Below are 57,001 nucleotides of genomic sequence, written 5' to 3'. Positions count from 1 at the left end.
CAGATGGCAAGGCGGCGCTCAGCCGCGCAGCAGCCCCGCCATGGCCGCACGCCAGCTGTCCGGCAAGGGTTCGGGCCGACGCGTTGCCGCATTCACATAGACGTGCACGAAATGCGCCTCGGCCGTCGCATGGTCGTCGTGGTTGCGAAAAAGGCCCACCTCCCAGCGCACCGACGATCCGCCCAGATGGCCGATCCGCAGCCCCGCCGTCACATCATCGGGAAAGCCCATCTCGGCATGATAGCGGCAGCCGCTTTCCACCACGAGGCCGATACGGTCCCCCGCCTTCAGATCCAGCAGGCCCGCACCGATCAGCCAGCGGTTCACCGCCGTATCGACCAGCCGGTAATGCACGGCATTGTTCATGTGGCCATAGCGGTCGTTGTCCTCCCACCGGGTCGGCACCGGCTGAAAGGCGGCGTAATCGGAACGTGCGGCAGGCGGCTGACGGCCCATGATGTCTCCTCTCGACCGGCGCCCCTCCGCGCCCGGAACGATCATCGCCAGTCAGGACCACAAGACAAGCCCGGGCCGCGCGAATTCAGCCTGCTGAAACGGGCGCCCCTTCATCTGTCCGAAAATATCCTCGGGGGGAGGCGCGCCTGCGCGCCGGGGGGCAGAAGGCCCCCCTGCCCGGCCCACCACAGGCACCAAAGCCTCAGCCCTGGGCCCAGCTTTGCCAGACATCGGCGCCGACAGTCCCTGCCGAGACCAGCCGGAACCGCGGCGCCTCGGCCAGCCGATCATGGCCCAGCACGCCAAGGCCCGCCCGGCCATCCGCGCCCAGCAACAGCCCGGCGCCAAAGACCTCCAGCCGGTCGACAAGGCCCGCCCCGACCAGCGCGGCGGCGAACTGGCCGCCGCCTTCGCAAAAGACGCGGGTCAGCCCTTCGGCCCCCAGCGCCTGCATCAGGGCCCCGGCGTCCAGCCCGCCTGCCCCGGCGCGGCACCCGATCAGCCGCGCACCGCGCGCCGCCCAATAGGCCCGGGCCTCTTCGGGGGCGTCGGGGCCATGGACCAGCCAGAACGGCCCGTGGGCAATCGCCGCCTCCATCCGCCCGCCGCGCGGCAGATCAAGGCGCGAGGCCGCGACGATCCGCACCGGCTGCGCGCCGATGCCAAGGCCGCGCACCGTCAGTTCGGGATCATCCGCCCGCGCGGTGCCACCACCGACCAGCACCGCATCGTGGCTGGCGCGCATCAGATGCACGCGGGCGCGCGCCTCGGGGCCGGTGATCCAGCGGCTTTCGCCGCTGGCGGTGGCGATCCGGCCATCGACCGACAGCGCCAGTTTCAGCGTCAGCATCGGCCGGCCAAGGGTGATGCGCGACAGAAAGCCCTGCTGCACCGCCCGCGCCTCGGCCTCCATCACGCCGGTCGTCACCGCGATCCCCGCCGCGCGCAGGATCGCATGACCACCGCCCGAGACGCGCGGATCGGGGTCTTGCAGCGCCGAGACGACACGCGCGACCCCGGCCGCCACCAGCGCATTGGCACAAGGCGGGGTCTTGCCATGATGGGCGCAAGGCTCGAGCGTCACATAGGCGGTGGCCCCGCGCGCGGCCGCGCCGGCCATGGCCAGCGCCTGCGGCTCGGCATGGGGGCGCCCGCCGGGCGCGGTGACCCCGCGCCCGACCACCACGCCATCCTTGACGATGACGCAGCCGACCGAAGGGTTCGGCCACACCCGCCCCAGCCCGCGCCGAGACAGCGCGAGCGCATGGGCCATGTGGCGCCCGTCGTCTTGGCTCATTCGTCCTCGCGCACCTTGGGGCGAAGCTCTGCCACGAAGCGGTCAAAGTCGCCGGCTTCCTGGAAGTTCTTGTAAACGCTGGCAAAGCGCACATAGCCCACGGTGTCGATCCGGGCGAGCGTTTCCATGACGATCTCGCCGATCACCTTCGAGGAGATGTCGGTCTCGCCCATGGATTCCAGCCGGCGCACGATGCCTGAAATCATCTGATCGATCCGCTCGGGCTCGACAGGGCGCTTTTGCATGGCGATGCGGATCGAGCGTTCCAGCTTGGAGCGGTCGAAATCCTCGCGCTTGCCAGAGGATTTGACGACGACCAGATCGCGCAGCTGGACGCGTTCATAGGTGGTGAAGCGGCCACCGCAGGCAGGGCAGAAACGGCGGCGGCGGATCGAGACGTGATCTTCGGCCGGCCGGGAATCCTTCACCTGCGTGTCGATATTGCCGCAGAACGGGCAACGCATGGGGGTCTTCCTTGTGGTTTATTGCTGCTCTGCCCCCGAGGATAGCGCAATATCGCATCCCTGCCAGCCGCCGCGCGCCCCGGCACCAGATATTGCCGCCCACCTGTGGCCAACGGGACTCAGCCCGCGACCATCCGCAAGGCGCGGGCCCGCGCCGGGGGGATGGCGCCGATTTCGAGGCCGGTGAACACATGCAGCGTGTTCAGATCGCCATCCACCACCGCATGATCCGACACCCAGCCCCCCATCATCAGATAGGTGCGCAGCAGCGGCGGCATGGTCAGCGCGGCGCGCCGCGCATCGGGTTCGCGCCGCGCAAGGCGGCGGGCAAAGCGGAAGACCCGCGGCGCCTTGACCCGCGGCAGCCAGCGGCGCGGCGCCAGATGGCCCGCGCGCAGCTTGGCAAAGGCATCGAGGTACGGGTCGGCCTCGGTTCCCTTGAACGAGGAACAGCCGAACAACATGCCGATCCCTTCGTCATCGACGAACCGTGTCAGCGCCCCCCAGGCGATGCGCAGGATGTCAGGATCGTGCCAGTCGGGGTGAATGCAAAAGCGGCCCATCTCGACCATCGGCTTGTCAAAGGCGCTGAGCGCGGCCAGGTCATAATATTGCGCGGAATAGCTGCGCCCGATCTCGCAGCCGGAATTGAGCGGCAGCAGGCGAAAGCAGCACACCAGCGCGCCCGAAGGCACGTCATGCACCAGCACATGGCGGCAGATCGCATCGAACCCGTCGGCATCCAGCCCCGCCGTGCCGCGAAAGCACAGCTGCCGCAGCGCCTGGGCCGCGGCGACCTCGCCTGCGGTCTGTGCAAAGGAAGCCGCATAGCGCCCCCTGGCCAATGTCAGCATCGACGCCCCCGCCCCCTGCATGGCCCCTTGCCTTGCCCCAGGATAGGCCCATCTTATGGCCGGGACATGACACCGGGCAAGGAGGCAACGCGCATGGACAAGGTGGTGAAGTCGGATGCCGAATGGCGGGCGCAACTGTCGGATCTGGCCTATGAGGTGACGCGCCATCACGGCACCGAACGCGCCGGCAGCCACGAGGGCTTTCCCAAGGTGCCAGGCACCTATCATTGCATCTGCTGCGATGCGCCGCTGTTCGATCAGGACACCAAGTTCGAAAGCTATTGCGGCTGGCCATCCTTTACGTCGGCCAAGGAAGACGGGCCGGTCGGCTATACCGAGGACACGCGCTACAACATGCGCCGGACCGAGGTGCATTGCACGCGCTGCGATGCGCATCTGGGCCATGTCTTCCCCGACGGCCCGCCGCCCACCGGCCTGCGCTATTGCATCAACGGTGTCGCGCTGCGGTTCGTGCCGGAGTGAGGCGGCGGGGGGCAAGGGGGCATTCTGCCCCCTCTTGGCCTGGCGGCCAATTCACCCCCTGAGGATATTTGCGGACAGATGAAAGGGCGCCGTCAGGCGCCGGTGGAGAGCGGCTGCGCGGCCGGAAAGACGAAGCAGCGATCGCGCCGGATCATCAACCACAGCACGGTGCCGGGGCGCGGCAGGAAGACGCCGGGGACGGCGGCGGTCAGGGTGGATCCATCGAACTCCATAAGGAACTCGACCAGGCTTTCGCGGCCAAGAAAGCGGGCGCGGGCGACCGTGCCGCGGGCGGGCGTTCCGTCCTGCGGGGTGGGGTTCGGGCCGCGGCCGGCGCGGTCAAAGTCGATCTTCAGATGCTGGGGCCGGATCACGATATCGACCGGGGCACCATCGGCATGGCCGGGCGTGAGGAAGGCGCCAAAGGGCGTTTCGGTCAGTGCCCCCCGCGACACCCCGCGGATCACGTTGATATCGCTGAAGAAGGCTGCCGCCGCCTTGTCGACCGGGGCATTGTAGATGTTGTAGGGCGCGCCGCGCTGCATGATGCGGCCACCGCGCATCAGGGCGATCTCGTCGGCCATGCGCATCGCCTCGTCGGGTTCATGCGTGACCAGCAGCACCGCCGTGCCGGTGTCCTTGAGCAGATCGAGCGTCGCATCGCGGATCCCGTCGCGCAGGCGATTGTCGAGGCCCGAGAAGGGCTCATCCATCAGCATCACGCGCGGGCGCGGGGCCAGGGCGCGGGCCAGGGCCACGCGCTGTTGTTCGCCCCCCGACAGCTCGTGCGGGAACTTGCTGGCAAAGCCGGGCAGGTTCACCCGCTCCAGCAGCTCGCCAATGCGGGCGCGGCGTTCGGGGCCTGGCAGATGAACGATGCCGAACCCCACGTTGTCGGCCACGCTCAGATGCGGGAACAGCGCGAAATCCTGGAACATCAACCCGACCGAGCGGCGTTCGGGCGGCACCTGTGCGCCTTGGCCGCACACCGTCTGGCCGTCGATCGCCACGATCCCGGCATCGGGCGTTTCGACCCCGGCGATCATGCGCAAGGTGGTGGATTTGCCGCAGCCCGACGGGCCAAGCAGGCAGGTCACCTGCCCCGCAGCGATTGTCAGCGATACATCATCGACCACCGCCCGGCCGCCAAAGCGGCGCACAAGGCCCTGGGCCGTCAGGCGGGGAGGAACGGGCACCGGACCGGCTTTCCTTATCCGAGTGAAAGACAAAGACTTGATCTGGCAGGTATCAGGCACAAGCCGGGGCCGCAAGCCTGCAATCGGTCTAGTCGTCGAGGCGCGCCGCGGCCAGAATCGGGCCGGGTCCGGCCTGCTGGACGATCACGACCAGCGGATCCGCGCCGGGATCGGGCGTCTCGATGCGCAGCGGTGCCTGGCCGGGCCAGTCGGCGATCGGCCGCCAGTCGGTGACGATGTTGCGATAGGTGATCGTCTGGCCCGCGTTCTCGCCGCGCTCGATCTCGACGGTTTCCTCGGGGTGATAGCGGACCAGCTGGATCACGGCCGCCTTGTCGAGGGGCGGGTCGGCATCGACGTCGATCACCAGCCCCCCTGCCCCGCTGGTCACGCTGAGGGTGACGCGCGGGGGGGTGGCCGCACGGGCCGTGATGCTGTCGATGATGGCCTGGGGGCGGGTGCCTTCGACCCGGTCCTGCCCGTTCACGATCACTTGCGGGGTGTAGATCATCCGCGCACTGGCGGCCCTTGCATAGCGCTTTTGCCGCTGGGTGAAGGCGGGCGCGGCAAAGCTGTCCTCCCAGCCGAGGTAATCCCAGTAGTCGACATGCAGCGCGAGGGCGATGACGCCCGGCTGATCGGCCAGTTCGGCAAAGAAGGCATCGGCTGGCGGGCAGGCAATGCAGCCTTGCGAGGTAAACAGTTCCACGACCACCGGCGCCTGCTGGGCCAGCGCCGCCGGTGCGGTCAATGCCCCAAGGGCCACCAGCGCCGCACACCCTGCCCTGCCCAGCCATGCCGCTGCCGTCATACCCAAGTCCCCTGCCGTGTCCCCTGACCGTCCTTAACCCGCCAAGGGGGGCGCCGCCAATCAAGGAATTGCGAGTGCGACCCAGCCTTTTTCCACGCCAGCGCGAGACGGATGCCCGCTTGTGCCTGCGCGGACGGCGCAAAGGCGCGCCCGGTTTCAGCCGATGCCGCCTTCGGGTCGGGCTGCGCCGCCATTCCCTGCGGCGCGGATCGGGGGCGGCGGGCAGGCGGACTTTTCGGTCCTGCCGGATGGATCGCCCCCGGGGTCTGACGGGCGATCCGATCCTGCCCCGACGCCTTGCCCTGCAGGCCGCGACAGTCCGTGATCTGCGCCCCCTGCGGCAAGGCCTGCCTTTGCGTTGGCAGAAAAACCCTGCAAGAGGTTGATCCACAAACCAGATTTCCCTAGGGTCAGGCCAAGCCGGTCGCATCTGGGGCCAAACTCATCAAGAATTCAGGGGGCCCGAATGCCGATTGTCCTGATCGACGGACAGCTGACCTATGTCCATGACTACATCGAAAACCCGTCGCTGACGGCGCTTGATGCCGGGAACGGGACGAATTTCACCGTCCTTTATGCCCCGGTGATCTGGGCGCTCAACGGAACCGACGGCGACAATCTTTTCGATCTGCAAGGCGTGCAGCAATACGGGGTGCGGGCCGGTTTCGGGTTTGCGCTGCATGATGGCAACGACACCTTCGTCGGCGCAAACTTGGACGACAGGGTCTATGGCGGCGCTGGCAGGGACTGGCTCAAGGGGCTTGGCGGCGACGACTATCTGGATGGCGGCGCCGGCAATGACCGGCTGATCGGCGGCGCCGGCAACGATACGCTGGTCGCCTCGGGGGGCGTCGACCGGATCTATGGCGGCAGCGGCACCGATACGGTCCTGTTCACCAGCAACAGCCAGACCTACACGCGCCTCTATCTGGGGGCCGAAAGCCTGGTGGAAACCATGGCCTCCAGCGTCACGACGACCACCCATGCGCTGAACGGCACCGACACCCGCGACATCCTGGATCTGAGCGGCATCACCTCGGGCAGCGGCAAGTTCATCTTCCGCACCTATGCCGGCAACGACGACTTCTTTGGCACGGCCGGCAACGATTCCGTCTTTGGCGGAGCGGGGAACGATCTGCTGGCAGGCAATGCCGGGAACGACACGCTGTTCGGTGACGCCGGGCACGATACGCTGCATGGCGGCTCGGGCCATGACCTGCTGAGCGATTCCATCGGCAATGGGCTGTTTTATGGCGATCAGGGCGATGATCGACTGTACAGCGGCTCGGGCAACGACACGCTTTATGGCGGCGAGGGCGACGACACCCTCAGCCCCGGCGCAGGAAACGACGTGATCTTTGGCGGCGACGGGTTCGATACCGTCATCGTGACCGCGAGCTTCAGCAATCGCCGGCTGGTGCTGGATGATGCGGCCTCGGTCGAGCATGTCGAGCTATCGGGCACGCGCAGCTGGATCGACGGCTCGCGCAGCGCAGACCTGCTCGATCTGTCCGGTGTCGCAAGTTTCAACAGATCCCCGACGATCTATCTGAACGAAGGCTTCGACACGCTTCGCGGCTCGGCAGCCGGCGAATTGGTCTATGGCGGCACGGGCGCGGATGACATTGCAGGCAATGCTGGTGCCGACACGCTGCATGGCGACGACGCGCGCGACACGCTGGGAGGCGGGGCCGGGGCGGACAGGCTGTATGGCGGCGCAGGCGATGACGTTCTGTCCGGCGACAGCGGCGACGATCTGCTGTTCGGCGGCACGGACCAGGATGCTCTTTCGGGCGGGGCCGGCAATGATACGCTGCAAGGCGATGCCGGAGACGATCGCTTGCACGGGGGCGCCGGCAAGGACCTGCTGGCCGGCGGCATCGGCAACGATACGCTGGATGGCGGCCAGGGGCGCGATACGATCAACGGCGGCGCAGGCCGCGATCTGCTGACGGGCGGCGCCGATGCGGATGTCTTTGTCTTCAGCCGCGCCGATGACAGCCCGAACAGCAGCTATCGCAGCACGATCAGCGATTTCGAATCCGGCATCGACAAGATCGACATCTCGGCGATCGGCACGGATCTTCGCTTCATCGGGGCCACGACCTTCGACGGCACGGCAGGCCAGGTGCGCTATTATGCCGGTGGCGGGCGGCTGCTGGCGGATCTGACCGGTGACGGGCTGGCGGATTTTTCGGTCAATGTCAGCGGCGCGCCCGATATCGGCGCAGGCGATCTGATCCTTTGACCGGCCGTGATGCGGCGGCTTGACGGATCCGCCGCATCGCGCGACGAATGATGCCCAAGATCGGGGCTGGATTTTCGGCATACAATTGCATACAAGGCCCTCGACTCCCCCGCCCCCGAACAGGGGTCAGGATCCCAGCACGACCGGACAGCCAGGAGGCCGCAGATGACCGTCACCGTCGGACATGACAGCCAGAAGACCCGCAAGACCCTTGTGGTCGGCGGCAAATCCTATTCCTACTATTCCATCCCCGCCGCCGAGGCCGCCGGTCTGGGCGAATTCGCCAAGCTGCCCGCCTCGCTCAAGGTGGTGCTGGAAAACATGCTGCGCTTCGAGGACGGCAAGACCGTCTCGGTCGATGACATCAAGGCGTTTTCCGACTGGGGCAAGAAGGGCGGCAAGAACCCGATCGAGATCGCCTATCGCCCTGCCCGCGTTCTGATGCAGGACTTCACCGGCGTTCCGGCCGTGGTGGACCTGGCCGCGATGCGCGATGGCATCAAGGGCCTGGGCGGCGATGTGCAGAAGATCAACCCGCTGAACCCGGTCGATCTGGTCATCGACCACTCGGTGATGATCGACGAATTCGGCAACCCGCGCGCCTTCCAGATGAACGTCGATCTGGAATATGAACGCAACATGGAACGCTACCAGTTCCTGAAATGGGGCCAGGGCGCGTTCGACAACTTCCGCGTCGTGCCGCCCGGCACCGGCATCTGCCACCAGGTGAACCTGGAATATCTGGCCCAGACCGTCTGGACCGATACCGACCAGAACGGCAATCTGGTCGCCTATCCCGACACGCTGGTCGGCACCGACAGCCACACCACCATGGTCAACGGTCTGGCCGTGCTGGGCTGGGGCGTCGGCGGGATCGAGGCCGAGGCCGCGATGCTGGGCCAGCCCGTGTCCATGCTGATCCCCGAAGTCGTCGGCTTCAAGCTGACCGGCAAGATGGTCGAAGGCACCACCGCCACCGACCTCGTGCTGAAGGTCGTGCAGATGCTGCGCAAGCATGGCGTGGTCAACAAGTTCGTCGAATTCTACGGCGAAGGCCTTGATCACCTGCCGCTGGCCGACCGGGCGACCATTGCCAACATGGCCCCCGAATACGGCGCCACCTGCGGCTTCTTCCCGATCGACGACGAAACGCTGCGCTATCTGCGCAACACCGGCCGCGACGAGGACCGCATTGCCCTGGTCGAAGCCTATGCCAAGGAAAACGGCTTCTGGCGTGGCCCGGATTATGACCCGGTCTATACCTCGACCCTGCATCTGGACATGGGCACCATCGTTCCGGCGATCTCGGGCCCGAAACGCCCGCAGGACTACCTGCCGCTGACCGACAGCGCCCGCACCTTCTACAAGGTCGTGGCCGACTATCGCGGCATCGACGTGTCGACCGACGCGCAGGACATGGGCGCCGAGGGCGGCGTTGCCGCGCCGGTCAAGGACGTGCGCAAGGTCGTGACGGTCGAGGGCAAGGACTATTCGATCACCGACGGCTCGGTCGTGATCGCTGCCATCACCTCGTGCACCAACACCTCGAACCCCTATGTGATGATCGGTGCCGGTCTGGTGGCTCGCAAGGCCCGCGCGCTTGGCCTGACCCGCAAGCCCTGGGTGAAAACCTCGCTGGCCCCCGGATCCCAGGTCGTAGGCGCCTATCTGGAGGCCGCCGGCCTGCAAGAGGATCTGGACGCCATCGGCTTCAACCTGGTGGGTTACGGCTGCACCACCTGCATCGGCAACTCGGGGCCGCTGGGCGATCCTGCGATCTCCAAGGCGATCAACGAGAACGATCTGGTCGCCGCGGCCGTCCTGTCGGGCAACCGCAACTTCGAAGGGCGGATCAGCCCGGACGTGCGCGCGAACTTCCTCGCCTCGCCGCCGCTGGTCGTGGCCTATGCCATTGCGGGCGACATGAACATCAACCTGACCACCGACCCGATCGGCCAGACGCCGGACGGCAAGGATGTGTTCCTGAAAGACATCTGGCCGACCAACAAGGAAATCGCCGACATGGTCCACGCGACCGTGACGCGCGATGCCTTCCTGTCGAAATACGCCGATGTCTTCAAGGGCGATGAAAAGTGGCAGGGCGTCGAAGTCACCGAAAGCGAAACCTACGACTGGCCGTCCAGCTCGACCTATATCCAGAACCCGCCCTACTTCCGCGGCATGTCGAAAAATCCGGGCGTGATCAATGACATCTCGGGCGCGCGCGTGCTGGCGATCCTGGGTGACATGATCACCACCGACCACATCTCGCCGGCCGGTTCCTTCAAGGCGACCACCCCGGCCGGGAAATACCTGACCGACCGTCAGGTTCCGGTGAAGGATTTCAACTCCTATGGCTCGCGCCGCGGGAACCACGAAATCATGATGCGCGGCACCTTTGCCAACATCCGCATCAAGAACGAGATGCTGGACGGCGTCGAAGGCGGCTACACCCTCGGGCCGGATGGTCAGCAGACCTCGATCTTCGATGCCTCGATGGCCTATCAGGAAGCCGGCACCCCGCTGGTGATCTTTGGCGGCATCGAATACGGCGCCGGCTCGTCGCGCGACTGGGCGGCCAAGGGCACGGCCCTGCTGGGCGTCAAGGCGGTGATCGCGGAATCGTTCGAGCGCATCCACCGGTCCAACCTGGTCGGCATGGGCGTCATCCCGTTCGAGTTCACCGGCGGCATGACCCGCAAGTCGCTGAACCTGAAAGGCGACGAAGTGGTCTCGATCGCGGGCCTTGCGGGCGATCTGAAACCGCTGTCGCTGGTGCCCTGCACCATCACCTATGCCGACGGCACGGTGAAGACGATCGACCTCAAGTGCCGCATCGATACGGCCATCGAGATCGAATATGTCGAGAACGGCGGCGTGCTGCACTATGTGCTGCGCAACCTCGCCTCGGCGTAAGCGCCTGAAAACCTGCGGAAAGGCGCCCCTTGGGGCGCCTTTTTCGTTGCGGATGCGGTGGGTCTTTCCCCTTTCGCCGCTGCAGCCGCCCGGATAGTCTGGCCCCCGTATCTTGGAGGTCGGAATGAGCATCGTGATCCTTGGCATCTTTGTCGCCGATACGGTCTATCGGGCGGAGCGGATGCCGAAGATGGGGGAAACCCTGATGGGACAGGGGTTTTTCCTGGGCCCGGGCGGCAAGGGGTCGAACCAGTCGGTGGCCGCGGCGATGGCCGGGGGACAGGTGGCCTTCCTGACCCGGCTGGGCCAGGATGCCTTTGCCGGCATTGCCCGCGACATCTGGGCCAAGGCGGGCGTTGTGCCCGTGGTGCGCGAAGACCCGGACAGCTACACGGGCGCGGCCTTCATCTTCTTGCAAGAAGGCACCGGCGCGAATGCAATCATCGTCAGCCCGGGCGCTGCGGGCCGTATTTCGGTTGCCGACATCGAGGCCGAGGCGGCCCGCATTGCTGCGGCCCGCGTGTTCGTCACGCAGATGGAACAGCCCCTGCCCCCGGCCGCCCGCGCGCTGCAGATTGCGCGCGCTGGCGGCGCGCTGACCGTGCTGAACCCGGCACCAGCGGCAGACCTGCCCGCCGATGTGATCGCGCTGTGCGATCTGCTGACCCCAAACGAGACCGAGGCCGAGGCGCTGAGCGGCATTCCTGTCAGCGACCCTGCCTCGGCCACGGCGGCGGCGGCGGCGCTGCTCGCGCGGGGGGCGGGCGCGGTGGTGGTGACGCTGGGCGCGCAAGGTGCGCTTTACCACGACGCGCAGCGCACGCTGCATGTGCCGCCGATGTCTGCCGGCCCGGTGCTGGACACGACGGGGGCGGGCGATGCGTTCAACGGCGGGCTGGCGGTCGCGCTGGCCGAAGGTCAGCCGCTGGAGCGGGCCTTGCGCTTTGCCACCGCAACCGCCGCGCTGTCGGTCACGCGGATGGGCACGGCAGCCGCGATGCCGTCCCGCGCCGAAATTGATGCCTTGCTGATCAAGGGATAAATTCATGCACCATCTCAAAGCCTTGTCCGTCAGTCTTGCGATGCTGATCCCGACCGGCGCCATGGCCCAGACCCTTACGGGGGGTGAGTGGCGGGTGGTCGATCTCGCGGGCGGCGCGCTGCCCGAAGGGGTCAGCCCCACGCTGAGCTTTGCGACCGAGGGCCGGGTTGCCGGGCATTCGGGCTGCAACCGGTTCACCGGCAGCTGGGTGCAGGACGGCACTGCGCTGACCTTTGGCGCCATGGCCAGCACGCGCATGGCCTGCGATGCGCCGCGCATGGAGACGGAGACCCGGATGCTGGCGGCGCTTGGTGCTGTCACCTCGGTCGCGCTGACGCCCGGCGGCGCGCTGGAGCTGCTGGGGCCGGCGGGCCTGATCATCCGCGCGGTGCGCTAAGGCCCTGCCCATTCCGGGCGCGCTGGTCTATACCGGCGCAGGCCCCGGATTCGGGCCGTGCGGACGTGGCGAAACTGGTAGACGCAGCAGACTTGAAATCATTGGGTGCCCGCGGGGAAACCCGCGGTGCAGAACCGCTCAAAGTCGGGGAACGCTTACGGGGTCACCGGCCCCCTGCCAATCCCGAGCCAAGCCCCGGCAACGGGGAAGGTGTAGAGACTGGACGGGCGGCGCCTGTAGCCTTGCGGGGCCATGGCGAAGGGACAGTCCAGACCACGAACGCCGAAAGGCGGCGGCGAAAGCCGAAGTGGTATGAAAATCTGCCTCCTTCCGGGAGTACGGGTTCGATCCCCGTCGTCCGCACCATTCCATCCGCGGCTGGCGGGTGGGACGGGGTGAACCCCGCCCTGCGGGGCTGCACCTACAGGGTTCGCGCGCGCAGATCGGCGGTTTCCGCCGCCAGCCAGTCGCGCAGGGCGGCGACCGGGGGATAATCGGCGCGCGCCTCGGGCCAGACCAGCCAATAGCTGCCGGTTCCGCTGACCGGCAAGCCGGGCAAGGGCACCAGCCGGCCTTCGTCAATCTCGGGCCGTGCGAGGAATTCGGGCAACAGCGCGATACCAAGGCCATGGATCGCGGCCTGGGTCATGGGGGCGAACTGGTCGAACAGCATCCCGCGCGGCAGGGGCGCGACCATGCCATGCGCGCGGAACCATTCGGGCCAGGCGGTCGGGCGGGTTTCGATCTGCAACAGCGGCAGGTCCTGCACATCTTCGGGCCGCCGGATCGGATGGGCCGCCAGGAAGTCCGGCGCGACACAGGCGATCAGCGTTTCATCGAACAGATGCAGATGCCCTGCCCCGCGCCAGTCATCGGCGCCGAAATGGATCGCGGCGTCAAACCCTTCGGCGGCAAAGTTGAACCGCTTGAGCCGGGTTGCCAGGTTGATCGTGATCCCCGGATGCGCCGACAGGAACGCTGGCAGGCGCGGCGCCAGCCAGCGGGTGCCAAAGGCGGGCAGGATGGCAAGGCTGAGCACCCCGCCCCCCGGATTGGCCGCCAGTTCCATCGAGGCCCGCGCCACCAGATCGAGCGCGCGCGTGATGTCGCGGCCATAGGCGCGCGCCGCCTCGGTCGGGATCAGGCGGCGCCGTTCACGCAAGAACAGCGGCTGGCCCAGCTGCGATTCCAGGTTCTGCACCAGCCGGCTGACGGCGCCCTGCGTCAGGTCAAGTTCCCGGGCGGCAGCGGCCGTCGAGCCGGTGCGCAACACCGCCTCGAAGGCGGTCAGCAGGCTGACCGATGGCAGGAAACGACGCGGGCGGCTCATGTCATATGTGTTTTGCGCATGGATTGACGCCCAGATAACGTTGGAACGCTGGGTTTGCCAAGCCTATACCTCATGCAAACCTGCAAGCCATGAGGAACGCCATGACCGAGCGCCCGAAACTGAAAGCCAAGGATGCCCCCGATCTGACCCGGTTCGACTGGGAAGATCCCTTCCGTCTGGATGCCCAGCTGACCGAGGACGAGCGCGCGATGCGCGATGCGGCCCGCGCCTATGCGCAGGAAAAGCTGCAGCCGCGCGTGATCAAGGCCTTTGCCGAAGAATCGACCGACCCGGAAATCTTCCGCGAAATGGGCGAGATGGGCCTTCTGGGCGTCACCGTCCCCGAGGAATACGGCGGGCTGGGTGCCAGCTATGTCGCCTATGGTCTGGTCGCGCGCGAGGTCGAGCGGGTGGATTCGGGCTATCGGTCCATGATGTCGGTGCAATCCTCGCTGGTGATGTATCCGATCTATGCCTATGGCTCGGAAGAGCAGCGCAAGAAATACCTGCCGAAACTGGCCTCGGGTGAATTCATCGGCTGCTTTGGCCTGACCGAGCCGGATGCCGGGTCCGACCCCGCCGGAATGAAGACCGTCGCGAAGAAGACCGCGAACGGCTATGTGCTGAACGGGTCCAAGATGTGGATCTCGAACGCGCCGATCGCGGATGTCTTCGTGGTCTGGGCCAAGTCCGAAGCGCATGGCGGCAAGATCCGTGGCTTTGTGCTGGACAAGGGCATGAAGGGCCTGTCGGCGCCCAAGATCGGTGGCAAGCTGAGCCTGCGCGCCTCGATCACCGGCGAGATCGTCATGGACAATGTCGAAGTCGGCGAAGATGCGCTGCTGCCTTACGTCGAAGGTCTGAAAGGCCCGTTCGGCTGCCTTAACCGCGCGCGCTACGGCATTTCCTGGGGCGCGCTTGGCGCGGCCGAGTTCTGCCTGCACGCTGCCCGCCAGTATGGCCTGGACCGCAAGCAGTTCGGCAAGCCGCTGGCCCAGACCCAGCTGTTCCAGCTGAAACTGGCCAACATGATGACCGAGATTTCGCTGGGCCTGCAGGCCTCGTTGCAGGTCGGCCGGCTGATGGACAGCGCCAATGCCGCGCCCGAGATGATTTCGATCGTCAAGCGCAACAACTGCGGCAAGGCGCTGGACATCGCCCGCTGGGCCCGCGACATGCATGGCGGGAACGGGATTTCCGAGGAATTCCAGGTGATCCGTCATATGGTGAACCTGGAGACGGTGAACACCTATGAAGGCACCCATGACGTGCATGCCCTGATCCTGGGCCGCGCGATCACCGGGCTGCAGGCGTTCTATTGAGGCAAGGGCGGGGGCTGCCGCCCCCGCACCCCCGCTTCAAGGGGGGCTCGCCCCCCTTGAAAATCCCCGAGGGTATTTGGGGAAGGTGATGCAGGCGGAGTGAGGCGCCTGAGGGAAACGATCCCGGACCGGACCCGCCGGGACAAGGGAGGGAGCCGCCAGTGCCGCGCTCGCAGATCGTTCACGACAATTTCCTGCGCCGGATCCCGGCCCGGGACTTTCCGGCCGGCAAGGCGCCGACACCGGGCCTGAGCCCCGAAGCTGCCGTTGCGATCTACCGCGCGCAGGTCGAAAGCCGGGCGCTGGATTTGCAGGCCCGTGCCATGCAGAAGGCGGGGCAAGGCTTTTACACCATTGGGTCTTCGGGACATGAGGGGATGGCCGCTGTGGCCGCCGCCCTGCGGGTCGAGGACATGGCCTTTCTGCATTACCGCGATGCGGCCTTTCAGATTGCCCGCGCCGGCCAGGTGCCAGGGCAGACGCCGGTCTGGGACATGCTGCTGTCCTTTGCGTCGTCGTCCGAGGACCCGATTTCGGGCGGGCGGCACAAGGTGCTGGGTTCGAAGGCACTGAACATCCCGCCGCAGACCTCGACCATTGCCAGCCATCTGCCCAAGGCGGTTGGTGCGGCCTATGCGTTGGGGCTGGCGCGGCGGCGCCCGCCGGAACATCGCTGCATGGCCGACGATGCGATCGTAATGTGTTCCTTTGGCGATGCCAGCGCCAACCATTCGACGGCGCAGGGCGCCTTCAATACGGCCGGCTGGACCGCCTATCAGCATGTGCCGCTGCCACTGCTGTTCGTCTGCGAGGACAACGGGATCGGCATTTCGACCAAGACCCCGGCGGGCTGGATCGAGGCGGGGTTCAGGGGCCGTCCGGGCGTGAAATACTTCAAGGCCGACGGGCTGGATATCTATGAGACCTATGCCGTGGCGCAAGAGGCCGCCGACTGGGTGCGCAGGCGCCGCAAGCCCGCCTTCCTGCATCTGCGCACCGTGCGGCTTTACGGCCATGCCGGGGCCGACCTGCCCACCACCTACATGGCGCGCGAGGAGGTCGAGGCCGAAGAGGCGAACGATCCCTTGCTGCATTCCGTGCGCCTGATGGCCGAGGCGGGGGCACTGGACCCGGATGCCGCGCTGCAAATCTATCTCGACACCCGCGAGCGGGTGGCCCGCGTCGCGGCCGAGGCGGTGACGCGGCCGCGGCTTTCGGATGCCAAGGGCGTCATGGCCTCGTTGATCCCGCCGCCGCGCGACTGCCGCCCCACCAACGGGCCGGGGGACGAGGCGCGGGCCGCGGCCTTTGGCCCCGAGATCAAGCAGCTGGCCGAGCCGCAGATCATGTCCAGGCTGATCAACTGGGCGCTGACCGATCTGATGCTGGAACATGGCGAGATCGTCCTGATGGGCGAGGATGTCGGCCGCAAGGGCGGGGTCTATGGCGTCACGCAAAAGCTGCAGGCGCGCTTTGGTCCCGACCGGATGATCGACACGTTGCTGGATGAACAATCCATCCTGGGGCTGGGGATTGGCCTTGCGCATAACGGCTTTCTGCCGATGCCGGAAATCCAGTTCCTGGCCTATCTGCACAATGCCGAAGACCAGCTACGGGGCGAGGCGGCAACGCTGCCGTTCTTTTCCAACGGCCAATACACCAACCCGATGGTGCTGCGCATCGCTGGCCTTGGCTATCAGAAGGGCTTTGGCGGGCATTTCCACAACGACAACTCGGTCGGCGTGCTGCGCGACATTCCGGGGCTGATCCTGGCGGTGCCCTCGGACGGGGCCGAGGCCGTGCGGATGCTGCGCGAATGCGTGCGCCTTGCGCGCGAGGAACAGCGACTGGTGGTGTTCCTGGAGCCCATCGCGCTTTACCCGATGCGCGATCTGCTCGAGGACAAGGACGGCGGCTGGATGCGGACCTATCCGCCCTTGGGCGAGCGGACGGCCCTTGGCACGGTGGGGGTGCATGGCGAGGGCACGGATCTGGCGATCGTGACCTTTGGCAATGGCGTTTATCTGTCGCGTCAGGCGCAGGCGGATCTGGCGGCCGAGGGGGTGGCGGCGCGGGTGATCGACCTGCGCTGGCTGAACCCGCTGCCCGAGGCGGCGGTGCTGGAGGCAGTCAAGGGCTGCGCGAGGGTGCTGGTCGTCGACGAATGCCGCCGCACCGGGGGGGGGCCATCCGAGGCGGTGGTCAGCGCGCTGACGCTGGCAGGCGTCACCGGCATCTCGCGACTGGCCGCCGAGGACAGCTTCATCGCCACCGGCCCGGCCTATGCCGCGACCATGCCCTCGCGCGCCCAGATCGTCGCGGCAGCGAAGGCGGCGCTGGCGTAACGCTCCCGCAGGGGGGCCGCCCTGACGGGCCGCCCCCTTTGGGCCGGGCGCCGCTGGCGCGGCGCGCCTCCGGCGGGGGGTATTTAAGGCAAGATGATGGGCGCATCCTGTCGCATCATCTTGCTACAAATACCCGGCGACATCGGCCAGAGGCGTGGCGTTCTGAAGGGCAGGCCATGATGGACAGGGCGGATGCCTCCGGCGGGGGTATTTGGCGAAAGATGAAGACAGGCGCGATGCATGTTTCACCTTTCTTCAAATACCCATTGAACAGTGCCGTTTGCCGGCCGGTCGAGGAGGAAGAGCATGAAGGCGGTGGTGGTGTGTCCGGGGCGTGGCACCTATGGCAAGGGCGAGTTGGGGTCGCTGCTGCGCCTGCATTCGGCCAAGCGGGATTTGCTGGCGGGCTATGAGGCGGTTCGGGCCGCCGCCGGGCAGGACAGTCTGGCGGCGCTGGACGGCGCGGCGCGGTTCGACGTTGCCCGGCACACGCGGGGAGACAATGCCTCGGCGCTGATCCATGCGATGACGGTTGCGGATGCGATGGACCTTGCCGGGGTCGAGGTGGTGGCGGTGACCGGCAATTCCATGGGCTGGTATTCTGCGCTGGCCGTGGCCGGGGCGCTGGCGCCGGTCGAGGGGTTCCGGCTGGCGAACGGGATGGGCGCCTTGATGCAGGCGGCGCTGATCGGGGGCCAGCTGGTCTATCCGCATATGGGGGACGACTGGCGCCCGGACCCGGCGCGCAAGGCGGAACTTCTGGCGCTGGTGGCCGAGATCGGCGCGCGGCCCTCGCACCAGCTGGCGCTGTCGATCGACCTTGGCGGGATGCTGGTCCTGGCGGGGGATGAGGCGGGGCTGGCGGCCTTTGAGGCCGCTGTCCCCAAGGCCGGGCAATTCCCGTTGCGGCTGCCGAACCATGCCGCGTTTCACACCGCGCTGCAGGCCCCCGTCGCGGCCAAGGGGCGGACGGCCTATCTTGGCCTGCCATGGCAGCAGCCGACCTTGCCGATGATCGACGGGCGGGGCGAGATCTGGTGGCCGCGATCAAGCGATCTGGGCGCGCTGGCCGAGTATACGCTGGGCCATCAGGTGGTCGCGGCCTATGATTTCACCCGCGCGATCACCGTGGCCGCGCGGGAATTCGCCCCGGATCTGTTCATCGTCACCGGCCCCGGCACCACGATGGGCGGGGCGGTGGCGCAAAGCCTGGTTCTGGCGAACTGGCAGGGGATGTCCTCGAAGGACGACTTCATGGCGCGCCAGGCCGAGCGCCCCGTTCTGGTTTCGATGGGGCGCGAGGATCAGCGGCCGCTAGTGACGGGGTGAGGGCGAGGGGCCAGCCCCTCGCCCTCCCCGATCAAGGGGGGCGGCTGCCCCCCTTGATGATCCCCCGCGGGTATTTTGGGCAAGATGATGCACAGCCTGGCGCATACCGCCGGAAGAACAAGACATTCTGACGAAAAAATCCACCATAGCGCGCAAGTTGACACGTCGATCCGGCAGGATCCTGCGCCACAGTGCCCCGGACAGGGCGCCTGAGGGCGCGGGAACGAAAGGGACAAGTCATGGCGTTCGAAAAGGTTGCGGTTCTGGGTCTGGGCAAGGTCGGCCATCTGGCGGCGGAACTGCTGGCCGGGGCCGGGTTCGAGGTGACGGGGATCGACGCCCGGGGCCTTGAGGGGGCGCCATTCCCGGTCAAGGCCGTCGACATTTCCAATGATGCCGCGCTGCGCAGCGCGCTGGCCGGGCAGCATGCGGTGCTGTCCTGCCTGCCCTATCATCTCAACATCGGTGTCTCGACCGTCGCCCATGGCATGGGGCTGCACTATTTCGACCTGACCGAGGACGTGCCCACCACCAATCACATCCGCAAGCTGGCGGAAACCTCGGCCGGGATCATGGCCCCGCAATGCGGTCTGGCACCGGGCTTTATCGGCATCGTCGGGGCCGATCTGGCAAGCCGCTTTGAAAAGGTGCGCTCGATTCGCCTGCGGGTGGGCGCATTGCCGCAAAACCCCACGGGCCTTCTGGGCTATGCGTTCAACTGGTCGCCCGAAGGCGTCGTGAACGAATACCTCAATGACTGCGAGGTCATCGAGGAAGGCACCCGCAAGATGGTCTCGGCCATGGAATGGCTGGAGACGATCTATGTCCATGGCGTCAAGCTGGAGGCGTTCACCACCTCGGGCGGGCTTGGGACAATGTGCGAGACCTATGCGGGCAAGATCGAGAACCTTGACTACAAGACCATGCGCTATCCGGGCCATGTGAAGCAGATGAACTTCTTCTTCCATGAACTTCTGATGCGCGAGAATCGGGCCGAGGCGGGGCGCATCCTGACCAATGCCAAGCCGCCGGTGGACGAGGATGTCGTCTATGTCCATGTCGCGGCCGAAGGCTGGGATGGCGGGCAGCTGAAACGCAAGGAATTCGTGCGCGCCTATTACCCGCTGGAAATCAACGGCACGCGCCGCACGGCGATTGCCTGGACCACCTCGGCCTCGGTCGTCGCGGTGATCGAGATGGTGCGCGCGGGCACCCTGCCCGCCAAGGGGTTCCTCAAGCAAGAGGATATTCCGTTGGCGCCCTGGCAGGCCACCCGCACCGGCGCGCTTTACGAGGCTGGCGCGCGGCGCTGAGCAAGGGGGGGCGGCGCCCCATGCCGCCCACCCTGGCGGTTCCGAGCCAAGCTGATGGCCGGCAGGGCCCCTGGATCTGGCGCAAGTGCTTGATCAAAGGATCACTTCAAAAGCCGGCACCGATATGTCAGCATCCGGGGCAACCGCCGCCGATTCCCGCGCGGCGGACCATCCGACAGGAGATGCCCCATGATCACCCGCCGCATTGCCCTTGGTCTTGCGACTGCCCTGGGCCTGACGCTGACCGCCCTGCCCGGCCTTGCTGCCGATCCGCTCAAGGTCGGGTCCTACCCGGCCAACCCGCCGTGGGAGACCAAGACCGAATCGGGCAAATTCGAAGGCTTCGAGGTCGATATCGCCACGGAAATCGCCAAGCGCCTTGGCACCACCGTGACGATCGAGGGCTATGACTTCACCGCCCTGTTCCCGGCCACCGCATCGAAGCGGATCGACATGGCGATTTCCTCGCTGACGATCACCGATGAACGGCTGGGCAGCCAGTCCTTTACCCAGCCCTATATCGAAGGCGCGCTGGGGCTGGCTACGAAATCGGGATCGGGCATTGCCAAGGTGGCCGACATCAAGGGCCGCACCGTCGGCACCGTCGCCACCACCTTTGCCGAGAAGTGGCTGACCGAGCGCAAGGACGAGCTGGGCTTCAAGGAGCTCAAGACCTATACCACCACCGCCAACATGCTGACCGACATCCTGACCGGCCGTCTGGATGCCGCGCTGAACGATGTGGTCGGCCTGCGCTATGCCGCAACCCAGATGAAGGGGCTGGACGTGCCCGATGAAATCGTGACCGGCGAGCGGTTCGCCATCATGATGACCAAGAACCACCCGCAGCTGGGCGCGGTGAACGATGCGATCTCGGCCATGAAGACCGATGGCACCATGACCGCGATCTTTCGCAAATGGTTCGGGGTGGACCCTGCCGCAGGCAGCCTGACCCTGACGCCGCTGCCTGTGCCGACCTCGGCCAGCAACTGACCTGACCGGCCCGCCCCTTGCGGCGGGCCATCCGCCGAGGGCCGCCATGGACGCGATCGACATCTTCTTCAACCTCGACGTCCTGCGGCGCTCGATCCCGATCCTTTTGCGCGGGCTGGGCAATACGGTGCTGCTGGGGGCCGTAGCGATCCTGTGCGGCACGGCCCTTGGCATCGGCATCAGCCTGATGCGGCTTTATGCGCCAAAGCCCTTGCGCTGGCTTGCGGTGATCTACACCGACCTGATGCGCGCGCTGCCGGTGCTGGTGGTGCTGATCCTGATCTATTACGCGCTGCCCTTTGCCGGGCTGGTGCTGTCATCCTTCACGGCCGCCGCCGTGGCCCTGTCGCTGGTGCTGGCCGCCTATGCCGCCGAGGTGGTGCGCGCCGGCATCCAGGCCGTGCCCAAGGGCCAGTTCGAGGCAGCCTCGGCCCTTGGCCTTAGCTTCTGGACCACGATGCGCAAGGTGATCTTGCCGCAGGCCATCCGGCTGGTGATCCCGCCCCATGCCTCGAACTGCGTGAGCGTGATCAAGGATACCTCGCTGGCCTCGGTCGTTGCCATGACGGATCTGCTCAAACAGGCCACGGATGCGCAGGCGCTGTTCGCCAACCCGACCCCGCTGATCGGGGCGGCGCTGATGTATGTGGCCATCCTGTGGCCGCTGGTGCGGATGACCGGCTGGCTGGAAACCCGCTTCGCCCGCGCCTATCAGCGCTGAACGGCCCCGGCACCTTCAGCCGGCTGCCGGCTGCCGGCGGGCAAGGCGCAGGCGAATCCCGTCCCGCGCCCGAACTGTCAGATGCGCAACCGGCACCGGCGGGGCCCCCTCGGCCTGCAAGCAATAGGCGCCTACGATCAGGCCAAGCAACAACGGCCCTTCGACCATGGCAAAGCCCGCGCCAGGACAGACGCGCGGGCCGGCCGAGAACGGCAGATAGGCATCGCGCGCGCAGGCCCGGTTTTCCTCGCGCGTCCAGCGGTCAGGGTCGAAATCGTCGGGTGCCGGCCAGATGCGCTCATGCCGGTGCAGATGCCAGGGCGACAGCACCACCTGCGCCCCCGGCGCAACGTCGCGGTCCCGGAAACGCTCGTGCTGCACCGTCTCGCGCACCATCATCGGGACGGGGGGGTAAAGCCGCAGCGCCTCGCGGAACACATCGCGGGTAAAGCGCAGCCGCGACAGGTTCGCAAAGGTGGGATCCGCGGCAAACTCCGCCGCCTCGGCCGCGACGCGCGCCTGGGCCTCGGGGTGGGTGGCCAGCAGGTAAAGCGCCCAGGACAGCGCCGAGGCGCTGGTCTCGTGCCCGGCCAGAAAGAAGATCGCCACCTGATCGACCATCTCGGCCGTGTCGAACCGGGCGCCCGTCTCGGGGTCGGGCGTCGTCATGATCTTGGTCGCCAGATCGTCCGGCGCGGTGCCAGCGGCAATCGCGGCCATCCGCTCGGCGGTCAGCCGTTCGATCAGGCCCCGGATCGCCTGCGCGGTGCGCCGCGTGCGCCGCCGGTGCAGGCGCGGCACCCAGCGCGGCAGCGGGACAAAGGCGGCCAGGTTCAGGATCGGCTGGCTGCGCTGATAGTCGCGGAACTGGGCAAAGACCTCGGCCGCGACCTCATGCTCGATGGGAATGGAAAACAGCGTGCGAAAGATCACATCGGCCGCGGCATGGCTGGCATGGCCCTCGATCTCGACCACACCGGGCGCCAGCCGCGCCACCGCCGCCTGACCCGCCGCCAGCATCGCCGGAAAGCTGCCCCGCAGCCGCCCGCCTTCAAAGGCCGGGTCGATGATGCGCCGCTGACGCTTCCAGACCTCACCGTTGGTGACAAAGACCGAATTGCCCAGAAGCGGGCGGAGCCCCTCGCCGATCCGGTCGGATTTGGGAAAATCGTCGGGGCGGCCCTTCAGCACCAGATCGACCAGCGCCGGATCATTGCACAGATAGCTGCGAAAGAACGGCGTGCGGAATTCGGCCATCCACGCCCGATACAGCCGTGCCGGCTGGGCCGAGAGGATGTCGTCGCGAAACAGCCGCAGGTATCGCCAAAGCGAGACCCGATCAGGGCGGCTGGCAGGCTTGGGCGGGGTCATGCCATGTCCCTGTAGCGCGAGACCGGCGTGACGATGCGGCTTTTCGACGGGGCGCGCCCGCCCATCCGGTCCCACAAGGTCAGCGGCCCGGCGGTGATGCGGAAATAGTCATAAACGTCGGGCACATCGGGCAAGGCATCAAAGGCGCACAGATACTGGAAATGGATGCGGAAATAGCGCCATTTCAGCGCAGCCTGGCTTTGCGCGCTCAAGGTCTGGCTGAAGGCGGCCGAAATGACCAGCGGCCAGCGCGCGCCATCCGGCGCAACCCCGGTCACGGCGACCGGGTCGCACAGCGCAAAGGTGCAGCCATCGCCGGGGGCCGACACATCGACCCACGGGATGCGCCCCTGCCCCGCCATCAGCGCAAGATCGGCCCGCAGCCGCCGCGCCGCAGGCAGAAAGGACACCATCGGCACCGCCTGCCCCAGCGTCAGAAACGACAGCTGCGGCCCCTCTGGCAGGCCCTGACGGATCAGATCGGCCAGCACCGAGACCCCCAGATGCGCCCCCGAGGAATGCCCGACCACCAGAACCTCGTCCACGCCCTCGGCCATCGCGGCGCGAATGCGGGCGCCGAACTCGGACAGCCGCGCCTCCAGATCGGGCGCATAGGCCCCGCGCAAGGCCGCACCATAGGCGAAATCGTGCATCAGGTAATGTGCGAAAACCTTGCCATCCCAGCGCTTGAACAGCCGCAGCAGGCCCCAGCCTGCCCCCAGCCCCGGCACCAGCGCCAGCCAACCTGGCAGCCAGATCGCCAGCGCGTCCCAGACCAGCCAGACCGCCAGCAGCGCCAGGGCCAGTTGCCCCAGCAACATCCCCACCGGATAGAAGGCCGCAACCAGCGGGCCCTTGCGCAAACGCAGCAAGGGCCAGACCGCGCCCGAGCCGAAATAGACCCAGGCCGTGCGCAACAGCTGGCCATAGGTGGCGGCAATCCCGTCCGGCATCGCGGCCTGCACCAGATCGTGCCAGACCAGCACCTCGAATCTGGTCTCGACCTCGGTGCCCTCGATCCGCGCGCGGACCCGCCAGCCGGCCCCGTCGGCACTCAGCGCCAGTTCATGGCCCGACAGCCGGGCCTGCGCGGCGCCTTCCTTGCGGTAAAGCTCGCGGTAGCGGCGGGGCGGAAACGGATCAAATCCGGGGATGTAGACCACCACCCGCCGCGCGACCCTTGATTGCTGCCCCGTCTGCATCATCTTGCCCCAAATACCCATCGACAGGGCCGCCAGCGCCCGGATTGGCAAAGGCAGCACCCGGCCTTGGCCGTGCATGGGTATTTGGGGCGAGATGATGCAGCCATCGGCACCGCGAACTTCCACCGTCTCCAGATACCCGCGCGCCAATTCCTCGGCGCAAGGCTGGGGGTATCAACCCAAGGTGGCCAGAATGGGGAAAGTTTCAAGCAGCCAGAAGGAGAAGGCCGCAAACTGCCCCGTCGCCATCATCAGGCCGACCGTCCATAGCAAGAGGCCCGAGACCCGCTCGATCCGCCCCATGTGGCGCTTCATCCAGGCCATCGGACGCTGCATCGCCGGAAAGAAGGCCGCAACCAGCAGGAAGGGGATGCCAAGACCCACTGCATAGCCCGCCAGCAACAGGGTGCCGCGCGTCAGATCGGCCTCGGAGGCGGCCATCGACAGGATCGCGCCAAGGATCGGGCCCAGGCAGGGTGTCCAGCCAAAGGCGAAGGCCAGCCCCAGAACATAGGCCCCCAGCGCCGAGCCGCCCCGATCGCCCGCATCCACCCGCGCCTCGCGGTCCAGGAACGGCAGGCGGAACACGCCGACGAAATGCGCGCCGAAGACCATGATGACGATCCCGGCGATGGTGACGAACCAGTCCTGGTATTGCAGCAAGGCCCGCCCCAGCGCCGAGGCGGCGATGCCAAGGATCAGGAAAACCGTCGAGAGCCCCAGAACGAAGAAGGCCGCTGCCAGAACCACCGGCCCGCGGCGTTCGGCGCCTTGCATCTGCGAGACGGAAACCCCGCCCATATAGGCCAGGTAGGGCGGCACGATCGGAAGCACGCAAGGGCTGAGAAACGACAGCAGCCCCGCGAAAGCCGCCACCAGAAGTGCGGGCAATACCCCCGCGTCGATCAGGTCGATCCCGAACATGCGCACCCCCTTTGCATTGGCCCAGCCTTAGCCTGCGGGGCGCGGCGCGTCACCGGGACAGACGGTCACATCGGCGTGGGCCGGATGCGACCGTCTGAAGGTGTGGATCAGCGGGCCGACCACCAGCCACGACGGCGGGGCTTGGGTTCGCCATCGCCCGAGGTTTCCTCGGGCGCGCTTTCGGGTCCGGCTTCGGCCGCTGCGGGTGCTGCCACCGGCGCAGGTTCCGCGGCTGGCACGTCTTCAACCACCGGCGCGGCTTCGGCGACGGGCGCGGCTTCAACGGGCGCGGGTTCGGCCGCGACGAGGTCGGCAGGGGCCGCTTCGACCGGGGTTTCCTCGGTGGCCTTGGCCTTGCTGCGCGAGCGGCTGGAGGTGGTCGAGGTGCTGCGCTTGCGCGTGGGCTTCTTGGCCGGCGCAGCGTCTTCCTCGGCCGCAGGTGCCTCGGGGGCAGCGGTTTCGCTGACCTCGGCGGCCGCCTTCGACTTGGTCGCCCTGGGCTTGGCCGTGCTGGGCTTGGCCGTCTTGCTGCGCGAGCGGGTGGCCTTGGGCTTGGCCGGCGCTTCCTCGACCGGCGCATCGACCACTTCGGCCGCGGGGGCCGGCTCGATCGGCTCGCTGGTCACGACCTCGGCCGCAGGGGCCGCTTCGGCAGCGGCGATCAGCACGACAGGTTCCGGCGCCGCTTCGACGACCGCCTCGGTCACCTCTTCGACGTCCCCCTCGGCCTCGTCGCCTTCGGCCTCGTCGCCTTCGTCATCGCCCGCGGCATCGCCTGCCCCGTTCGCCTCGCTCGAGGCTCCGCCACGGCGGCGGCGGCGGCGGCGGCGCTTTTTCTTGCCGTTGCCCTGAGCATCTTCCTTGGCATCGGTGGCCGGGGCCTCGGCGACTTCGGCAACTTCGGCCTCTTCCTCGATCTCTTCCTCGATCTCGAGCGGCTCTTCCTCCAGCTCGGGCATCGCCGTCGCATCCAGCGAGACGACCGGCGCGGCCGGCGCCACGACGCGGGTCGCGGTCTTGAACTTCTCGATCACATAATCGGGGCTGATCAGCGCGGGATCGGCCTCCATCCGCACGGCCATGCCATAGCGGATCTCGATCTGGGCGATATGTTCGCGCTTGTGGTTGAAGAGATAGTTGACGATGCCGATCGGCGCCTTGACCAGCACCTCCTTGGACCGCTTGCGCGTGCCTTCTTCTTCCAGCGCGCGCAGGATCGCCAGCGCAAGGCTGTCGTCCGAGCGGATCAGGCCGGTGCCATGGCAATGCGGGCACGGCTGCGTGGTCGATTCCAGCATGCCCGGACGCAGACGCTGGCGGCTCATCTCCAGCAGGCCAAAGCCCGAGATCCGGCCGACCTGGATGCGGGCACGGTCGGTCTTGAGCTTGTCCTTCAGGCGCTTCTCGACGGCGGCGTTGTTCTTGCGCTCTTCCATGTCGATGAAGTCGATGACGATCAGACCGGCCAGGTCGCGCAGGCGCAGCTGGCGGGCGATCTCGTCCGCGGCCTCAAGGTTGGTCTTGAGCGCGGTATCCTCGATCGAGCCTTCCTTGGTGGCACGGCCCGAGTTGACGTCGATCGCGACCAGCGCCTCGGTGACACCGATCACGATATAGCCGCCGGATTTCAGCTGCACGACCGGGTTGAACATGCCGGCCAGATAGCTTTCCACCTGATAGCGGGCGAACAGCGGCTGGGTATCGACATAGGGCTGCACCGCACCGGCCTGCGACGGCATGATCATGCGCATGAAGTCCTTGGCGGTGCGGTAGCCCGTTGCGCCTTCGACCAGCACTTCCTCGATCTCGCGGGTATAGAGATCGCGGATCGAGCGCTTGATCAGATCGCCCTCTTCATAGATCGGGGCGGGGGCATGCGACTGGAAGGTCAGATCGCGGATCTGTTCCCACAGGCGGCACAGGTATTCGTAATCGCGCTTGATTTCCGCCTTGGTGCGTTTCGCGCCCGCAGTGCGGATGATCAGGCCGGCGCCTTCCGGCACCTCGATCTCGCCCGCGATTTCCTTGAGCTTCTTGCGGTCCACCGCATTGGTGATCTTGCGCGAGATGCCGCCGCCCCGGGCGGTGTTCGGCATCAGGACGCAATAGCGCCCGGCCAGCGACAGATAGGTCGTCAGCGCCGCACCCTTGTTGCCGCGTTCTTCCTTGACCACCTGGACCAGCATGATCTGCCGGACCTTGATGACTTCCTGGATCTTGTATTTCTTCGGGCGCTGGCGGCGCGGCTCGGGGATTTCCTCGGCCACGTCTTCTTCGGCAACCGATTCGATCTCGTCGTCGATGTCGGCGGCGTGATCGACGGCATGATAGTGTTCGTCGCCCGACTCGGAGTCCGTGGCCTCGACCGGCTCGGCCTGCACGACAGCATCATCCGGCTCGGGCCGCACGATCACGCCATCGACGATCTCGTCGACCAGGTCGGGCGCCTCGCCCGAGAACAGCGAATCGGCGCCGGTTTCCTCGCCCAGATCGACGACATCCATCGCGCCGATTTCCGTGCTGGTCACCGCATCAGAGGTGCGGGATTCAGCCTTGGGCGCCGGCTTGCGCGAGGGCTTGCGGCGGCGGCCGTTTTCCTCGTCGGCCTCGGCGCGGTGGGCGGCGCGCTCTTCTTCCAGCAGCGCGCGGCGGTCGGCGACCGGGATCTGGTAGTAATCCGGGTGGATTTCCGCAAAGGCCAGGAAACCATGCCGGTTCCCGCCGTAATCCACAAAGGCCGCCTGAAGCGAGGGTTCAACCCGCGTCACCTTGGCCAGGTAGATGTTCCCGGCCAGCTGGCGCTTGTTTACTGTTTCAAAGTCGAATTCCTCGACCTTGTTTCCGTCGACCACCACGACCCGGGTTTCTTCCGGGTGGGTGGCATCGATGAGCATTTTCTTTGCCATTACAATCCATTGCACCCGGACACATGCGCCACCTTCCCGGCGGCGCCCCGACAGGGGCACCGGGCAGGCCGGCGGATATGCAAGGGTGGCTTGTCAGGGGAAGGCGCCGGGCGGGGTGCTCGGGCGGCGCGGCCATGGGCCGCCCCGTCATCCTCTGCACCGATCCGTCTCGCACCATCGCGGTTCTCTCAAGGGTGCCTTGCAGCACCCGACTGTTTCAACCCGCTACGCCAGCGGCGCTTCGGGCAATTTGCGGTCTTGCGACCATTCCGGCTGCGGTATCGGGATGCTAGCGGCGCAAGGCCGCCCATATCGGGACGCGCAGAGAATTGCGGGCGGGGCCAGAACCCCGCGTGTTGCGACCCTACCGGGAAAGCGGCAGCGAACACAATGGGCTATTTTCGGCGGGCTATTTTCGGCAGGACATTTCCCGCCCGGCGGCTCCAACGGCCGAACGGCGGCACGCGGCGGACCCCAGGCCGGTTTCGGCCCCCGTGCGGGGGGCCGAGGCGATACAAAGGGCGAGGTGCCCGGGTCAGGTGTAATCCTGCCGTTGCAGGCCGTATTTCGCCATCTTTTCGTTCAGCGTCCGGCGCGGCAGGCACAGCTCTTCCATCACGGCGACAATACTGCCCTTGTGGCGGCGCATCGTATTGTCGATCAGCATCCGCTCGAATGCCTCGACATATTCCTTGAGCGGCTTGCCCTCGGTCGTCATGGCCGTCTGATCGCTGGCCTCGTTGTCCGCCATCAGAAGCGACGCGATCGAGCCCGAGCCGCGCCGGTTCTGCAACACCGCCCGTTCGGCAATGTTGACCAGCTGGCGCACATTGCCCGGCCAGGGCGCCTGAAGCAGTTGCGCGGCCTCTTGCGCGGTGACCTGCGGGGCATCGCAGCCGTATTCTTCGGCAAACTGTTCCGACATGCGGGTGAACAGCGTCAGAATGTCCTCGCCCCGCGTGCGCAGCGGCGGCAGGGTGATCTTCATCGCGCCCAGGCGATAGTAAAGATCCGGGCGCAGCACGTCCTCCAGCGTCTTGTCGGGGGCGTGTTCGTTGCAGATCGCGATGATCCGGGTTTCCGGTGGCGTGCCCTGCTCGTTGATGAAGGTCAGCAGGCGGGCCTGCAACGCATTTGGCAGCGCCTCTATGTCTTCCAGACACAGCGTGCCGCCCCGCGCCTCTTCGACCAGCGGCAGGCCGGCCCCTTCGGCAACCGGGCCGAACAGGCGATCAGACAGCGATTGTTCCGAATAGGCCGCGCAGGAAATCGTCACGAACTTGCGGCTGGCGCGCGGGCCGACGGCATGCAGCGCATGGGCCACCAGCGTCTTGCCCGTGCCGGTCTCGCCGTCGATCAGGACGTGGCTGTCGGCCTGCCCAAGATCCAGGATATCCTCGCGCAGCCGCTCCATCGCGGCGCTGGTGCCGATCAGCTTCTTCATCAGCGTGGAGCCATCGGACAGCTCGCGCCGCAAGGCGCGGTTGTCCAGCGTCAGGCGGCGCTGGTTGGTCGCCCGCTTGGTCAGGTCGGTCATCCGGTCGGGGTTGAACGGCTTTTCCAGAAAGTCAAAGGCGCCGACGCGCATCGCCTCGACCGCCATGGGCACATCGCCATGCCCGGTGATCATGATCACCGGCAGGCCCGAATCCATGCCCATCAGGCGCTTGAGCAGCGCCATGCCATCCATCCCCGGCATCTTGATGTCGGAAATCACCACGCCCGGAAACTCGGGCCCGATGGCCTTCAGCGCATCCTCGGCCGACGGATAGGTTTCGGTGTCAAATCCCGACAGAGCCAGCCACTGGCTGATCGAGGCGCGCATGTCCGCCTCGTCGTCAACGATCGCCACCTTCATCGCCCGTGCCATATGTCCTCACTCGGCTGCGTTTGCGTTCGTGTCCAATAGGGGAAGCGACAGATCGAATACAGCGCCCCCCCCTTCACCATTGCGTGCGGTCAGGCGCCCGCCCAGATCGGCCACGATGCCCGAACTGATGGCAAGGCCAAGCCCCACACCCTCGCCCGGCTTCTTCGTGGTCCAGAACGGCTCGAAAAGCTTGTCCAGATCGGTGATGCCGGGGCCGTTGTCGCTGACGGTCAGGGTGGCCGTCTCGCCCGCCGACAGCGCAATCTCGATCCGCGGGTCGGCGACATCGCGCGTGGCGTCCAGCGCATTGCGCAAAAGGTTCACGATCACCTGCTCCAGCCGGATACGGTCGGCCATCACCATGACCGGCGCACGCGGCAGGCTGCGGCTGATGCGCACCCGGCGGGGTTTGAGCTGCGGCTCCATCATCGACAGCGCCTCGCCGATGCAGGACTTGAAATCGACCGGCGCAAAGGCCTCGCCGCCCTTGCGGGCATAGGATTTCAGCTGCCGGGTGATCGCGCCCATGCGGTCGATCAGATCGTCGATGCGCTGGAAACTGGCCAGCGCCTCATCGGGCTTGCGCCGCTGCAACAGCAGCCGCGCGCCCGCCAGATAGGTCTTCATCGCGGCCAGCGGCTGGTTGAGTTCATGGCTGACGGCGGCCGACATCTCGCCCAGAACCGCCAGTTTCGACGATTGGGCCAGGGTCTGTTCTGCCACGGCAAGGTTTTGCTGCATCCGCTCACGCTCGGCGATCTCGCGTTTCAAACGCGCATTCAGCAGCCGCAGTTCCGCCGATTCGCGCTGAAAGGCGCGGCTTTGCAACCGGGCCCGGCGCGAAAGCAGGTAAAACGCCCCGACCGTCAGCAGGGCAAAGGCCATGATTTCCATGGCCAGAAAGGCATTCACCCGCTCGCGCACGGAATCGTAGCGGGAAAACATCACCATCCGCCAGCCTCGGAACGGCACCCGCGCCTCGGTGCGCATCACCGCCTCGCCCTTGAGCCAGGCATCGGGCTGGGCCTGCGTCCAATCGGACGTCACCTGCAACGCCCGTTCAATGGCCGAGGGCGGATCGCGCACCGCCAGCGCCTCTTCGACCGACAGGCCCCGCCAGCGCGGCTCGGTCGCCAGAACCACATGGCCCTCGCTGTCCACCACGGCGACGGCATCGGCAAAGCCGGCCCAGGACCGTTCGTATTTCATCAGGTCGACCTCGACCACGATGACCCCGCGCGATTTGCCCTCGGACACCATCGAGCGGGAAAATGTAAAGCCATACCCCCCCGTCTCGCGCCGCCAGGCGGAAAACACCGTCTCCTTGGCGCGCTGTGCCTCGACATAATAGGACTGGTTGCGGTGGCTGGTGCCAAGGCGGTTGCGGTCGGTCGCGGCGACCGTGCGCCCTTCGGCATCCAGCAGCAGCATCGAGGCGGTGCCCAGTTCGCCCTGCAGCATGATCAGCCGCTGCGAGGTGACGGAATAATCGCCCTTGTCCAGCGCCCCGGTCAGCGCCGGATCACGCGCCAGCAGCAGCGGCACCACCGAATTGCGCTGCAACTCGCTCATCAGGTTGCCGGTATACAGCGCCAGCCGCAACTCTGACCGGTTGCGGGTGGATTCGGTGAACCGTTCGGTCAGGAACTGGTGGGTGACCCAGACCACGGCCACCGCGACCCCCAGAATGGCAAGGGTCGCCAGCCGCAGAACCAGCGTGCGCCGCCTGCTGCCCAGCCCGTTGCTGTTGGTGTCCGCCGCCTCGGTCATGCCGGCACTCTAGGCCCGCCCCGGCCGCGCGGCAAGGCGCAGGGGCTCAGGCGGTGGCCAGTTGCCCGGCCAACGCGCGGAACAGCGCCGATCCGTCGGTGCCACCAAGCGCCGGATCCGCCGCCCGTTCCGGGTGGGGCATCATGCCCAGCACACGGCGGTTGGCCGACAGAACGCCCGCAATGTCGCGCGCCGCGCCATTGGGGTTTTCGGCATAGGTAAAGGCGATGCGCCCCTCGCCTTCCAGCCGGTCCAGCGTTTCTGGATCGGCCTGATAGTTGCCATCATGGTGCGCGACCGGCACGACCAGGTCCTGCCCCAGCGCATAGCCCGAGGTAAAGGCGCTGTCGGTGGTCGCAACCTTCAGAACGACCGGCTTGCAGATGAACTTGAGCCCCGCATTGCGCATCAGGGCGCCGGGCAGCAGACCGGATTCGGTCAGCACCTGAAAGCCGTTGCAGATGCCAAGGACGAACCCGCCACGGTCGGCATGGCGCTGGACCGCCGCCATCACCGGCGCGCGGGCAGCAATCGCGCCGCAGCGCAGGTAATCGCCATGGCTGAACCCGCCCGGAATGCCCACCACATCGACGCCTGCCGGCAGATCGGCATCCTTGTGCCACACGCGCGCCACCTCGAACCCGGCCTGTTCAAAGGCCACGGCAAGGTCACGGTCGCAGTTCGATCCGGGAAAGGTGACGACGGCAGCTTTCATGGCGGCTCTCCAGCTTGCGGCACGCGGCTTCCCTAGCGCAGTTCCCCGCAGGCCGCCAGCCCTTGCAATGCCGCAGCGGCGCATTCCGTCAGGCCGGGCTGCCCTTTTCGGCGGCCAGCTGGTCCAGCCGCTTGCGAAAACGGGGGGCTTGCGGAAACCGTGCCACAGCTGCCCGCAGGAACGCCTCTTCGCGCCCGCGCGCGGGCCCCAGCGCAAGACGGGCAGACAGGTTGCGCAGCCAGGGCAGATGACTGCGCCGCGCACGCCACAGCCGCGCCCATTCGCGCGCCGTCAGCCGCCCTTCGGCGGCCGCCGTCAAAAGCGGCTCGAGCAGCGCCATTTCGGCAAGCCCGGCTTCGGGCTGCGGACCAAGATAGCGGCAGGCCAGCCGCAGCACATGCCTGCGCCGGAACAGGGCGGCATGCATCGCATCTTCGGGCACCGCGGAATCGTGGATCACCACGACCTGCCCGGCCCCTTCCAGCATGTCCGGTGCATAGCCGAAGCGGCTGGTGAAATCGAGCCGCCGCGCCCCCAGGTAACGCCGGTCCCATCCTGCGACCGAAGGAGCAAGGCTGGCCAGCGGCCGCACCGCCAGAACGCTCGCCCCCGGCGCCGCCACGCTGAAGGCACAGGCCGCATAGCCGCCCATGCCGGCGCCGTGGAACACCACGCGGTCGAAATCCTCAAAGAACCCCTCGTCGATCAGCCGGTCGAAATAGCCCCAGACCCGCCGGTCGCGAAACCAGGTCTCGCCATCGGCCATCAGGCACAGATGCGACCAGCCCTTGGCCGCCGCGATCCGGTGCACCTCGGGCATGTCGCCCGGCGCGCGCGCCTCCAGCTCCTGCATGGTCTGGAAGCTGACCAGAAGCGTCGTCCCCTCGTCGGCGAAAAAGGCCCAGTGCCTTGGCCCCAGCGGCTCGAAATAGCCGCTGTCCTCGGCCAGCTCGTCAAGCCGCGCCAGCCAGGCTGCGCGGGTGTCGGAGGTGGAGGTAGCAGTCTCGGTCATCGTCTTGCCTTCGGGCCGGGGTGCTTGCGATGCTCTCTCATCGACTTGCACCATGATTGAACCGTGCAGACAATGCGGCAGCAATAGGATTGATGCCCCGCCTCAGGAAACAGTCTGTTTGCGCCCGTCTTTGGCTTGGCCGTGATGCCAGATCGCGCGCGCCTCGGCTTCGGTCAGCACGCGCGTGGACGGGGTCATCATCAGCCGCCCGAACAATGCGCGCCAGGGCTCATCCTGCATCAGGGCGGCAAACCGCGCCTTGCGCCAGGCGACGGCGCCCCGGTGCAGCGGGCCCAGCACCGGATCGGCGTGAAGCCCCGCCAGCAACGGCGCCGCGCGGTCTGCCATCCGCCGGATGCCGAGATCCTCGACCGTGTCGAAATTGCGCTCGACCCAATAGCCCAGATCAAAGGCCGAGCTGTCCCGGTTCGCCCGCCCCCGGTCGGCCTTGACCAGATAGCCCTCCATCGAGCCAAGGGCATAGTGGTTCAGCTGCACCAGCGCATAGGGCGCAGCGCCCGGATCGGTAAAGACGCGGTTCCTGACGAACCCCTCGGTCAAGCGCCGCCCTGCCCCGTCCACCCAGATCTCGGCCCCCAGCCGCGCCGGATCGGGGTTGCGCGGCCGGTGGACCCCCAGCTTGCGAAAGGCACCATCGGGGCGAAACAGCGTCTTGACCATCTGCGCACGCCAGGGCCAGTGCAGCACCTCGGGCGCGCAGCGGGTAAAGGCCTGCGTCACCGGCTCATCGTCAATCGCCACCCGCCCGGCATTGCCGAACATCCGCCAGGTCATGACAAAGGCCGTCGCTTCGGGCCGCGCCGCCCTCAGCGCGGCCAGCGTGCCATCGCCGACCCGCACATCGACGAATTCGTCGATATCAAGGACCATGGCCCAATCGGCCGCCGCCTTCAGGGGGTGCCGGTCGGCGGCCTTCAGCGCGGCCCATTGCGGGCCTTCGGCATGGGGCCCATCGTTGGGCACATGAACCAGCCAGCCCAGATCGGCCAGCCGGTCCAGCATGGCGCCGGTGCCATCGTCGCAATCATTGGAAAAGACAAGGAAATCGGTGAACCCGACCACCCGGTGATGCGCCAGCCATTCCAGCACAAAGGAAGCTTCGTTCCGCACCGTCAGGATCGCCAGTGTCCGCACGCCTGCCCCATCATCTTGCCCCAAATACCCAAACCCGGCCAGCAACCCGCGCAGCACCGGGCCATCAAGCCCGCACCGTCCGGATCACGCGCGCCGCTGCCCCTTCACCTTTCTCCAAATACCCGGACCCGGCCGGCAGCCCGCGCCCCCTTGGCCCCCAAGGCCCATCACCAGTGGCCGGTATTGCCCATGCTGGCCCAGGGCTCCTCGGGCGCCCGCGCGCCGCCCTTTTGCAGCAGCTCGATCGACACATTGTCGGGGCTGCGCACAAAGGCCATGCGGCCATCGCGCGGCGGGCGGTTGATGGTCACGCCATTGGCCTGCAGATGGGCGCAAGTCGCATAGATATCGTCCACCTCATAGGCCAGATGGCCGAAATGGCGTGAATCGCCGGGCAGCCCCTCGTCGCCGTCCCAGTTCCAGGTCAGCTCGACCGGGCAGTCCGGCTGGCCGGGCGGCGCCATGAAGACCAGCGTGAACCGGCCTTGCTCGCTGTCATAGCGGCGCGTCTCGACCAGACCCAGCAAGGCATAGAAGGCCATGGATTTTTCAAGGTCCAGCACACGGACCATGGTATGCAGATAACGAAGGCTCATCCGGTTCTCCTTTGCGTCTGCCCGAACATAGGCCCTGCGCTTTCCCGGCGCCACCCGGTGTCAGAACACCGAACGGAACCCCAGCGACAGCCCGACATCGCGCCCGTCATAGAGCTTGACATTGGACCGGAACCGGCTGGCCCGCAAATCCAGCGTCGGGGCAAAGCCCATGTAATCCAGCGTCTCGAAGGTCAGCGACACCCCCGCATCCAGCCGCAAATCCCGCCGCCCCGAGGGCGCCAGCAGCGAGGCATCGTAATTGCGCCGCTCGATCCCCAGCGAGGTCTCGATCCGCACCCCCGCCACCGGCTGCGCCTTTTCCCAGCCCAGCCGCGCCAGCACGGCGCCATGCCGCACCTCGGGGCTGAACGAATTCGCCCGCCGCGCGCCAAAGCCGATGCGCAGCCGATCGCCCGAGGCGAGCGCCTGCACCATCCCGCCCTCGACGGTCATCAGATCGGCATCGCGAAAGGCAGAATCGCGGCGCCACTGGCGCTCCAGCGACATCTCGCCATAAAGCGCGCGGCGCGGGCTCAGCCCCCGCTCGCCCGCCATGTCCAGCTTGAGGTAATCCGACAGCGGATCCCCCCCGAACCAGTTGCGGCCCAGCGTCGCGCCCAGCTGAACCATGCCTTTCTGAAAGCCCAGCGTCTGGCTCAGACCCAGCTCGACCGCGCCAAAGTCGAAATTGCGGCGCGGGTTCGCCGTGCCCCCCAGCGCGGCCTGATCGGCGACCCATTTGTCCAGCTTTGCGGTCGACTCGGACGACAGCCGCACCTCGCGCCGCGTGGCCGACAGCCGCAGCCAGGTCGAGCGCCGTTCGCTTTCCGCCAGCCGAAAGCGGGCACCGACGCTGGCCTGCGCGGTCCAGCCGGACAGCGCCTGAGCATCGGGGCTGAGCGCGCCGAACATGCCAAACCCTTCGATCTCGTCATGCTGGCTGCCATTGTTGACGTTGGACGAGGGCGCCACGCCAAGGCTGAACGACAGCCGCAGCGGATTGCGCGCGCGCACATAGCGGAAATCGCGCATCGCCACGCTGCGCGCCGCCGGCGTGGGCGCGGCATCCATCGCCTTGCGCAGCCAAAGCTGCGCGGCCGTCCGGTTGCCCGAAGATGACAGCACCTGCGCCCGCGTCAGCGCCGCGCCAAAGCGGTCTGACGGGGTATCGGCCGCTGCCCAGGCGACGCGCGCGGCCTTGCGCGCCTCGGCATCGCGCCCCATGTCGCGCAGAATGCGCGCCCGCAAGATCAGCGCCACCGCATCTTGCGGATCGCGCGCCAGCAGGGCATCGGCCACGACCATCGCCCGGCCAGTCTCGCCTGCCGACAGCAGATCAAACCCCAGCGCCCGCATCTGGCCAGGGGTCAGATCCTGCGCCATCGCTGGACCCTGGGCCACCGCGACCCACAGGGCAGCGATCGCCGTCAGCGCAAGGCGCCGCATCCTCAGGGCTTGCGATACAGGATGAAACCGCCCGTCTCGCGCGCGGTCACGCCATCATTCCGCGGATCGTCGGATTCGACGACGATGATGCCGGTGACCTCGTCGGGATCGGTGCCCGAGACGACAGCATAGTATTTGCCGGACTCATATTCCTCGGCCGCCTTACCGGTTGGCTGCACAAAGCTGCTCAGCTGGCCCGCGATCTCGCCGTTGATGTCCATCACCCCGGGGCCCACCTTGAAGGTCAGCGTTGGCAGCGCGGTTTCGGTCGTGCTGTTCTTGGTGTTCAGCGCGGTCAGCACCTCATTGGTGATGTCGTTGCCCGCAAGATCATAGATCGCCCGGTTCCAGACATAGCCCTTGACTGCATTGCCATCGTTGAAATCGCGAAAGTCGATGTCGATCCGCATGTCGCCGGTGGTGTATTCCAGCCCGCTGCGTCCCTTGAAATCGCGCAGCCCGGCATAGGCGCCGGTGAAGGCCGCCTGCCCGCTGGTCGGCAGCGTGACCGACCCGTTGCGCTGATAGGCAAAGCCGCCAAAGCCGTAATCCACATAGGCGCCGGTGCGCACGACTGCAAATTCGGTCTGGCCCGTCTTGCTGACCCCATAGATCGCCCGATGGGTGAACTGGCTGATCGGCACCCCGGTCACATCGTCCTGATAGCTCATCGCGCTTTCGTAGACCGCATAGGGCCCTAGCGAGCCGACCGCCACGCCGCGCGTGTAGCTGTTGGCCCCGTCAAAGCCCAGATTGTCCACCGAAAATGTGTCCGTGGCCGCGTCATACTTCATGTCGCGGGCATAGCCATTGCCCTCGGCGTCCTTGGCCTCATAGCGGCGGATCGAGGTATTGCGCGACGGGCTGGCAGTCCCCGGCGGCAGGACGCGATCACTGACGATGCCACCGTCATCGGTGCCGCCACCGCCGGTGCCATCACCGCTGGTGCCAGTTCCCAGTGGGTTGCTACCACCACAAGCGACAAGCGCAAGCACCGCTGCAAGCGGCACGAATTTACTGATCATGATGACTGCCCGATCTTTGTCGTTTTGCCGCAAACTGTGCCCAAGCCTCACGAAGCTGTCAATCTTTGCGCGCCCTGCCGGGCCCGGTCTGGTGCAGAAAGGTCGCGCATGGCCATGTCCCGCCCCTCAGGGCACATCCGCGTCCGATCCGAGCTGGCGGCATAGCCGTCTGGATCAATCATGAATGATGACTTAAAGGCTTCAGGATGCGCAGCCGCGCAGGACAGCCCACAGACCGTGACCGGAGGCCCCCGATGCCGCTTTCCCCCGACCAGATCGCCGAAATCGAGGCCCTGCGCGCCACCCCTCGCCCCACCCTGCGTGCGGTGTCCGAAGGGATGGAGGCGCATCTCTACCTGGCCCATCAGGTGCTGGACCACGGCTTCGTGCGGGTGATCGACTACATGGGCGACGATGCGGCCATCGTTCAGGCCGCCCGCGTGTCCTATGGCCGGGGCACCAAGGCGGTGCAGAACGACGAAGGCCTGATCCGCTATCTGATGCGGCACTGGCACTCGACCCCGTTCGAGATGTGCGAGATCAAGCTGCACGTCAAACTGCCCGTCTTCGTCGCCCGCCAGTGGATCCGGCACCGGACGGCCAACGTGAACGAATATTCCGCGCGCTATTCGATCCTGGACCGAGAATTCTACATTCCCGCGCCCGAACAGCTGGCCGCCCAGTCGACCGTCAACAACCAGGGCCGCGGCGCCGTGCTGTCGGGCCCCGAGGCGGCAAAGGTGCTGGAAATCCTCAAGCGCGACGCAGCCCAGTGCTATGACGACTACGAGGCGATGCTCAGCCAGGACGGCCAGCAGGGACTGGCGCGGGAACTGGCGCGGATGAACCTGCCTGCGAACATCTATACCCAGTGGTACTGGAAGACCGACCTGCACAACCTCTTTCACTTCCTGCGCCTGCGCGCCGATGCCCATGCGCAATACGAAATCCGCGTCTACGCCGAGGCCATCGCCGCCTGCGTCAAGGACTGGGTCCCGGCGGCCTACGCCGCCTTCGAGGATTACCGGATGGGCGGCGTCACCCTGTCCGGCAAGGCGGTCGAGGTGCTGAAACGCCGGCTTGCCGGCGAGACCGTGACCCAGGAAGCCTCTGGCATGAACAAGGGCGAATGGCGCGAGTTCACTGCACTTTGGGGCGAAAGCTGAGCGGGGCAGGCTTGCCCCCCGGCGCCGCGCCCGGCTAGATCGGTCGCATGGGTATTTGAAGAAAGGTGAAAGAGCAGGCGCGCGCATCTCCTTTGCCTTTTTGAAAATACCCCCGCCGGAGGCATCCGGCACCCGCCACCCCCGCGCCGCCCGTCCGGATGATGCGCACGCCGCGCCAGCGGCGCCCGGCCCAAGGCCTTGTGCCGCCCCCCGGGGCGGTGCAAGGGTGCGGGAGATGCCCGGCAGTTCTCTCATATGACCCCGATCCGCGACTTCCCCCCCGGCGCCGCCGTTTCGGTGCTGACGCCTGACATGCCGCTGCGTGCGCTGGACTATCTGGCGCCCGAAGGCGGGGTGGCCACCGGCGCCTGGGTCGTCGTGCCGCTGGGGCGGCGCGAGGTGGTGGGCGTGGTCTGGGGCGCGGGCACGGGCGGGTTTGATCCGGCCCGGCTCAAGGCGATCGGTGCCGTTCTGGACGCCCCGCCCATGCGGGACGAGCTGCGCCAGTTCCTCACCCGTGCGGCCGATTACACGCTTACCCCGTTGCCGGCCATGTTGCGGCTGGCGACACGCGTTCCCGGCCTTGCCGATCCGCCGCAGATGCGCAGGCTGATCCGGGCCACCGGCACCTTGCCCGCCCGCACGACCGAGGCCCGGACCCGCGTGCTCGGGGTGCTGGCCGAGCTTGGCGGCGCGGGCCTGCCGCAGGCCGATCTGTGCCGCGCGGCCGGCGTGGGCGCAGCTGTCCTCAAGACCCTCGTCGCCCAGGGCGTGCTGGCCGAAGGCGAGGTGCCGCGCGATCTGCCCTATCCGCGGCTTGATCCCGGCTCGGGCGGGCGCGCGCTGTCCCCCGACCAGTCCGCGGCCGCAGCGGTGCTGCGCGAGGGGGTGCGGCAGGGCGGCTATGGCACGACGCTGCTGAAAGGTGTCACCGGATCGGGCAAGACCGAGGTCTATCTGGACGCCGTCGCCGAGGTGCTGGAACGCGGGCGGCAAGCCCTTGTGCTGTTGCCCGAAATCGCGCTGACGGCCGATTTCCTGGCGCGGGTCGAGGCGCGGTTCGGCGCCTTGCCCGGCGAATGGCATTCGGGCGTGACCCCGGCCGAACGGCGGCGCCTGTGGCGCATGACCGCCGAGGGCGGGGTCGGGCTGGTCGTCGGCGCGCGGTCTGCACTGTTCCTGCCGTTTCGCGATCTGGCGCTGATCGTGGTCGATGAGGAACATGATACGTCTTACAAGCAGGAAGAGGGCGTGCTGTATAATGCGCGCGACATGGCGGTGCTGCGCGGTGCCATGGCGGGGGCGCAGGTGGTGCTGGCCTCGGCGACGCCCAGTCTGGAAAGCTGGGCCAATGCACAGGCGGGGCGCTATCGCCGGCTTGATCTGACGGCGCGGTTCGGGGCGGCCGAGCTGCCCGACATGCAGGCGGTCGATCTGCGCGCCGCAAAGCTGCCATCGAACCACTGGATCGCGCCTGCGCTGCAGCAGGCGATCACGGCGCGGATCGCGCGGGGGGAACAATCGCTGCTGTTCCTGAACCGGCGAGGCTATGCGCCGGTGACGATCTGCCGGGCCTGCGGGCAGCAGATCGGCTGCGAGCATTGCGATGCCCGCATGGTCGAGCATCGGTTCCAGAAGCGGCTGGTGTGTCACCAGTGCGGCGCCTCGAAGCCGATCCCCGAGGCCTGCCCGTCCTGCGGGGTCGAAGGGCGGCTGGCCGCCATTGGTCCCGGCGTGGAACGGATGGCCGAAGAGGCAGCAGAACTCTGGCCCGAGGCGAGGGTCAAGGTGCTGTCGTCGGACCTTTATTCCAGCGCGCGCGCCCTCAAGGAAGATATCGCCGCGATTGCCGAGGGCGGGGCGGATATCATTGTCGGCACGCAAATCGTTGCCAAGGGGCACAACTTTCCCAAGCTGACGCTGGTCGGGGTGGTGGATGCCGATCTGGGCTTGCAAGGGTCCGATCTGCGCGCGGCCGAGCGCACCTTTCAGCTGATGCGGCAGGTCGCGGGGCGCGCCGGGCGGGCCGAGCGGCCGGGGCTGGCCTTGCTTCAGACGCACCAGCCGGATCATCCGGTGATCCGCGCCATCCTGTCGGGGGATGAAGAAGGCTTCTGGCAGGCCGAGGCGCAGGCCCGGCAGGCGGCCGGGATGCCGCCCTATGGCCGGCTGGCCGGGATCATCCTGTCCTCGACCGAGGCGCAGCCGCCCTATGATCTGGGGGCGGACCTTGCGCGGCGCGACGGGCCCTTGCGCGCGGTCGGCGCCGAGGTCTGGGGGCCCGCCCCTGCCCCGATCGCGCGGGTGCGCGGGCGGCACAGGGTGCGGCTGCTGGTCAAGGCGCCCAAGGGCGCGCCCTTGCAGGCCGCGATTTCCGCCTGGCTGGCACAGGTGGCGGTGCCATCGTCGGTGCGGCTGGCGGTGGACATCGACCCGCAGAGTTTTCTGTGACGGCTGGCGTCGCGGGGGCCCTCGGGCCCCCTCTTGGCCTGACGGCCAATTCACCCCCGAGGATATTTGGATCAAGGCGAAAGGGGGCCGGGTCTTGCAGCAGCGCGGCCGGGCTATCCCTTGTCAGGCGCCCACCGATTTGCAGGCCATGTCGGCGTAGATGTCCGCGACATCGGCGCGGGTCAGGCGCCCGCCTTCGCGATACCAGGTGGTGACGCCAGTCAGCATGGCGATCAGCGCAAGGGTTGCGAGTTTGGTATCGGGCACGCGGAATGCCCCTGCGGCCGTGCCCGCGCGCAGGATCGCCTCGAGCGCATCCTCATACTGGCGGCGCATTGCCTCGATCCGGGTGAAGTTCCCGGGCGTCAGGTTGCGCAGTTCCATATAGGCGATGAACACCGCCTCGGGCCGTTCCAGGTGAAAGCGGATGTGAAAGCGGGCAAAGGCGGCAAGGCGGGCCACCGGGTCGGCAGGCATCGACTCGGCCGCCAGCGCCGCCAGCAGATCGTGCATGTGATCGGTCATCAGCTCGGCCAGCAGGCTTTGCTTGTCCGGGGTATAAAGATAGAGCGCCCCGGCCTGCACCCCGACCTCGGCGGCGATCTGGCGCATCGAGACGGCGGCAAAGCCATGTTGCGCGAACAGCCGCTGGGCCGCAGCGCGGACCCTGGGGCCAGTGATTTCGGAATGCGAGCCGGTCTTGCGTGCCATGGCTCCATGGTATCTGAACGTGCGTTCAGTTCAACCCCGCGCCTGCGGCTTGCCCGGCGCCGCGCTGCGGTCTAGGGTGCGGGCGTCGAGAACCGGAAGCCCGATGATGATGCGCGCCGCCCTGCCCCTTTGCCTTGGACTGGTCCTGCTGGCCGGATGTTCCAGCGTGCCCGAGGTGGCGACCCGCGAAACCGCGGCGGCGCAGGCGGCGCCCTATCCGGCGCTGGCGCCGCTGTCCGGGCTGCTGGCGAGCGCCGAAGCCCCGGACCGCGCGACATCGGCCGAAGCCGAGCTGACGGCGCGGGCCGCGCGGCTGCGGGCACGGGCGGCGGGGTTGCGTCAGCTGCCGGCAGGCTGAACCGCCGCCATCAGCGCGGCGATCTGTGCGGCCTCTTGCCCGAGCGGCTGGGCGGCAATGCCCGAGGCCGCGCCCATGCGCGCCGCGTCCGGCTTGTTCTGGCCCAGCTTCCAGGTGCCCTGCACCTCCTCGATGACCAGCCGATAGGGCACGATGCCCCGCATCATCCGATCCATCACGCCATCGGTCATCTTGTCCGACGTCCAGGGCGTCTTGGGGCCCAGGCGGGATTCGAATTCGGCCGACAGCGCATCAAGATGCGGCGCCAGCGTTTCGGGCGCGGCCCGCTCCAGCTGCCCGCGCAGATGGACGGCGACATAGTTCCAGGTCGGCACCTGATCGGGCTGGCCATACCAGTCGGGCGAGACATAGGCATCGGGGCCGCTGATCGCCAGCACCGCCGGCCCCGAAGCCGCGCGGGCGATGGGGTTCGAACGGGCCAGGTGAAAGGCCGCAACCTCCCCGTCTTCGGACAGCACAAAGGGCACATGCGCCAGCAGCGGGACGCCATCGCCCGACAGCACAAGGATGCCAAAGCCGCGCGCCCGCGCGAAGGACAGCATCTGGGGCTGCGGGGTCTGGCGGAAGGCGGGGTTCGGGTGCATCGGCGGGCTCCTCTCAGGCAATCCGAACGCTGCCGCAAGGCGCCCGCCGCCGCAAGGCCTAGCCGATCAGGGGCGAGGTATTGCCGTAAACCTCTTGATAGTGCCGCCGCAGCCGATCCAGCGCGATGCGCAGCACCACCTTGCCCGAGCGCGCCGACCAGCCCAGCCGCTTTTCCGCAGCCTCCAGCCCCTCAAGATAGCAGCAGCAGCGCAGCACCATGTCGCCAAGGCCGGGGCCAAGCTCGCGCAGCGCTGTCGCCACCCGCTCGCGCGCGCAGCGCGGGCCTTCGGCCGGGCCAGGGCCAGAACCGAAATCGCCCCGCCCGCCGCCAGTCAGGAAACGGTCCCAGTTCTGGGCGACGCGCGGGCCCATCTGGGCCAGTTCGAAATCCTCGCGCAGACGTTCGCCCGCCGCAACCTGTTCGGGGGTCAGGAACGGCACCCCGTCCTTGTCGCGCCGCCGCCCCAGCGCCGCCACCGGGCTTTCGGCCATGTTGTAGCGGATGCGCTTGCGCTCGCCGTCCTCGTCCACCGTGCGCTCGGCCCAGATGCGGTGCTGGCCGGCAAAGACCTGCGGTGCCTCGGCCATGCCCTGCCCCGCGTCCTCCTCGAGGAAGCGCTTGAGCGCCGCGCGGCCCACCGCAGTGATTTCATACGAGGCGACGCGCCCCGGACGGCGGCAGGCGATCCAGTCCTTGAGCGCAAAGGCCTGGGCAACCGGGCGATCCACCACCGCCGTGCGGGCGCTGCGGCCATCGGGGAATTCGCGCAGCACCGCCGCCTTTTCCATGTCCGGGGCGATGGCCAGCATGGCGCCCGGCTCGGCCAGACGGCGCAGGATACGGCGCCCTTCGCGGGCAAGGGTGGCAGCATCGGTCAGCATCGCTTCGGGGCGGATCGGGGCGGTCATCTTGGGCTCATCCTTCTGTTGAGGGGCGGTCGGCGCATCGGCGGCAGTGCCAAGGTGGTCCAGCGCCGCGTCGATCAGCGGATCGTCCCGCCGGTTTTCCAATCGCCGCACCTGGCGCAGGACGGTCGAGGCATGCATTCCCTCGCGCCGCGCAATCTCGCGCAGCGATACCCCTTCGCGGGCATGATCGAGATAGTTGCGCACCAGATCGGGCAGCCAGCCCGGCACCTGCACATCTGTCGTAAGGTTCCCCATCATCATCCGTTCAGTTCCATCTGCCTGTTCGCCGGTTTGCGGCCGGCTGTTGTTTACCTTTGCGCAACCCTGAGCTGTATTGGTTACGCGCTGGTTAAAATCAGCCGGTTTCGCCATGATTGTTTCCAAATGCTAAACATTGGCGAAGCCTCCGCGCGGTGAATCGGGGCAAAACGCAACGCCCGGTTGAGTCGGGTTATGGTGACCTCCTGTCGAAAGGAGACCGCCATGACCGATACGCTCAGCCTTTTCGCCGCCCTGCGCCGCCCGCGCCTGATGATCCGCGCCGCCCGACTGGGCATGCAGGACTACCGGCGCGACCGCGATCTGCGCCGCCTTCTGGGGAATGGTCCGTGGTCGGCGCCCGAACGTGCGCTGGATGCGCTGCTCGATGCCGAGGCTCGCGCCGAGGCCACGCGCAAGGCGGGCGATGCCGCCTACAGCATTGCCCGCCATGTGGAATTGCTGATTGCCATGATGGCCGAGGCACGCCTTGTGGCGCGGCGCCCGGCCTGACGGGTCAGGCGCGCTGCGGCACGATCTGCTGCAAGATGCCCGCCACCATCAGATAGACCGAGGTCACCACCAGCCCCCAGTGCGCCCAGCTCTGGGGGTGGAAATCCACCCAGGCCGCCCAGCCCGCGAAGAACGTCCAGGCCAGCGCCATCGGCAGCGACAGCCCGCGCCAGCGTTCGGTGCGCACCGGGTGGATGAACTTGAGCGGCGTGAACATTGCCCCCGCCAGCACCACGACCACCGCCAGCGTCACCCAGAAATCGGGCCTCAGCGCAAAGATGACGATGGCGACCATGTTCCAGCAGGCCGGAAAGCCTGCAAAGGAATTATCCTTTGTCTTCATGCGCGTATCGGCGAAATACAGCGCCGAGGCAAAGGTGATGACGATGATCACCACCCAGCCGGTCCAGCCGGGCAACAGCCCGCTGGCAAACAGCGCATAGGCCGGGATGAACACATAGGTCAGATAGTCGATGATCAGGTCCAGCAAGACGCCGTCGATCTGCGGCGCGTTCGCCTTGACATCGAATCGCCGCGCCATCGGCCCGTCCAGACCATCGACCAGAAAGGCCACGACCAGCCAGACGAACATCATGTCCCAGTTGCCATCGACGGCGGTCAGCATGGCCAGCATCGACCAGACCGCGCCGGTCGCGGTCAGCATATGGACGGAATAGGCCCTGAGTTCGGACAGCATGGGTCAGTCTTGCTCCAGAATCGGCGCGGTCTCGATCAGGCCCGCGGGTGCGCGCGGGCATAGACCTCGGCCAGGCGGGCGGCGTCAACCGCTGTATAGGTTTGCGTGGTGGACAACGAGGCGTGACCCAGCAGTTCCTGGATCGCCCGCAGATCGCCGCCCGCACTGAGAAGATGGGTGGCAAAGGAATGGCGCAGCGCATGGGGCGTGGCGGTGGCCGGCAGGCCAAGGCGGGCGCGCGCGCGCTCCATCGCCAGCTGGACCAGACGCGGCGACAGCGCCCCGCCGCGCGCGCCCAGGAACAGCGGCCCGTCAGCGGCAATCGGACAGGGGCATAGCGCAACATAGCGGGCCACGGCGGCGCGCGCCGCAGGCAACACCGGCACCAGCCGTTCCTTGCCGCCCTTGCCAAGGATTCGCGCGACCTCTGGCAGCGGATGATCGCGCCCCTTCAGCCCCAGCGCCTCGGAGATCCGCAGCCCGCAGCCGTAAAGCAGCGTCACCACGGCCGCATCGCGGGCACCGATCCAGTCCTCGCGCGCATCGGCGGCAACCTCGTCCAGCATGGCGCGGGCGGCAGGTTCGGCCAGCGGGCGGGGCAGCTTGCGCCGGTGGCGCGGGGCGCGGGTGGCCAGAATCGCGGCCCCGTCGGCCCCGCTGCGATCGGCGATCCAGCGGGTGAACGACTTGACCGCCGACAGGCGCCGCGCAATCGACCGCGCGCCGATCCCCCGCCCCTGTTCATGCGCCATGAAGGCGCGCAGATCGGATTTGGAACAGGCCACCAGCGCCTCGGGCCCCTGCCCGGCGCCGTGATGGTCGGCCATGAAGGCCAGCCAGCGGCCGACATCGGCCGCATAGGCGGAAACGGTCGCCGCGCTTGCCCCGTCCAGCGCCTTGATCTGCGCCAGCCAGTCGGCCAGCGCCGCGCGCGCCGCCGGCGATATGCCCGGATGATCGGTCACGACAACCAGCGGCGCATCACGCGCTCGAAACTGGCGGCAAAGAAGGTCAACAGGTCGGTGCCGTGCACGGGACGGAACTGATGCGGATCCTCGGCGCCCAGCACCAACATGCCGGGCAGGCGACGCGGCCCCAGATCAAGGCGCATCACCGCCTCGGACCGGATGTCGGGGGCCATGTCGCCATGAATGCGGCCAGTCTCGGCCAGCACCTGCCGCAAGACGACCGGACGCACCGCACCGCCTCGGCCCAGGGTCAGGTAATCCTCGACAAAGCCGGGCGGCACGATGCGGATCACCTCCGCCAGCGCGGGCGCCGCGTCGCCTTCGGGGCTTTCCAGCACCAGGCGCAGGCTGTCCACCCGCAGCGTGCGGGCGACATTCGCGGTCAGCGCCGCCAGAAAATCGTTGAAGGTCAAGGGCTCCAGCAGTTGCAAGACCGCGCGATGCACGATGTTGGTGCCAGCCAGGTTTTCATAGGCAGCGGCAATGACGTTGCGGTGGGTATCTTCCAGACGGTCCAGCCGCCCTTCCAGCCGCCGCATGGCGACGCCGCGCAGATCGACGATATTCGCCCCCATCGCGCGATCATTCGCCGCGATCAGCGCGCGCATCACCTCGGCATCCTCGAGGATGGCCTCGGGCGCCGAAATGATGTGATCGCGCATGTCATCGCTCAGGCCGATGCTGCCGGGTTGCCCTGCCCCTGGCGTCATGCCGTTCTCCGGTCTTGTGACACATCCGGGCATTCTATACCGGATTGCGGGCAGGTGTCAGAGGATTTTCTGGCCCGTTTTCGCCCAGTCGGCCATGAACTGTTCAAGGCCCTTGTCGGTCAGCACATGGTTGGCCATCGACTTGATCACGGCGGGCGGCGCGGTGGCCACATCGGCGCCGATCAGGGCGGCGTCCTTCATGTGGTTCACCGTGCGGATCGAGGCCGCAAGGATCTGGGTCTGGAAATCGTAGTTGTCATAGATCGTGCGGATGTCGCCGATCAGCTCCATCCCGTCGATGTTGATGTCATCCAGACGGCCGATGAAGGGGGAAATGAACGTCGCGCCCGCCTTGGCCGCCAGCAGCGCCTGGTTCGCGCTGAAGCACAGCGTGACGTTCACCATGAACCCGTCCGACGACAGCACCTTGCAGGTCTTGAGCCCGTCCCAGGTCAGCGGCACCTTGACGGCGATGTTCGGCGCGATGGCGGCCAGCTTGCGGCCCTCGGCGATCATCTCGTCGGCCTTCAGCGCCACGACCTCGGCGGACACGGGGCCCGAGACCATGGAACAGATTTCCTTGGTCACTTCCAGAATGTCGCGGCCCGATTTCAGGATCAGCGAGGGGTTGGTGGTGACACCATCGACCATGCCCAGCTCGTTCAGCTCTGCAATGGCGGCGACATCGGCGGTATCGACGAAGAATTTCATGGGCGATCCTCGGGGGCTGGGTTTGGCCGCGCTATACCACGCGCGGCGGGGGGCGCAAACCCTGCGCCTGCCGCAGACCGCGCAGAGCGGGCAGAGCCGTGCACGGCTCTGCCCCCAGCGCCTAATGCGCGGGCTTGATGAAGGTGCCGTTGCGCAGCTCGGCCATGGCAGTGCGCAGTTCTTCGGCGGTGTTCATCACGATGGGACCATGCCAGGCGACCGGCTCCTGGATCGGGGCGCCGGCCACCAGCAGAAAGCGCAAGCCATCAGGCCCCGCCTGCACCGCCACCTCGTCGCCCTTGCCGAACTGGATCAGCGTGCGGTTGCCGGACAGATCGCGGATATTGACCTCCTGGCCCATCACCTCTTTTTCCAGCAGCACGCCTTGCGGCCCCGAGGCATCGGCGAATTTTCCCGCCCCTTCGAACACATAGGCAAAGGCCTTGCGGCGGGTGTCGATGGGAAAGGTCTTGCGGCGCAGCGGGGGGATGTAGATGTCGAGGTAAAGCGGGTCTGCCGCGATCCCGTCCACCGGCCCCGTGCGGCCCCAGAAATCCCCGACGATCACCTTGACCACCGTGCCGTCATCTTCGAGGATCTCGGGAATGTCGCGGGATTTGACGTCCTGATAGCGCGGATCGGTCATCTTCAGATCGCGCGGCAGGTTGGCCCACAGCTGAAAGCCGTGCATCTGGCCGCGCGCGTTCCCCTTGGGCATTTCCTGATGCAAGATGCCCGACCCTGCGGTCATCCACTGCACATCGCCCGCGCGCAGCGTGCCGGCATTGCCCAGCGAATCGCCATGCTCGACGCTGCCGGCCAGAACATAGGTGATGGTCTCGATCCCGCGGTGCGGGTGCCAGGGAAAGCCGCGCAGGTAATCCCCCGGATGATCGCCGCGGAAATCGTCGAACAGCAGGAACGGATCAAACCGTTTCGGATCGTGGAAGCCAAAGGCGCGGTGCAGATGCACGCCGGCGCCTTCCATCGTCGGGGTGGCAAGATTGGTGCGGTCAACGGGCCGGATCGACATGACTAACTCCGTTTCTGGATGCGTTGCCTGCAATGTAGCGCAACTGCGGCTGTGAAGCATGTCACAAGCTGATCGGCAGTTATGTGCGGGAATGCACAGGGGTAGGCGGCGGCCCCGGCTTGCGCTATCCCGGCGCAAACCCGACAGGAGCCCGCATGACCCGCAAGGACCAGACCCATATCCTGATGCGCCTGAAGCCATCGCCGATCCGCAGGGTCGTCGGGGTTGTCATGCTGGCCGGTTTCGGCGTGATGGCGGCCATGGCCGGGTTCGAGATGCCGGCCACCCGGCTGGCGTGGCGCATCGCGCTGCCGCTGGCGGGGCTGTTCCTTTTGTGGCTGTCCTGGCGCACCTGGACGACAACATCCCGCGGGCTGGAACTGACGCCCGACGCCTTGCGCGAGACCGATGGCGGCCGGGTGCTGGCCACCGTCGATCAGATCGAATCGGTCGACAACAGCGCCATCGCCCTGTTCAAGCCGGCTGGCGGGTTCGTCATCGTGCTGCGCACCCCGGCCCCGCGGGTCTGGGCGCCCGGCCTGTGGTGGCGGCTGGGGCGGCGCGTCGGCGTTGGCGGCACCACCGCGCGGGTCGAGGCAAAGGCCATGGCTTCGGCGCTGTCCGAAATGGTGCGCCGCCGCAAGGCCAGGGACATCAGCTGATCGGCAGCGGCGACAGAAAGCGCGGGCGCACCACCGAGACCTCGTGAAAGGTGCGCCGGTCCAGACCCACCTTGAAGGCGGGGGTAAAGCGCTGCCAGGTTTCCACCACCAGAAGCGTGTCGGAATCCGACGGCACCGGCAGCTTGTCGCGCATCGCAACCATGGTCGTCGTGGTCTGCACCGGCGCGCGCGTGGTATCGGTGCTGCGCGACCACAGGACGATGTAGCGGTCGTTCGCTTCATCGTATTGCACCGAACTGACGCGGATCCAGGTGTCCTCGCGGGTGTGGACCATATAGCGGAACACGCGGTGCATGCCGGTGATGAAGGCATTGTTGATCGGCGCATTCTCGCGCGAGATCATGTCGGCAACGGCGTAACTTGCCTTGATGCTGGTGTTTTGCGCCCGGAACGCATCCCAATAGACGAACATCGCCAGGAACAGCCAGATCAGCAGCGGGGCGATCAGCAGCGCCTCGGTCGAGATCACGCCGGCTTCGTCCTGCCGGAACCGGCGGAGCGCTGCGCGCAGGCGAAGGAAGGAACTGCGGGACATCACATCACCTCGGTTCGTTCACAAAGGCGGACATCGCGGCCAGCTGATAGCCGCCCGAGGCATCCAGATCGAGCCGCAGCCCCCATTTCGTGGTGGGGAAGAACGGATCGAACACGGCGCAGGCGCGGATCGTCACCACCTCGTTGGTGCCGCCTTGCGTGAAGTTCAGCGCCGGCTCGATCGTGGTCGTGCGATCGACGCAGGTGGGCGTCGTGGTAAAGCCGGTCCAGGTGTTGCGGTCGATGACCTGCATTTCCAGCTTCGCCTCGGTCATGCAGGCAGGCATCAGCGTGGCCTGTTCGCAGAACCTTGCGCGCACCTGGTTGTGGGTCGGCGCCGTTCCCAGCGCGCCCACCCGCAGATCGCGCACGGTGATGTCCAGCGCGCGTTCCAGCATAACCAGCCGCAGCATCGAATAGCCCGCCTCGAACGACGCCAGCAGGATGGTCAGCACGACCGGCAGCACCAGAACGAAATCCAGCGTCACCGATCCGTGGTCCGCCTGCACAAAGCCGCGCAGGCGCTGGCGCAGGCGATGCAGGCGGGTCATTGCGTCAGCCTCAGGGCGCTGATCTGGGCGCGGATCGCGCGGAACGCGGTCGAGATGTCCAGCCCTTCGACATCATAGAACCGGCCAGGCGAGGCACAGTTGCGGATCACGTTGCGCCCCTCGGTCGGCGCCTCGAAGGCGATGCCGAAGATGGCGACGTTCTGATCCTTGAGCAGACCGCACAGGTTGTTCAGACGGCCGTCCATCTCGCTGACCTCATGCGGGCCGGACCCGATGACCGTGCCTTCGCGGGTGCGCAATTCGTCGATCCAGCTGCTCACCGAGCCCCCCAGGGCGCGCCGGTAAAGCTGGTTCGCCACCCATTGCACCCGAAGGTTCTGCCACACGATCCGCCAGTCCAGCGGGGTGCGCGCCGATGTCGAGACACAGCTCCAGCTGGCGCACGAGGACGAGCCCGACCACGGCACCGCGCGCCATTCGCTGCGATGCGGCACCCAGTACTTGTTCGTTCCCGACCTGCTCTCGTGGTAGATCGAATAATACCCGTCGGTATGCTTGTAGATCGGCGAGGGGCCGGACTTGTACTGCGTTTTCACGAACTCGTTGGGCCAGTGCGATCCGTCGGTCATCAGCACGATCACCTTCAGCACTTCCTCGTCGTCATAGTCGAAGGGGCGGCCGTTGAAGGTGGACGGCACGATCCCCGCATTCGCCAGCGACGTCACCATCGCGCGCGAGCCGGGGTCGATCATCGCCGCCCCCCAGCGCAGCCCCGCGTCGATCGAGGTGGCGCCAAACGCCGTCAGGTTGCGGATCTGCGTGGTCAGCGCCGAGACGTTGTTGCTGTGCACCCGCACCCGGTTGGTCGTATTCGCCGGGCACCAGATGTTCGAGGTGCTGGGCGTCATGTTCGAGGTGCTCCAGGACGTGCTGGTGTTCGAACTGTTGAAGGTATCCGCATCGGCGTGCTGATACATCGGCAGCGTGGTCGGCAACGGCAACTGGTAGTAGGTCGATTCCGGCAGGTCGATGCAATAGGAATAGGTGTGCCCGCCCTGCACGTTGTAGCGGCTCATCAGGTCGGGCCCGACATTGACCTGACCATTATAGGGCACGACCGAGATGGAGACGCGGTTCTCGGTATCCTCGCCCAGGATATTGGTCACGAATTCGGCCGCAGCATCTTGCAGGCGCGACAGCTTGGTCCCCGCCATGGAGCCCGAAATGTCCAGCACCAGCGAGATTTCGACGTTGGTGCGGCGTTCCTCGGCCGTGCTGGCCGCGTTCGAGCGCAATTCGTCGATGCCCATCATCTGCATGAAATAGGGCTTGGTCACGGTCAGCGTCTCGGCGCGGACGGACCGGAAGTTCAGCCCGTTGTCGACCACGACCCCGGTCAGCGAGGCGGACAGATCCTTCTTGGCGAACCAGTCGGCCACCACCTCGGCCGGCGGCTGGGTCTGGCGCATCGACGCGGCCGCCAGCACCGAGGCATCGGCCGTCGCCTGGATGCGCGACCGCTCGGCCTCATAGCGCATCATGTCGATGGCCATGCCGCCGATGAACAGCATGATCAGCATCACGACCAAAGAGAAGAACAGCATCCCGCCATCTTCTGCGTCCCTAAACCGCCGGGCGCGCATCAGCAGATGGCACCGTCCGACGTGCGCCGCGCCCTGGTGTCCGGCGGCCGTCTTGATGATGGAACCCTCACACATGTCACCCTCGCGCCAATCTGGACGAAACGCCCGCACCGGCCGAACGCCGGCCAGCGGAATCTCACTTGCAAGTTTTCGCATATGGCTGTGGCATAAGTTGGGCGCACCTTTCGAATTTGAGGCATTTTTCACGGGGTGGCCGGAAACGACGTGGCCGGGTTTTCGTGGATTGCTCGCCCTTTCGCGAACAGTCCCCCCGCAGGGGGCTGCGCCCGACGCTCACGCCAAAGTGCCTGCGATTCGGCACATTCCGCCGCCAGTTCGCGGTAGATCGTCCGGCCAAGCAAGGCTAACCCTTGGGGGATGCAACGGGAGGAAACGCGATGCACCATTCAGGCGAACCCAGCTTTCGGGAATCCGTCGACCTGATGTTCGACCGCGCGGTCGCACTGATGGATCTGCCGCCGGGGCTGGCGCAGAAGATCAAGGTCTGCAACTCGACCTATACGGTGCGCTTCGGCGTGCGGCTGCGCGGCAAGATCGAAACCTTTGTCGGCTACCGATCCGTCCATTCCGAGCACATGGAGCCGGTCAAGGGCGGCATCCGCTATGCCACCAACGTCAGCCAGGACGAGGTCGAGGCGCTGGCCGCACTGATGACCTATAAATGCGCGCTGGTGGAAACGCCCTTTGGCGGCTCCAAGGGCGGGCTGTGCATCGATCCGCGCCAGTATGACGAACGCGAGCTCGAGGCGATCACCCGCCGCTTTGCCTATGAGCTGATCAAGCGCGACCTGATCCACCCGGCCCAGAACGTCCCCGCCCCCGACATGGGCACGGGCGAGCGCGAGATGGCCTGGATCGTCGATCAATATGCCCGGATGAACACCACAGACATCAACGCCAAGGCCTGCGTCACCGGCAAGCCGCTGAATTCAGGCGGGATCCGCGGCCGCGTCGAGGCAACGGGGCGCGGCGTGCAATATGCCTTGCGCGAATTCTTCCGCCACCGCGATGACATGGCCAAGGCCGGGTTGACCGGCTCGCTGGACGGCAAGCGCATCGTGGTGCAGGGGCTGGGCAATGTGGGCTTTCACGCTGCCAAGTTCCTGTCGGAAGACGATGGCAGCAAGATCATCGCGGTGATCGAACGCGATGGCGCCGTGGTCAACACCGCCGGCCTGAACATCGAGGATCTGCGCGCCCATCTGGTCGCGACCGGCGGGGTCAAGGGCTATGCGCACGGCCAGTATGTCGAGGATGGCGCGACGCTGCTGGAAGCTGACTGCGACATCCTGATCCCGGCGGCCATGGAAGGCGTGATCCATATCGGCAACGCCGATCGCATCAAGGCCCCCCTGATCATCGAGGCCGCGAACGGCCCCATAACCTTCGGCGCCGATGAAATCCTGCGCCGCAAGGGCTGCGTGATCATCCCCGACATGTATGCCAATGCGGGCGGCGTCACCGTGTCCTATTTCGAATGGGTCAAGAACCTCTCGCACATCCGCTTTGGCCGGATGCAGCGCCGGGCCGAGGAATCGCGCTCGCGCCTTCTGGTCGAGGAACTGGAACGGCTGTCCGCCGACAAGGGCCTCGGCTGGGAACTGAAACCCGAATTCCGCGAGAAGTTCCTCACCGGATCGGACGAACTTGCGCTGGTGCGCTCGGGTCTCGATGACACGATGCGCATTGCCTATCAGTCGATGCGCGAGATCTGGCATGGCCGGCAGGACGTGCCGGATCTGCGGATGGCGGCCTATATGGTGGCCATCGACCGGGTCGCGGCGACCTACCGCTCCAAGGGGCTGTGAAACGGCACGGGCGGTGCCTCGCGCCGCCCGTTCCCACTGGAAAATCCGGCCGTCTTGGGCTATCGCGCGGGCATGATCACAGAACTCGCGCTCCGCCGCCCCGACGACTGGCACCTGCACCTGCGCGATGGCGCGATGCTGCAAGGTGTGCTGCCTGAAACCGCGCGCCACTTCGCCCGCGCGATCATCATGCCGAACCTGGTGCCCCCGGTGGTCACCGGCGCCGATGCCGCCGCCTACCGGGGCCGCATCCTGGCCGCCCTGCCCGCCGGCATGACGTTCGAGCCGCTGATGACGCTCTACCTCACCGAAGGCACCGATCCGGCCGATCTGCGCGCCGCCGCCGCCTCGGGCCTTGTCAAGGCGGTCAAGCTCTATCCCGCCGGGGCCACGACCAATTCCCATTCCGGCGTGCGCGATTTCGACAAGGTGCGCGGCGTTCTGGACACCATGGCCGAGATCGGCCTGCCGCTCTGTGTGCACGGCGAGGTGACGGACCCGGCGGTCGACATCTTCGACCGCGAGGCGGTGTTCATCGACCGCGTGCTCGACCCGATCCGCCGTGCAACACCGGGGCTGCGCGTGGTGATGGAACATATCACCACCTCGCAAGGCGCCGATTATGTGCGCTCGGCCGACCGCGATCTGGCGGCCACGATCACGACGCACCACCTGATCATCAACCGCAACCACCTGCTGGTGGGCGGGATCCGGCCGCATTACTACTGCCTGCCGGTCGCCAAGCGCGAAGAACACCGCCTTGCGCTGCGCGCGGCTGCCACCTCGGGCGATCCGCGGTTTTTCCTGGGCACCGACAGCGCCCCTCATGTCGACCCGCTGAAGGAATGCGCCTGCGGCTGCGCGGGCTGCTTCACGGCGACCAACACCATGTCCCTGCTGGCCCATGTGTTCGAACAGGAAAACGCGCTCGACCAACTCGAATCCTTCACCTCGCTGAACGGCCCGGCCTATTACCGGCTGCCGATGAACGAGGCGCGGATCCGCCTGGTCAAGGGCGACGCCCCGGTCAGCTTCCCCGACAAGATCCAGACCGGCGCCGGCCCCGTCACCGTCTTCGATCCCGGCTTCCCGGTCTTCTGGCAGGTCGCGCAGGACTGACCCCGGCCCAAGGCACCCGGCCCAAAGGTCGGCGGCCTCCGGCGGGGATATTTGAACAAGGCGAAAGATCACGCGCGCCCGGACGATGCCAGCGCCGCGCGATCCTGCTTTGCCTTTTTCCAAATACCCCCGCCGGAGGCGTCCCAGCTTCCCCGCCCACGAAACCGGCCAGCCCCTTGCGCAACCGCAGCGCGCCGGCGCGCTGCGCGGCCCAAGGCCGGGATGCGCCCCCTTGGGCGCAGGACGGGTGCGGGAGCGGCCCCTCAGCTCATCAGGCGGGCATGTTCTTGCAAGGCAAACCGGTCGGTCATGCCGGCGACGTAATCCGCAACCATCCGGGCCAGGGCAGTTTCATCCTCGGCCGCCGCGACATCGGCCTGCCATTCGGCGGGCAACAGCTCGGGCCGCGCCATGAACAGCGGGAACAGATCGGCAATCACCGCCGAGACGCGCGCGCGTTCCACCATCACCGACGGCGCGCGATACATGCGGGTGAACAGGAACGCGCGGATCGCCTTGAGTTCCTGATACAGCGGCTTCGAGAACCGGATCACCGTTCCCTCCATCGCGCGGATCTCGTCGACCGACTTCGGCTGTGCCGCCTCCAGCCGGTTCTTGGCCACCGCGATCACATCCTCGACCATGACGCCAAACACCCGGCGCAGCGCCTCGTGCCGGCGCCGCATCCGGTCGAGGCCAGGATACATCCGGTCCACCGCCTCGAAGGCCGGGCCCGTGACCGGCAGTTCCATCAGGTCATCTTCGGTGAACAGGCCCGATCGTAATCCATCGTGCAGATCGTGGTGCGAATAGGCCACGTCATCGGCAATCGCCGCCACCTGCGCCTCGGCGCTAGCAAAGGTCGACAGTTCCAGATCCCATTCGGCATTCGCCTCGGCCAGCGCATAGGGCAGCGGATCGCGCGCGTGTTTCAGATCGGCATTCGGGCCGGTCACCGGGCCATTGTGCTTGGCAATGCCTTCCAGCGTTTCCCAGGTCAGGTTCAGCCCGTCGAAATCGGCATAATGCCGCTCCAGCCGGGTGACGATGCGCAGGGCCTGGGCATTGTGATCGAACCCGCCATAGGGCGCCATCAGCGCCGCCAGCGCATCCTCGCCGGTATGGCCAAAGGGCGTATGGCCCAGATCATGGGCCAGAGCCACCGCCTCGGCCAGATCGGTGTTCAGGCCCAGCACCCCGGCCAGCGTGCGCGCGACTTGCGCCACCTCGATCGAATGGGTCAGGCGGGTGCGGTAGTAATCGCCCTCATGCTCGACAAAGACCTGAGTCTTGTGTTTCAGCCGCCGGAAAGCCGAGGAATGGATGATCCGGTCGCGATCGCGCTGGAACGGGCTGCGAAAGGTGCTCATCCGTTCGGCATGAAGCCGTCCGCGGCTTTGATCCGGCTGGCAGGCATAGGGGGCGAACATCAGGCTTCCTTGTCGGTGCGCGTCCATGATCCTATATTCGCTGCGTAACAGCATTGCCAGCCATGGAAAGCCCCGATGACGCTGACCCTGCCCCCGACCGTCACCGACCGCGCCTTTGCCCGGCTTGCCGAGATTGCCGAGGCGACGGGCGAGACGCGCCCGCTGCGCGTTGCTGTCGAAGGCGGCGGCTGTTCGGGCTTTCACTATGACATCAAGCTCGATGACCCCGCGCCCGACGATCTGCTCTTGCAAAAGGACGGTCAGACCGTGCTGATCGACCCGGTCTCGCTGCCGTTCCTGGCGGGGGCCAGGATCGACTTCACCGAAGAGCTGATCGGCGCGCGCTTCGTGATCGACAATCCGAACGCCGCCAGCAGCTGCGGTTGCGGCACCAGCTTTTCGATGTGATCAGCGGCGCCGGCGCAAATCCAGCGCCGTCAGCCCCAGCACGACCAGCCCGCCTGCCGAAAGCGCGGCGCCGACATAGCCGGTCGCGGCATAGCCCAGCCCCCCTGCCACCGCCAGCGAGGCCAGCCAGGGCCCCAGCGCATTGGCTGCGTTGAAGGCCGCGTGGTGCATGGCGGCGGCCATGGTCTGGGCCTGGCCTGCCACATCCATCAGATGGGTCTGCAAGGCCAGCCCGAACGATCC

General features: G+C 67.0%; 51 protein-coding genes (1 of these 51 only partly in view). 19 read left to right on the top strand and 32 right to left on the bottom strand.

Annotated elements, in window-relative coordinates; genetic code table 11:
- Window positions 1-18: 18 nt before the first annotated feature.
- The 4 genes from G481_RS0101090 to G481_RS0101075 form a co-directional block, all read right to left on the bottom strand.
- Window positions 19-456, bottom strand: coding sequence for an acyl-CoA thioesterase (locus G481_RS0101090; RefSeq protein WP_035024737.1), 438 nt, complete (start codon window positions 454-456; stop codon window positions 19-21).
- A gap of 202 nt (window positions 457-658) precedes the next feature.
- Window positions 659-1,753, bottom strand: a complete 1,095-nt coding sequence (gene ribD / locus G481_RS0101085; RefSeq protein ID WP_245594903.1) for a bifunctional diaminohydroxyphosphoribosylaminopyrimidine deaminase/5-amino-6-(5-phosphoribosylamino)uracil reductase RibD — start codon at window positions 1,751-1,753, stop codon at window positions 659-661.
- Window positions 1,750-2,217 (bottom strand): transcriptional regulator NrdR, encoded by a 468-nt coding sequence (gene nrdR, locus G481_RS0101080; RefSeq protein ID WP_028028361.1) that lies wholly within the window; start codon window positions 2,215-2,217, stop codon window positions 1,750-1,752. Before nrdR ends, ribD begins: the two co-directional genes overlap by 4 nt.
- 119 nt (window positions 2,218-2,336) lie before the next feature.
- Complete coding sequence (locus G481_RS0101075) at window positions 2,337-3,071, bottom strand: GNAT family N-acetyltransferase (protein ID WP_028028360.1); 735 nt, start codon at window positions 3,069-3,071, stop codon at window positions 2,337-2,339.
- Window positions 3,072-3,164: 93 nt separating this feature from the next.
- Here G481_RS0101075 and msrB point away from each other — a divergent pair, with 93 nt between their 5' ends.
- The gene (gene msrB / locus G481_RS0101070; RefSeq protein WP_035024733.1) at window positions 3,165-3,554 is read left to right on the top strand and encodes a peptide-methionine (R)-S-oxide reductase MsrB; all 390 of its coding nucleotides are present in this window, start codon (window positions 3,165-3,167) and stop codon (window positions 3,552-3,554) included.
- 92 nt (window positions 3,555-3,646) lie between these two features.
- On the opposite strand, the gene G481_RS0101065 is transcribed toward msrB, so the two are convergent.
- On the bottom strand, window positions 3,647-4,750 hold the full coding sequence (locus G481_RS0101065; RefSeq protein ID WP_028028358.1) for an ABC transporter ATP-binding protein: 1,104 nt from the start codon (window positions 4,748-4,750) through the stop codon (window positions 3,647-3,649).
- Window positions 4,751-4,838: 88 nt separating this feature from the next.
- Complete coding sequence (locus G481_RS0101060) at window positions 4,839-5,561, bottom strand: DUF1223 domain-containing protein (RefSeq protein ID WP_084450556.1); 723 nt, start codon at window positions 5,559-5,561, stop codon at window positions 4,839-4,841.
- Window positions 5,562-6,027: 466 nt separating this feature from the next.
- On the opposite strand from G481_RS0101060, the gene G481_RS26825 reads away from it, so the two are divergent.
- From G481_RS26825 to G481_RS24945, 4 genes are all read left to right on the top strand, one after another.
- Window positions 6,028-7,809, top strand: coding sequence for a calcium-binding protein (locus G481_RS26825; protein WP_051294224.1), 1,782 nt, complete (start codon window positions 6,028-6,030; stop codon window positions 7,807-7,809).
- A gap of 165 nt (window positions 7,810-7,974) precedes the next feature.
- On the top strand, window positions 7,975-10,725 hold the full coding sequence (acnA, locus tag G481_RS0101050; RefSeq protein WP_028028356.1) for an aconitate hydratase AcnA: 2,751 nt from the start codon (window positions 7,975-7,977) through the stop codon (window positions 10,723-10,725).
- 124 nt (window positions 10,726-10,849) lie between these two features.
- The gene (locus G481_RS0101045; RefSeq protein WP_028028355.1) at window positions 10,850-11,767 is read left to right on the top strand and encodes a ribokinase; all 918 of its coding nucleotides are present in this window, start codon (window positions 10,850-10,852) and stop codon (window positions 11,765-11,767) included.
- Window positions 11,768-11,771: 4 nt separating this feature from the next.
- Complete coding sequence (locus tag G481_RS24945; RefSeq protein ID WP_051294223.1) at window positions 11,772-12,164, top strand: META domain-containing protein; 393 nt, start codon at window positions 11,772-11,774, stop codon at window positions 12,162-12,164.
- Between the two features lie 421 nt (window positions 12,165-12,585).
- On the opposite strand, the gene G481_RS0101035 is transcribed toward G481_RS24945, so the two are convergent.
- Window positions 12,586-13,494: a LysR family transcriptional regulator gene (locus G481_RS0101035; protein ID WP_028028354.1), complete on the bottom strand. Its 909-nt coding sequence runs from the start codon at window positions 13,492-13,494 to the stop codon at window positions 12,586-12,588.
- Window positions 13,495-13,595: 101 nt separating this feature from the next.
- On the opposite strand from G481_RS0101035, the gene G481_RS0101030 reads away from it, so the two are divergent.
- The 6 genes from G481_RS0101030 (at window position 13,596) to G481_RS0101005 (ending at window position 21,517) form a co-directional block, all read left to right on the top strand.
- The gene (locus tag G481_RS0101030; RefSeq protein WP_028028353.1) at window positions 13,596-14,816 is read left to right on the top strand and encodes an acyl-CoA dehydrogenase; all 1,221 of its coding nucleotides are present in this window, start codon (window positions 13,596-13,598) and stop codon (window positions 14,814-14,816) included.
- 161 nt (window positions 14,817-14,977) lie between these two features.
- Complete coding sequence (locus G481_RS0101025) at window positions 14,978-17,161, top strand: dehydrogenase E1 component subunit alpha/beta (RefSeq protein WP_028028352.1); 2,184 nt, start codon at window positions 14,978-14,980, stop codon at window positions 17,159-17,161.
- 306 nt (window positions 17,162-17,467) lie between these two features.
- The gene (locus G481_RS0101020; RefSeq protein WP_028028351.1) at window positions 17,468-18,490 is read left to right on the top strand and encodes an ACP S-malonyltransferase; all 1,023 of its coding nucleotides are present in this window, start codon (window positions 17,468-17,470) and stop codon (window positions 18,488-18,490) included.
- 239 nt (window positions 18,491-18,729) lie between these two features.
- Window positions 18,730-19,803 (top strand): saccharopine dehydrogenase C-terminal domain-containing protein, encoded by a 1,074-nt coding sequence (locus tag G481_RS0101015; protein WP_028028350.1) that lies wholly within the window; start codon window positions 18,730-18,732, stop codon window positions 19,801-19,803.
- A gap of 189 nt (window positions 19,804-19,992) precedes the next feature.
- Complete coding sequence (locus G481_RS0101010; protein ID WP_028028349.1) at window positions 19,993-20,796, top strand: ABC transporter substrate-binding protein; 804 nt, start codon at window positions 19,993-19,995, stop codon at window positions 20,794-20,796.
- A gap of 46 nt (window positions 20,797-20,842) precedes the next feature.
- Window positions 20,843-21,517 carry an amino acid ABC transporter permease gene (locus G481_RS0101005; RefSeq protein WP_028028348.1) on the top strand — a complete coding sequence of 225 codons (675 nt, stop codon included), beginning with the start codon at window positions 20,843-20,845 and terminating at the stop codon, window positions 21,515-21,517.
- A 15-nt stretch (window positions 21,518-21,532) separates the two neighbouring features.
- On the opposite strand, the gene G481_RS0101000 is transcribed toward G481_RS0101005, so the two are convergent.
- The 12 genes from G481_RS0101000 to G481_RS22475 all read right to left on the bottom strand — a co-directional run bounded on the left by G481_RS0101000 (window position 21,533) and on the right by G481_RS22475 (window position 37,509).
- On the bottom strand, window positions 21,533-22,888 hold the full coding sequence (locus G481_RS0101000; RefSeq protein ID WP_028028347.1) for a cytochrome P450: 1,356 nt from the start codon (window positions 22,886-22,888) through the stop codon (window positions 21,533-21,535).
- Window positions 22,885-24,093, bottom strand: coding sequence for a hypothetical protein (locus G481_RS0100995; protein ID WP_425402447.1), 1,209 nt, complete (start codon window positions 24,091-24,093; stop codon window positions 22,885-22,887). Before G481_RS0100995 ends, G481_RS0101000 begins: the two co-directional genes overlap by 4 nt.
- Window positions 24,094-24,264: 171 nt before the next feature.
- Entirely contained in the window at window positions 24,265-25,014 is a 750-nt protein-coding gene (locus G481_RS0100990) for a cytochrome c biogenesis CcdA family protein (protein WP_028028345.1), read from the bottom strand.
- Between the two features lie 107 nt (window positions 25,015-25,121).
- Window positions 25,122-27,920 carry an Rne/Rng family ribonuclease gene (locus tag G481_RS0100985; protein WP_028028344.1) on the bottom strand — a complete coding sequence of 933 codons (2,799 nt, stop codon included), beginning with the start codon at window positions 27,918-27,920 and terminating at the stop codon, window positions 25,122-25,124.
- Window positions 27,921-28,455: 535 nt separating this feature from the next.
- On the bottom strand, window positions 28,456-29,790 hold the full coding sequence (locus G481_RS0100980; protein WP_028028343.1) for a sigma-54-dependent transcriptional regulator: 1,335 nt from the start codon (window positions 29,788-29,790) through the stop codon (window positions 28,456-28,458).
- Window positions 29,791-29,796: 6 nt separating this feature from the next.
- Entirely contained in the window at window positions 29,797-31,560 is a 1,764-nt protein-coding gene (locus G481_RS0100975; protein WP_035024729.1) for a sensor histidine kinase, read from the bottom strand.
- A 46-nt stretch (window positions 31,561-31,606) separates the two neighbouring features.
- On the bottom strand, window positions 31,607-32,275 hold the full coding sequence (purQ, locus tag G481_RS0100970) for a phosphoribosylformylglycinamidine synthase subunit PurQ (protein ID WP_028028341.1): 669 nt from the start codon (window positions 32,273-32,275) through the stop codon (window positions 31,607-31,609).
- Window positions 32,276-32,363: 88 nt separating this feature from the next.
- Window positions 32,364-33,287 carry a hypothetical protein gene (locus tag G481_RS0100965; RefSeq protein WP_028028340.1) on the bottom strand — a complete coding sequence of 308 codons (924 nt, stop codon included), beginning with the start codon at window positions 33,285-33,287 and terminating at the stop codon, window positions 32,364-32,366.
- Between the two features lie 102 nt (window positions 33,288-33,389).
- Window positions 33,390-34,442 carry a glycosyltransferase family 2 protein gene (locus tag G481_RS0100960; protein ID WP_028028339.1) on the bottom strand — a complete coding sequence of 351 codons (1,053 nt, stop codon included), beginning with the start codon at window positions 34,440-34,442 and terminating at the stop codon, window positions 33,390-33,392.
- 167 nt (window positions 34,443-34,609) lie between these two features.
- Window positions 34,610-35,038, bottom strand: coding sequence for a VOC family protein (locus tag G481_RS0100955; protein ID WP_028028338.1), 429 nt, complete (start codon window positions 35,036-35,038; stop codon window positions 34,610-34,612).
- 60 nt (window positions 35,039-35,098) lie between these two features.
- The gene (locus tag G481_RS0100950; RefSeq protein ID WP_161630499.1) at window positions 35,099-36,421 is read right to left on the bottom strand and encodes a surface lipoprotein assembly modifier; all 1,323 of its coding nucleotides are present in this window, start codon (window positions 36,419-36,421) and stop codon (window positions 35,099-35,101) included.
- A 65-nt stretch (window positions 36,422-36,486) separates the two neighbouring features.
- Complete coding sequence (locus G481_RS22475) at window positions 36,487-37,509, bottom strand: hypothetical protein (protein WP_051294222.1); 1,023 nt, start codon at window positions 37,507-37,509, stop codon at window positions 36,487-36,489.
- Window positions 37,510-37,763: 254 nt separating this feature from the next.
- Between G481_RS22475 and thyX the strand changes: the two genes are divergently transcribed.
- Window positions 37,764-38,675 carry an FAD-dependent thymidylate synthase gene (gene thyX, locus G481_RS0100940; RefSeq protein ID WP_028028336.1) on the top strand — a complete coding sequence of 304 codons (912 nt, stop codon included), beginning with the start codon at window positions 37,764-37,766 and terminating at the stop codon, window positions 38,673-38,675.
- A gap of 255 nt (window positions 38,676-38,930) precedes the next feature.
- A complete protein-coding gene (locus G481_RS0100935) occupies window positions 38,931-41,126 on the top strand; it encodes a primosomal protein N' (RefSeq protein WP_028028335.1) in 2,196 nt (731 codons plus the stop codon).
- Window positions 41,127-41,249: 123 nt separating this feature from the next.
- On the opposite strand, the gene G481_RS0100930 is transcribed toward G481_RS0100935, so the two are convergent.
- On the bottom strand, window positions 41,250-41,837 hold the full coding sequence (locus tag G481_RS0100930; RefSeq protein WP_028028334.1) for a TetR/AcrR family transcriptional regulator: 588 nt from the start codon (window positions 41,835-41,837) through the stop codon (window positions 41,250-41,252).
- Window positions 41,838-41,943: 106 nt separating this feature from the next.
- Here G481_RS0100930 and G481_RS0100925 point away from each other — a divergent pair, with 106 nt between their 5' ends.
- Window positions 41,944-42,195: a hypothetical protein gene (locus G481_RS0100925; protein WP_154664488.1), complete on the top strand. Its 252-nt coding sequence runs from the start codon at window positions 41,944-41,946 to the stop codon at window positions 42,193-42,195.
- Here the strand turns inward: G481_RS0100925 and G481_RS0100920 are convergent.
- The gene (locus tag G481_RS0100920) at window positions 42,177-42,800 is read right to left on the bottom strand and encodes an FMN-binding negative transcriptional regulator (RefSeq protein ID WP_028028332.1); all 624 of its coding nucleotides are present in this window, start codon (window positions 42,798-42,800) and stop codon (window positions 42,177-42,179) included. The genes G481_RS0100925 and G481_RS0100920 overlap by 19 nt on opposite strands.
- Before the next feature lie 58 nt (window positions 42,801-42,858).
- Window positions 42,859-43,968, bottom strand: a complete 1,110-nt coding sequence (locus G481_RS0100915) for a DUF6456 domain-containing protein (RefSeq protein WP_028028331.1) — start codon at window positions 43,966-43,968, stop codon at window positions 42,859-42,861.
- 225 nt (window positions 43,969-44,193) lie between these two features.
- On the opposite strand from G481_RS0100915, the gene G481_RS0100910 reads away from it, so the two are divergent.
- Window positions 44,194-44,481: a DUF6477 family protein gene (locus G481_RS0100910; protein WP_028028330.1), complete on the top strand. Its 288-nt coding sequence runs from the start codon at window positions 44,194-44,196 to the stop codon at window positions 44,479-44,481.
- Between the two features lie 4 nt (window positions 44,482-44,485).
- On the opposite strand, the gene G481_RS0100905 is transcribed toward G481_RS0100910, so the two are convergent.
- The 5 genes from G481_RS0100905 to G481_RS0100885 all read right to left on the bottom strand — a co-directional run bounded on the left by G481_RS0100905 (window position 44,486) and on the right by G481_RS0100885 (window position 48,600).
- Window positions 44,486-45,178, bottom strand: a complete 693-nt coding sequence (locus G481_RS0100905; RefSeq protein WP_028028329.1) for a CDP-alcohol phosphatidyltransferase family protein — start codon at window positions 45,176-45,178, stop codon at window positions 44,486-44,488.
- Window positions 45,179-45,213: 35 nt separating this feature from the next.
- Window positions 45,214-46,143: a tyrosine recombinase XerC gene (locus G481_RS0100900; protein ID WP_245594902.1), complete on the bottom strand. Its 930-nt coding sequence runs from the start codon at window positions 46,141-46,143 to the stop codon at window positions 45,214-45,216.
- Window positions 46,140-46,856 carry a DUF484 family protein gene (locus tag G481_RS0100895; protein ID WP_051294220.1) on the bottom strand — a complete coding sequence of 239 codons (717 nt, stop codon included), beginning with the start codon at window positions 46,854-46,856 and terminating at the stop codon, window positions 46,140-46,142. Before G481_RS0100895 ends, G481_RS0100900 begins: the two co-directional genes overlap by 4 nt.
- Window positions 46,857-46,913: 57 nt before the next feature.
- Window positions 46,914-47,567, bottom strand: a complete 654-nt coding sequence (fsa, locus tag G481_RS0100890; RefSeq protein ID WP_028028326.1) for a fructose-6-phosphate aldolase — start codon at window positions 47,565-47,567, stop codon at window positions 46,914-46,916.
- 121 nt (window positions 47,568-47,688) lie between these two features.
- A complete protein-coding gene (locus G481_RS0100885; protein WP_028028325.1) occupies window positions 47,689-48,600 on the bottom strand; it encodes a pirin family protein in 912 nt (303 codons plus the stop codon).
- A gap of 155 nt (window positions 48,601-48,755) precedes the next feature.
- Between G481_RS0100885 and G481_RS0100880 the strand changes: the two genes are divergently transcribed.
- A complete protein-coding gene (locus tag G481_RS0100880; protein ID WP_028028324.1) occupies window positions 48,756-49,262 on the top strand; it encodes a hypothetical protein in 507 nt (168 codons plus the stop codon).
- Here G481_RS0100880 and G481_RS0100875 read toward each other — a convergent pair.
- The 3 genes from G481_RS0100875 to G481_RS0100865 are packed head-to-tail and all read right to left on the bottom strand — an operon-like array spanning window position 49,255 to window position 51,933.
- Window positions 49,255-49,818, bottom strand: a complete 564-nt coding sequence (locus tag G481_RS0100875) for a TadE/TadG family type IV pilus assembly protein (protein WP_028028323.1) — start codon at window positions 49,816-49,818, stop codon at window positions 49,255-49,257. The two genes, G481_RS0100880 and G481_RS0100875, sit on opposite strands and share 8 nt — an antisense overlap.
- Before the next feature lie 4 nt (window positions 49,819-49,822).
- The gene (locus tag G481_RS0100870) at window positions 49,823-50,368 is read right to left on the bottom strand and encodes a TadE/TadG family type IV pilus assembly protein (RefSeq protein ID WP_035024727.1); all 546 of its coding nucleotides are present in this window, start codon (window positions 50,366-50,368) and stop codon (window positions 49,823-49,825) included.
- Window positions 50,365-51,933: a VWA domain-containing protein gene (locus G481_RS0100865; RefSeq protein ID WP_028028321.1), complete on the bottom strand. Its 1,569-nt coding sequence runs from the start codon at window positions 51,931-51,933 to the stop codon at window positions 50,365-50,367. The genes G481_RS0100870 and G481_RS0100865 overlap by 4 nt, the downstream gene beginning before the upstream one ends.
- Window positions 51,934-52,370: 437 nt before the next feature.
- Between G481_RS0100865 and G481_RS0100860 the strand changes: the two genes are divergently transcribed.
- Both G481_RS0100860 and pyrC read left to right on the top strand, forming a co-directional pair.
- Window positions 52,371-53,801 (top strand): Glu/Leu/Phe/Val family dehydrogenase, encoded by a 1,431-nt coding sequence (locus G481_RS0100860; protein ID WP_028028320.1) that lies wholly within the window; start codon window positions 52,371-52,373, stop codon window positions 53,799-53,801.
- Between the two features lie 72 nt (window positions 53,802-53,873).
- Window positions 53,874-54,920, top strand: a complete 1,047-nt coding sequence (gene pyrC / locus G481_RS0100855; RefSeq protein ID WP_028028319.1) for a dihydroorotase — start codon at window positions 53,874-53,876, stop codon at window positions 54,918-54,920.
- Window positions 54,921-55,183: 263 nt separating this feature from the next.
- Here pyrC and G481_RS0100850 read toward each other — a convergent pair whose 3' ends face one another.
- Window positions 55,184-56,350: a deoxyguanosinetriphosphate triphosphohydrolase gene (locus G481_RS0100850; protein WP_028028318.1), complete on the bottom strand. Its 1,167-nt coding sequence runs from the start codon at window positions 56,348-56,350 to the stop codon at window positions 55,184-55,186.
- 81 nt (window positions 56,351-56,431) lie between these two features.
- On the opposite strand from G481_RS0100850, the gene G481_RS0100845 reads away from it, so the two are divergent.
- Window positions 56,432-56,758 (top strand): HesB/IscA family protein, encoded by a 327-nt coding sequence (locus G481_RS0100845; RefSeq protein ID WP_028028317.1) that lies wholly within the window; start codon window positions 56,432-56,434, stop codon window positions 56,756-56,758.
- Here the strand turns inward: G481_RS0100845 and G481_RS0100840 are convergent, their stop codons facing one another.
- Window positions 56,759-57,001, bottom strand: the 3' end of a protein-coding gene (locus G481_RS0100840; protein ID WP_028028316.1) for an MFS transporter. 954 nt of this gene lie beyond the right edge of the window; the window shows 243 of its 1,197 coding nt (coding positions 955-1,197); its start codon lies off the right edge, out of view — the gene reads right to left on this strand; its stop codon occupies window positions 56,759-56,761.

Source organism: Gemmobacter nectariphilus DSM 15620 (assembly GCF_000429765.1).
Lineage (GTDB): Bacteria > Pseudomonadota > Alphaproteobacteria > Rhodobacterales > Rhodobacteraceae > Wagnerdoeblera > Wagnerdoeblera nectariphila.
The sequence above is the reverse complement of the archived record's forward strand: the minus strand, read 5'-3'. Positions and strand labels throughout refer to the sequence as shown.

Coding starts and splice junctions, on each gene's coding strand:
- G481_RS0101090 (WP_035024737.1), bottom strand. CDS start 456: ATGGGCCGTCAGCCGCCTGCCGCACGTTCCGATTACGCCGCCTTTCAG.
- ribD (WP_245594903.1), bottom strand. CDS start 1,753: ATGAGCCAAGACGACGGGCGCCACATGGCCCATGCGCTCGCGCTGTCT.
- nrdR (WP_028028361.1), bottom strand. CDS start 2,217: ATGCGTTGCCCGTTCTGCGGCAATATCGACACGCAGGTGAAGGATTCC.
- G481_RS0101075 (WP_028028360.1), bottom strand. CDS start 3,071: ATGCTGACATTGGCCAGGGGGCGCTATGCGGCTTCCTTTGCACAGACC.
- msrB (WP_035024733.1), top strand. CDS start 3,165: ATGGACAAGGTGGTGAAGTCGGATGCCGAATGGCGGGCGCAACTGTCG.
- G481_RS0101060 (WP_084450556.1), bottom strand. CDS start 5,561: ATGACGGCAGCGGCATGGCTGGGCAGGGCAGGGTGTGCGGCGCTGGTG.
- G481_RS26825 (WP_051294224.1), top strand. CDS start 6,028: ATGCCGATTGTCCTGATCGACGGACAGCTGACCTATGTCCATGACTAC.
- acnA (WP_028028356.1), top strand. CDS start 7,975: ATGACCGTCACCGTCGGACATGACAGCCAGAAGACCCGCAAGACCCTT.
- G481_RS0101045 (WP_028028355.1), top strand. CDS start 10,850: ATGAGCATCGTGATCCTTGGCATCTTTGTCGCCGATACGGTCTATCGG.
- G481_RS24945 (WP_051294223.1), top strand. CDS start 11,772: ATGCACCATCTCAAAGCCTTGTCCGTCAGTCTTGCGATGCTGATCCCG.
- G481_RS0101035 (WP_028028354.1), bottom strand. CDS start 13,494: ATGAGCCGCCCGCGTCGTTTCCTGCCATCGGTCAGCCTGCTGACCGCC.
- G481_RS0101030 (WP_028028353.1), top strand. CDS start 13,596: ATGACCGAGCGCCCGAAACTGAAAGCCAAGGATGCCCCCGATCTGACC.
- G481_RS0101020 (WP_028028351.1), top strand. CDS start 17,468: ATGAAGGCGGTGGTGGTGTGTCCGGGGCGTGGCACCTATGGCAAGGGC.
- G481_RS0101015 (WP_028028350.1), top strand. CDS start 18,730: ATGGCGTTCGAAAAGGTTGCGGTTCTGGGTCTGGGCAAGGTCGGCCAT.
- G481_RS0101010 (WP_028028349.1), top strand. CDS start 19,993: ATGATCACCCGCCGCATTGCCCTTGGTCTTGCGACTGCCCTGGGCCTG.
- G481_RS0101005 (WP_028028348.1), top strand. CDS start 20,843: ATGGACGCGATCGACATCTTCTTCAACCTCGACGTCCTGCGGCGCTCG.
- G481_RS0101000 (WP_028028347.1), bottom strand. CDS start 22,888: ATGACCCCGCCCAAGCCTGCCAGCCGCCCTGATCGGGTCTCGCTTTGG.
- G481_RS0100995 (WP_425402447.1), bottom strand. CDS start 24,093: ATGATGCAGACGGGGCAGCAATCAAGGGTCGCGCGGCGGGTGGTGGTC.
- G481_RS0100990 (WP_028028345.1), bottom strand. CDS start 25,014: ATGTTCGGGATCGACCTGATCGACGCGGGGGTATTGCCCGCACTTCTG.
- G481_RS0100985 (WP_028028344.1), bottom strand. CDS start 27,920: ATGGCAAAGAAAATGCTCATCGATGCCACCCACCCGGAAGAAACCCGG.
- G481_RS0100980 (WP_028028343.1), bottom strand. CDS start 29,790: ATGGCACGGGCGATGAAGGTGGCGATCGTTGACGACGAGGCGGACATG.
- G481_RS0100975 (WP_035024729.1), bottom strand. CDS start 31,560: ATGACCGAGGCGGCGGACACCAACAGCAACGGGCTGGGCAGCAGGCGG.
- purQ (WP_028028341.1), bottom strand. CDS start 32,275: ATGAAAGCTGCCGTCGTCACCTTTCCCGGATCGAACTGCGACCGTGAC.
- G481_RS0100965 (WP_028028340.1), bottom strand. CDS start 33,287: ATGACCGAGACTGCTACCTCCACCTCCGACACCCGCGCAGCCTGGCTG.
- G481_RS0100955 (WP_028028338.1), bottom strand. CDS start 35,038: ATGAGCCTTCGTTATCTGCATACCATGGTCCGTGTGCTGGACCTTGAA.
- G481_RS0100950 (WP_161630499.1), bottom strand. CDS start 36,421: ATGGCGCAGGATCTGACCCCTGGCCAGATGCGGGCGCTGGGGTTTGAT.
- G481_RS22475 (WP_051294222.1), bottom strand. CDS start 37,509: ATGATCAGTAAATTCGTGCCGCTTGCAGCGGTGCTTGCGCTTGTCGCT.
- thyX (WP_028028336.1), top strand. CDS start 37,764: ATGCCGCTTTCCCCCGACCAGATCGCCGAAATCGAGGCCCTGCGCGCC.
- G481_RS0100935 (WP_028028335.1), top strand. CDS start 38,931: ATGACCCCGATCCGCGACTTCCCCCCCGGCGCCGCCGTTTCGGTGCTG.
- G481_RS0100930 (WP_028028334.1), bottom strand. CDS start 41,837: ATGGCACGCAAGACCGGCTCGCATTCCGAAATCACTGGCCCCAGGGTC.
- G481_RS0100925 (WP_154664488.1), top strand. CDS start 41,944: ATGATGCGCGCCGCCCTGCCCCTTTGCCTTGGACTGGTCCTGCTGGCC.
- G481_RS0100920 (WP_028028332.1), bottom strand. CDS start 42,800: ATGCACCCGAACCCCGCCTTCCGCCAGACCCCGCAGCCCCAGATGCTG.
- G481_RS0100915 (WP_028028331.1), bottom strand. CDS start 43,968: ATGATGGGGAACCTTACGACAGATGTGCAGGTGCCGGGCTGGCTGCCC.
- G481_RS0100910 (WP_028028330.1), top strand. CDS start 44,194: ATGACCGATACGCTCAGCCTTTTCGCCGCCCTGCGCCGCCCGCGCCTG.
- G481_RS0100905 (WP_028028329.1), bottom strand. CDS start 45,178: ATGCTGTCCGAACTCAGGGCCTATTCCGTCCATATGCTGACCGCGACC.
- G481_RS0100895 (WP_051294220.1), bottom strand. CDS start 46,856: ATGACGCCAGGGGCAGGGCAACCCGGCAGCATCGGCCTGAGCGATGAC.
- fsa (WP_028028326.1), bottom strand. CDS start 47,567: ATGAAATTCTTCGTCGATACCGCCGATGTCGCCGCCATTGCAGAGCTG.
- G481_RS0100885 (WP_028028325.1), bottom strand. CDS start 48,600: ATGTCGATCCGGCCCGTTGACCGCACCAATCTTGCCACCCCGACGATG.
- G481_RS0100880 (WP_028028324.1), top strand. CDS start 48,756: ATGACCCGCAAGGACCAGACCCATATCCTGATGCGCCTGAAGCCATCG.
- G481_RS0100875 (WP_028028323.1), bottom strand. CDS start 49,818: ATGTCCCGCAGTTCCTTCCTTCGCCTGCGCGCAGCGCTCCGCCGGTTC.
- G481_RS0100870 (WP_035024727.1), bottom strand. CDS start 50,368: ATGACCCGCCTGCATCGCCTGCGCCAGCGCCTGCGCGGCTTTGTGCAG.
- G481_RS0100865 (WP_028028321.1), bottom strand. CDS start 51,933: ATGCTGTTCTTCTCTTTGGTCGTGATGCTGATCATGCTGTTCATCGGC.
- G481_RS0100860 (WP_028028320.1), top strand. CDS start 52,371: ATGCACCATTCAGGCGAACCCAGCTTTCGGGAATCCGTCGACCTGATG.
- pyrC (WP_028028319.1), top strand. CDS start 53,874: ATGATCACAGAACTCGCGCTCCGCCGCCCCGACGACTGGCACCTGCAC.
- G481_RS0100850 (WP_028028318.1), bottom strand. CDS start 56,350: ATGTTCGCCCCCTATGCCTGCCAGCCGGATCAAAGCCGCGGACGGCTT.